Origin of the sequence: Lentzea sp. NPDC003310 (assembly GCF_040610935.1) — a bacterium.
Lineage (GTDB): Bacteria > Actinomycetota > Actinomycetes > Mycobacteriales > Pseudonocardiaceae > Lentzea.
In genome coordinates this window covers 1-54,880 of sequence record NZ_JBEXNC010000015.1, presented here as the reverse complement: position 1 = coordinate 54,880, position 54,880 = coordinate 1, and the positions used below count along the sequence as shown (strand labels likewise).

Below are 54,880 nucleotides of genomic sequence, written 5' to 3'. Positions count from 1 at the left end.
TCGGCCAGGTCCTCGGCGGCGGACGCGCCCAGGTCCGCGACGACGACCGTGCGCGGGCCGGTCCGGTCGATCAGGCCGTCCTGCTCCAGGCGGCGGATGGCCTCGCGCACCGGGGTCGGGCTCATCGACAGCCGCTCGGCCAGCCCGCGTTCGGTGACCTTCTCGCCGGGGGCCAGCTCACCCGCGGTGATCGCGTCCTGGACCGAGCGGTAGGCGCGGTCGGCCAGCGTCTCGCGGGGATCTTCGTCAGCCGTCACGGGCACGGATACTACGTCAACCGCCTAAGCTATTGCTTGACTCTTTTGCTATAGCATCCTAGTTTGAGGCCGCCGACGCAGTCCAAGCCAACGGAGGCTTCCGTGACATCTCTCGCCGCACCGGCGGAACGGCGGCTCGCCCGGCGCATCACGTTCTTCGTGGCGCTGGCGGTGTTCGCCCAGGAGGCGACGTGGGACTTCTACGACGCCCAGGTGCCGCCGCTGCTGCGCGAGCACATCACCAGCACCGCGATCGTCGGCCTGCTCATGGGCACGGACAACCTGCTCGGCATCTTCGTGCAGCCCTGGATCGCCAACCGCTCGGACAACACCCGCACGCGCTGGGGCCGGCGCATCCCCTACCTCGCCGTGGGCATGCCGCTCGCGGCCGTGCTCTTCACGCTGATCCCGCTCGCCACGACGTTGCCGGCGCTGATCGCGACGATCTTCGTGTACTCGTTGGTGGGCAACAGCTTCAAGCCGATCGCGCAGGCGCTGCTGCCCGACTTCATCGAGCCCGAACGGCGCGGCAGGGCCAACGCGGTGGTCAAGATCGCGTCCGGCCTCACCGTGATCGTGTCCGCGGTCATCAGCGCACTGCTCGTCGACGACCACCCGAAGCTCGCCTTCACCGTCCCGGCCGCGCTCATGCTGGTGTGCACGGCGGTGCTCGTCTCGCGGGTGCGGGACAACACCTCGCGCGGCTACCGGCTCGCCGTCGGCGAGGACGGTGCCGACGAACCGGACGTGCGGCTGCGCGACGTCGCCAAGGACATCCTGCGCGACCCGAACCGCAGCAGGCTCCTCGTCGTGGTGGCGGTGCTGCTGTTCGCCTCCGCCTGGTTCTCCTCCCGCGCGCTGTTCACGCCGTACGGCATGGAGGCGCTCGGCCTGTCGCGCGGCACGGCCGGGTCGCTGACCTTCCCCAGCGGCGTCGCTTTCCTGCTCGCCGCCTACCCCGCGGCCCTGCTCGCCGAACGGATCGGGCGCATCCGCACGATGACCATCGGCATGGCGGTGTTCGGCGCCGCGCTGGCCCTCGGCACCCTCGTGCCGACCCCCGCCGCCACCGTGGTCGCCTTCTGCGTCGCCGCCGCCGGCGCGTCCGGGTTCCTGATCAACGCCGCGGTCGTGCTGTGGAACCTGGCGCCGTCGGCCCGCGTGATCGGCGTGTACACCGGCCTCTACACGGTGAGCTGGGCGGCGGGCGGTTTCGTCGGGCCCGGGATCGTCGGCGCGATGGTCGACGTCACCGGGTGGCGCTTCATGCTCCTCGACATCGCGCTGCTCGCGGCGATCGCCACCGCCGTCGTCGTCCGCGTCTCCGTGCTCGGCCGCCGTCACGCGGCTTCGCTGTGAAGAACCCCGAAAGGACATCCATGGAAGCCGTTCGCGTCCTGTCGCCGACGGGCATGCTCGGCGCCGGTTTCGCGCAGTCCACAGTGGACCGCGGGCTCGCACTCGGCGCCGACGTCATCTCCGTCGACGCCGGCTCGACCGACTCCGGCCCGCACTACCTGGGCTCGGGCACCGCCAAGACGACCGCCGCCGCTGTCGCCCGCGACCTGCGGATCCTGCTGCGCGCCTCGGCGCAGGCGAAGATCCCGCTGATCGTCGGGTCGTGCGGCACCAGCGGCACGGACTCGGGCGTCGACTGGATCGCGGGCATCGTCGAGGAGGTCCTGCGCGAGGAAGAACTCGACCTCGCCGTGGCGACGATCTACAGCGAGCAGGACGCGGGCTTCCTGAACCAACGCCTGCGCGACGGCGCGGTCCACCCGCTCGCCCCGGCCGGCGGGCTGGACGAGGCCACTGTGGACAGTTGCACGCACGTCGTCGGGATGATGGGCCACGAACCGATCGAGGAGGCCCTGCGCGGCGGCGCGGACGTCGTGCTCGCGGGCCGGGCCACCGACACGGCCGTCGCGGCCGCGTTCCCGTTGATGATGGGCCTGCCCGCCGGCCCGTCGTGGCACGCGGCGAAGATCGTCGAGTGCGGCGGCCAGTGCACGACCAACCCGCGCACCGGCGGCGTGCTCGCCACGATCGACCACACCGGCTTCACCATCGAACCGCTCGACCCCGAGGCCGCCTGCACCCCGATCTCCGTGGCGGCGCACATGCTCTACGAGACGGTGAACCCGTTCCGGATGCGCGAACCCGCGGGCGAGCTGGACGTGGAGCACGCCACCTACACGGCGCTCGACGACCGCCGCGTCCGCGTCGAGGGCTCCCGGTTCCACCCGGCGGAGCAGCACACGGTCAAGCTCGAAGGCGCCCGGATCGCGGGCTACGAGACGATGTCGTTCACCGCGATCCGCGACGAGCACATCCTCGCGAACATCGAGGCGTGGACCAGCCTGTTCGTCGAGGTCTTCACCTCGCGCGTGACGCAGACCCTCGGCCTGGACGGCACCGAGTACGCGTTCGACCTGCGGCGCTACGGCTACGACGCCGTGCTCGGCACCCTCGACCCCGCCACCCGCCCGCCGCGCGAGATCGGGGTGATGCTGCTCGTCCGGGCCGCCACCCAGGAGCTCGCGACCGCCGTGGCCAAGGTCGCCAACCCGCTGATGCTGCACCTGCCGACCCCCGACATGGACTACCTGCCGAGCCTCGCGTTCGCGACCTCCCCCGCCGAGACCGAGCGCGGCGCGGTCTACGAGTTCGTGCTCCACCACGTCGTCGACACCCGCACGCCCCTCGAGATGTTCCGCATCGAGCACCGGAAGGCCCCGACCCATGACTGAGCCGCAGCCGACGTTCGGCGACCTCTCGCTGGAGGTCCGGTCCAAGAACGCCGGGCCGTTCTGGGTGACGATGGAGCTGTTCCTGCGCGACGAGGCGAGCTACGTGAAGGCCGTGGTCCTCGACGAGGGCACCATCGCGGGACTCTACGGCGTGCGGGCCGAGGACGTGCAGATCTTCCGGATCCCCTCGCTGAACGTCGTGAAGATCTCGTTCCCCCGGCCCGTCACCCAGGCCGGGCTGTTCGACCGGGACGTCCACGCGGGCCAGCACCACGTCCCGCTCGCCGCGCTGGTGGTGCCTGGCTGACCTCCAGGTCGTCCAGCCACCGCAGGTCGCGTCACAGTTCCAGCGTGACGTCGGTCAGCGGGGAGCTGGTGCAGGTGAGGACCTGACCGTCGGTGGTGCGCGGCGAGACCTCGCCCGCGAGCAGCTTCACGACGCACTCGCGGCAGCTGCCGACCGTGCAGGAGTACGGCAGCGGCAGTCCGGCGTTCAGCCCGGCGTCGAGCAGCGTCTGGCCCGGCTCGACCACCGCCGTGCCGACGCCCTCGACGACCATCCGTTGCGGCGTCGTGGACCCCGCCGCCACCGACGCGCTCGCGTAGCTCTCGACGTGCACGTGCGCGGCCGGGACCCGCAGCTCGTCCAGCGCCTGCCGGGCGACGTCCATGAGCGGCTGCGGACCGCAGACGAGGAACCGCGCGGTGGAGGCGAGGCCGAGCCCGGTGACCCACTTCGCGATCCCGGCGGCGTCGAGCCGTCCGTCGCGGGAGGTCAGCACGTGCGTGACGGTGAACCGGCCGGGGTGCTGCCGGGCCAGGTCCGCGAGCGCGGCGGCGAAGATCACGTCCTGTTCGGTGCGGTTGCTGCAGAGCAACGCGACGCGCTCCCCCGGCCGCGCGAGCAGCGTGCGGACGATGCTCATCATCGGCGTCACACCGCTGCCCGCCGCGATCAGCGCCACCTCGTGTCCGGGCTCCGGGTGGAACGTGCCGGACGGGCCGCGCACGAACAGCCGGTCGCCGGCGGCGAGCGTCCGGACGTGCCGGGAGAACAGGCCGACCTGCTTGACCGTGACCTCGAGCCGGCGTCCCGGCGCCGACGACGCCGAGTAGGGCCGGCGCACCCGGACGCCGTCCACGTCGGCGACCAGCGTGAAGAACTGGCCGGGCCGGAAGTCGAACGGCCGGTCGTCCTCCAGCACGAGCGTCACGGCGTCCGGCGTCTCCGGCCGCACCTCGACGACGCGGACCTCCCGCAGCGGGTCCTCCGCGACGGCGAGCGGTGCGCGCCCGGCGACGTCGTAGCCCTCCTTGCGCAGTCCCGACCGGTACGCGAGGTCCATCACCGCGCGCAGCCACCGCGAGGGGATCCGGCTCGCGAGCCGGAGCAGGAACCCGCTCCGGCCGGAGTTGGCCGCCAGGTGACGGCTCGCGAGCGCCATCAGGTCGGGCACGTCGGTGGGGACCGAAGTCCACAGCCGGGCTCGTGCCACCGCGTCGCTCACGGCCAGCTCGGCGGCCTCGACGTCGACCAGCAGCGCGGCGTGCGGCGGCTGCCCGCGCAGTGCGAGCGGTGCCAGCAGCGCGGGGTCCACGGTGATCGCTCCCCTGCCGCGCACCCGCAGCACCCCCGTGCGGCCCGGCACGAGCGCGGCGAACGACAGCCGGTCGTCCTCCAGCAGGTTGTGCAGCGTGTCGGCCCGCCGGTTGCCGCGCCGGTCGGCGATCAGGAGCGTGCGGCCGTCCAGGACGCGCGCGACCGGACCCTGCTCCCCGCGGGGACTGGTGTCCGCACCCCCTCGCGAGTCCCAGGTGGACAGAGCCAGGAACGGCGCCGCCGCCAGGAAGTCCGCGATGCCGGGAGCGCCGAGCGGTCCGCCGCCGACGTCGGTGACCGGCGGCGGGACGGTGACCTGCTGCCACAGGCCGGACCGCAGCACTGCCTGCGCGCAGTGGACGTAGACCTGCTCCACCTCGAACCCGCCGCGCCGCACGGCCCCGTTGACCCGCAACGTCTCCCCGACGCCCGGCAGCAGGAAGAGCAGCGACGCCGGTCCGTCGGCCGCGTCCCCCAGGTCGAAGGAGATCCGCTTCGGCGAACGCACCCGCGCGAAACCCCTGGCACCACCGACGAACGTCGTGCGGCCCGTCCCGTCCGCACCCCGGTACCCGAACGCGGCGATCGGGCTCCGCGCGAGCAGGTCCACGCACCCCTCGTCCAGCGCAGCGAGCTCCTTGAGCATGATCATCGCCGCCGGACGTCCGACGACGGCCTCGACGTCCGCGACCGTGCTCAGCCGTGCTGAAGGATTGTTTTCCCAGCTCATGGCACTATTATGAGCTTTTGCTCAGCTTCTGGATACTCGCTTTTGGACGGCCTCAATGCCTTCAGCCAGCCGTGACGTCGACCCACGTCGCAAGCCCCGCCAGGTGCGCGCGGAGCTCACCCGCGACCGCATCCTCACCGCCGCTGCTCACGTTTTCTCCGAGCACGGCTACGCCGCGGGCACCACGAACCGCATCGCCGAGCAGGCCCGCGTGTCGATCGGCTCGCTGTACCAGTACTTCCCGAACAAGGACGCGATCCTGGCCGAGCTGATGGTCCGCCACATCGACCGCGGCGCCCGGACCGACCTCGACCGGCTCGACCTCGCGCCGGGCACGCTCGAGTCCGTGGTGCGCGTGCTCGTGCGCGACGCGATCGACAACCACCGCGACGACCCGCGACTGCTCCGGATCATGATCGAGGAGGGCCAGCTCTCCGCCGAGCTGCGCGACACGATCACGCGGCACGGCGCGCAGCGCGTCGCCCAGGTCCGCGCCGTGTTCGCCCGGCACCCCGACGTGCACGTGCGGGACCTGGACACCGCGGTCGACCTGGTCGTGTTCACCGTCGAGCTGAACACCCACCGGCTGGCCGCGTTCAAGCAGGAGATCGCGACCTCGACGTTCGAGCACGAGCTCGTGGACATGGTGACCCGCTACCTGGGTGGTCCGCGCGGCTAGCGGGTCCTGCGCGCCCGACCGTCCACAGTGCACTGCCTCACCAGGCGGTTTGCCGCGCGACCTCCCGGGTACCTGGCTGTTCTCCGGCACGTTCGACGGAAGGCGGATGGTGGATCCTGGACCGCTGCTGTACGCCGGCGCGGGCCTCGCCACCCTCGCCGCCGCCCTGCTCCCCCGGCTGCTCGACCGCGCGCCCGTCTCCATGCCCATGCTGTTCCTCGGCGCGGGCGCCCTCACGTTCACGGTCGTCGAGCCGCTGCCCGACCCCGACCCCGTCGGGCACAGCGGGGTGCTGCTGCACCTCACCGAGCTCTGCGTGATCATCTCGCTGATGGGCGCGGGCCTCGCGCTCAACCGCCGGGTCAGCCGGCGCGGCTGGGCGAGCACCTGGCGGTTGCTCGCCATCACGATGCCGCTGTCGATGCTCGCGGTGGGCCTGCTCGGCTGGGGTGCGCTGGGACTGGGCGTCGGCGCGTCCGTGCTGCTCGCGGCCGTGCTCGCGCCGACCGACCCGGTGCTCGCGAGCGAGGTGCAGGTCGCCGAGCCCACCGAGAACCCCGAGTCCGACGAGGACGAGGCGCGGTTCGCGCTCACCTCCGAGGCGGGTCTGAACGACGGGCTCGCGTTCCCGTTCACCTACGCGGCCATCGGGATCAGCGTGGCCGGGGTGGCGCCGTCCGGGTGGCTCGGGCACTGGCTCGCGGTGGACGTGCTCTGGCGGCTCGCGGCCGCCATCGCCGTCGGGCTGCTCATCGGCTGGGCGCTCGGGAAGCTGTTCTTCTCGGCGCCGTCGGAGAAGTTCCGGCTGGCCGAGCACGCGGAGGGGTTCGTGGCGCTCGCCGCGACGTTCCTCGCCTACGGCATCACCGAACTGGTGCACGGCTACGGCTTCGTCGCGGTGTTCGTGTGCGCGTGCGCGATCCGGGCGCGCGAGCGCCACCACGGCTACCACCAGGTGCTGCACCGCTACGTCGAGCAGATCGAGCGGATGCTCACCGTGCTGATCGTGTTCCTGCTCGGCGGTGCGGCGGCGACCGGGCTGCTGGCGGGCGTGGGCTGGCGGCAGGTCCTGGTCGCGGCGGCGGTGTTGCTGCTCGTGCGGCCGCTGGCGGGCTGGATCGGGTTGCTGGGCGGTCACACCGGTCCGCGCGAACGGACCGTCATCGCGTTCTTCGGCGTGCGCGGCGTCGGCTCGCTGTTCTACCTCGTCTACGCCTTGCAGGAAGGCGACTTCGCGGAGGGGGCGGCGCTGTGGCAGATCGTCGCGCTCGTCGTGATCGGGTCGATCCTGCTGCACGGGCTGTCCGCGTCACCGGTCATGTGGTTGCTCGACCGCAAGCGGTGGCAGAAGGCGCGGGCGCACGACGAGAAGGCCTCGCGCACCCACGTCTGAGGTCAGCGGTGCACGTACGCGGCCAGGCCACCGAGCTCCGAGCTCGCGATGAACACGGACCGCACGTGGATCAGCACCTCCTCGGTGTGCGGGCCGCAGCCCCACGCCGAGTCGCCCCACGAGTCGGCGACCTTGATCTCGGCCGGCGCCGTGCACCCGGCCCGTCCGCCCAGCTGGCAGTGCTCGGGATGGGGAGCCTGGGCCTGCACGGCCGCGGCGGCCTCCATCTGCGCGGCCAGTTCCGCCGCCGCGTCGGCACGGCGTTCGGCCTCGGCACGCAGCTCCCGTTCCGCGCGCACGGCCTCGGCCAGCGCCTCGCGGGCGGCCTCGGTCTCGGCCTCGGCGGCCTGACGGGCCAGCTCGTTGTGGTGGCGCTCGATCGCGAGGGCCGCGGTGCCCGCGAAGACCCGGATGAGCGCGAAGTCGGTGTCCTGCGGGACCCGCGCGGTCCGGTGGTACATCGCGAACGTGCCGAGCAGCGCGCCGTCGCGGGCCAGGATCGGCGTGGACCAGCAGGACCCCAGCCCCGCCCGGTCCGCGAGCGCGCGGAAGTCGTCCCAGAACGGGTCGGTCGCGATGTCGGTGACGATGACGGGTTCGCGCCGGTGGGCGGCCGTGCCGCAGGAGCCGACGCCCTCGCCGGTGGCGATGCCGTCGATCGCCTCGTTGTAGAAGGCGGGCAGGCTGGGCGCGGCACCGTGCCGCAGGTGCAGGCCGTCGGGATCGGCGAGCAGCACGGAGACGAACAGCTCCTCCGGCACGAGTTCCTCGATGCACCGGGCCATCCCGTCGAGCACCTCGGCGAGCGGCGCCTGCCGCGCGATCTGCTCCAGCAGCGCGCGGTGCTCGGCCGTCAACCGCTGGGCGTGCTTGACCTGCGTGGTCTCCACGCCGATCACGCGGACGCCGAGCACCTCCCCCGCCGGGGCGCGGCGCGGCTCGCAGGTGAGGTCGAAGAACGCCTCCCGCGCGTGCGGACCGTCACCCAGCACGACGCGCACGTCGCGCCGGGTGCTCGGTTCGTTCGTGCGGTGCACCTGGTCGAGCAGCTCGCCGAGCGCCGCGCCGTCCTCGCCGAACGCGGCCAGGAAAGCGGCGTTCGCCGTCTCCACCTCGTGCCGCGGCCCCGAGAACTTCGCGAAGACCGCGCTCGACTGCCCGAACAACGCGCGCAGGTCGTCGGTGTGCTCCTGCGTGCCGAACGCGCTCATGGCCGCCCTCTCGCCATGCGTCACCGGCTCGCTGCTCAACCTCGGACGCTGTTTTCCGCCTCGCTCCACCGCGAGTGGTGGAGATCGTACTTACTCAGGAGGCCGCGGTCTCCTGGGACTCCGCGTGGTCGGCGTTGTCGACGTCGAGCACGCTCAGCAGCGCGCCCACCCGCCCGTCGCGGAACGCGTCCCGCTGGCGGTCCGCACCGTTGCCCTCGCTGTCCAGCAGTCGCAGACCTCGTTGCACCGCAGGCAGATCGCCGTTGGCCTCGAGCACCGGGCTCATCCGCTCGACCAGGTCGTCGAGCTGCCGGCGCACCGGCCTCGGCTCACCGGACCACACGTCGAGCGTGGTGCCGCGCAGTCCCTCGTTGGACGCGCCCCAGCACGCCTGCCGCAGTGTCTCTTGTGGAACCGGCTTCGCTTCGAGGCCGCGTCCGACGTCCTCCACGGCCTGGGTGACGAGCGCGCGCACGAGTGCCGCCAGCAGCACGGCCTCGTCCACGGTCGCCGCGACGTCCGCGACCCGGACCTCCACGGTCGGCAGCTCGGTGGCCGGGCGGACGTCCCAGTAGATCATCGCCCGGTCCAGCGCGGTGCCGGCCTTGATCATGGTGTCGCAGACTTCCTCGTAGTGCCGCCACGAGGTGAAGACCGGCGGTGGCCCGGACACCGGCCAGCGCGACCACACCGTCGAGCGCCAGCTCGCGAAGCCGGTGTCCTCACCGCCGGAGAACGGCGAGTTCGCGGTCACCGCGGCCAGCACCGGCAGCCACGGGCGGATGTGGTTGCACACCCCGATCGCGGTCTCCCGGTCGGGCACCGCGACGTGGACGTGACACCCGCAGATGAGCTGTTGTTCCGCCAGGGCACCGAATTCGCGCGCGATCCGCCGGTACCGCAGGCTGTCCGTGACCTCTCCGGTCGCGTCACCCAGCGGCGGTGCCCCGACGGCGATCGCCCGGCACCCCGCCTCCCTGGCGGCCTGCGCGACCACGCGCCGGGTCTCCAGCAGCTCCTGCCGGGCCTGCTCCGCGTCGCGGCACACCGTCGTGTTGATCTCGACCTGCGCGCCGGTGAGCTCGCGTTCCAGTGCGAGCCCGAACTTCTCGCGCGCAACGGCGACGACCTCGTCCGCCCGGTTCACCGGGACGCCGGTCTCCGGGTCCACGAGGAGGAACTCTTCTTCGACACCGAGCGTCGGTCTCTCCACTGTTCACCTTCCTGCACGGGGAATCGGCGAATACCCGTTCGGGTGAAACAGAAACGTAGGAGGCCGACCGAAAAGGACGAGCCTTCCGGCGGCGGATCCACCAGGATGACCGCGGCCCGCCGACCTCCGGCGGGCTCGTGACGACAGGTGGTCCATGGTCGACGTGATCATCGCCGGGTGCGGTCCGACCGGCGCCGTGCTGGCGGCCGAGCTGCGGCTGCACGACGTGCGGGTGCTCGTGGTGGAGAAGGAGCCCGTGCCCGCGTCGTCGTACGCGCGGATCGTCAGCCTGCACGCGCGCAGCCTCGAGATCCTCGCGATGCGCGGCCTGGTCGACCGCTTCCTGGAGCGCGGCCGGCTGCGTCCGGTCGGCGGTTCCTTCGCGGGCATTCCCAAGCCGACCCCCGCCGGGATGGACACCGCGTGGCCGTCCCTGCTGGGCATCCCGCAGCCCGTCGTCGAGGGCCTGCTGCACGACCACGCGGTCGCGCTGGGCGCGGAGGTCCTGCGGGGCAACGCCGTCAGCGGTGCCGAGCAGGACGACGAGGGCGTGACGGTCGTGCTGGCGGACGGCCGACGGCTGTGGGCGCGGTACCTCGTCGGCTGCGACGGCGCGCGCAGCACCGTCCGCAAGCTCCTCGGGATCGGGTTCCCGGGCGAACCCTCGCGCCACGACACGTTGATGGGCGAGCTGGCCGCGACCGCCCCGCCCGAGGAGATCGCCGCCAGGGTCGCGGAGGTCCGCGAGACCAGCGGGGCGTTCACCTTCCAGCCGTTCGGCGAGGGCGTCTACCGCGTCGTGGTCCCGGCGCGGGAGGCCGGCGGGGACCGCTCCCCCACGATCGACGACTTCCGGCGGGAGCTGCGCGCGATCGCGGGCACCGACTTCGGCGCGCACTCCCCGCGCTGGCTGTCGCGCTTCGGCGACGCCACCCGCCTCGCCGAGCAGTACCGCGCCGGCCGGGTGCTGCTCGCGGGCGACGCGGCGCACGTCCACCCGCCCGCCGGCGGCCAGGGCCTCAACCTCGGTCTGCAGGACGCGGTCAACCTCGGTTGGAAGCTCGCGGCCCAGGTCCGCGGCTGGGCACCGGAGGGGTTGCTCGACACCTACCACGCCGAACGCCGGCCGGTCGCCGCCGACGTGCTCGACAACACGCGTGCCCAGGTCGCGCTGTCGGCCGCCGAACCGGGCGCGCGGGCCGTGCGGGCGCTGCTCGCCGAACTGATGGACGTCGACGAGGTGAACCGGCGTCTGATCGAGAAGCTCACCGCGATCGGTGTGCGGTACGACCTCGGTCCCGGACCGGACCTGCTCGGCCGGCGGCTGCGCGACGTCGAGCTCGTGCGGGGCCGCGGGCTGGTGCTCGACCGCACCGGGGCGCTGAGCACGCGGGGCTGGCACGACCGCGTAGACCTGACCGCCGCCCCCGGCCTGGACGCGCCCGCCGTGCTGGTGCGTCCGGACGGGCACGTCGCGTGGGTCGGCGAGGACCAGCGGGACCTGGAGGCCCACCTGGTCCGCTGGTTCGGCGAACCGGTTTCCCCCGGTGCCGGGGAATGATCGGCTCGACCGGTGTGAAGCCGAGAACGGCGGGGTACTGAGAAGTCGCCGAACACGCGCGTGTTCGCACGGAGGACCACCTTCGGGAGGGTCCGGCCGGTGCCGGCGCGGGAAGTTGAGACCTTGCAGCGACCCGTGGCCGGCTCCGGTTCCGGTGCGGGCGCGCGCTTCGTGTTGCCCGTGGCCGTACGATGCGCTGGACGTGCGTCAAGCAGCCGGCGCGGAGTACTCCACAGCCGGGGAAGGGGCCGCGGGCATGGCGGACTATGTGCAGACGGGTTCGACGAGACCTTTCGACGACGAACGCCCCGACCCGGTGTCCCGCCTCGACGAGGCCACCGAGGCGTTGGCGGAACTGCACAACGCGTTCACCGGCGAGGAGTCCCTGGAGGACGCGCTGCAGCGGGTCGCGGAGACCGCGGCCCGGGCCGTTCCCGACGCGGACGCGGTGACCGTGTCCGTCGTCACGCCCGATCGCCCGCACATGGCAGCCGCCACGGACCACAGCCTGGTCCACCTGGAGACTGAGCAGTACGACTCCGGGCGCGGGCCGTCGGTGGACTCGGCGCTCAAGCTCACGCCGGTGCGCGCCGTGATCGGCGAGCACCGGGACGCGTGGCCGGAGTTCGAGGCCGCCGCCGACCGCGCCGGGGTGAAGGCGTCCCTGTCGGTGCCGGTCGTGCTGACCGTCTCGGACGACACCGATGCGCGGCACATCGGCACGCTCACCATCTACAGCTACACCGCCGCGGCGTTCGACCCGTTCGACGAGGGGCTCCTGCGGCTGTTCACGACGGCCGCGTCGGCCACGATCACCAGCGGCCAGCGGTGGCGGCACGCGCAGTCGAAGGTCAGGCACCTGGAGCAGGCGCTGGCGTCGCGAGCCGCGATCGAACAGGCCAAGGGCGTCCTGATGGCCGTGCACACGTGCGACGCGGACACGGCCTTCCGGATGCTCGTGGAGCAGTCGCAGCGGGCGAACGTCAAGCTCCGCGACGTGGCGGCGAAGCTTCTCGAGTCGGCGACGAGGTCGGACTGACCTTCCCGGCGCCCGCCAGCCGGACGCCCAGCCAGATCAGCAGGGCGAGCACGCCCACCAGCAGGTACTCGATCAACGGGATCCGCACGACCTCGTCGATCTTGCCCAGACCGCGCCAGGAGTAGACGGCGAGGGCGGACACCACGAACGCCCCGCCGATCCACCAGCGGGTCCGCGCGCTGAGGCCGACGCCGTGCATCTGGGTGAGCACGAAGATCGCCACGAAGCCGAAGAAGAACATCGGCCACATGCCGTCCGGGCCCGAGTTCATGACGGCGACGAGCGTGCCGTGCACGGCCACCAGCAGTTCGAGGGTCAGCGTCCACCAGCGGTTCGTGTGGGATGTCGTGAACATCAGACTGCTCTGGACCAGCAGCAGGAACATGTAGAAGAAGCCGATGAGGTGGCCGCTGCTCGACTCCATCGGGTGGTACCAGAAGGTGTAGATCGCGGCCCAGCTGAACAGGTAGCCGTGGTAGCGGCGCGCGAAGGCGACGACCTGCGCGGAGATGGGCGCGGACCAGGTCAGCACGAGGCCGCGACGGCGGTTCTCCATCAGCAGCACGGCCACCAGCAGCAGCACGACGGAGCCCTGCGAGCTGAAGATCGACACGTCCTGGGCGAGACCGTCGTAGAACACCTGGGTCTGCAGCGCGTGCAGGCCGATGAACCCGGCGTTCGCGGCGAGGGCGATGACGTTCATCCGGTGCAGGCCCGTGGTGTAGCGCCGGATCCGGGTCTGCGCGTAGTAGATCAGGCCCCACGAGACGAGCTGGTGCGCCGCGTAGCCCACCCAGGCGGACGCCCTGCTCCAGAAGGTCGGGTCGGGCAGCTTCCAGTAGTACCAGGACGCCCCCTGATCGGGCAGCAGCGCTACTCCGTGCAGCCGCTGACCGAGCAGCCACACCAGGCCGGTGAGCAGCGCGCTCGCCACCACCGACCACACCAGGACACCGCGACCGGACCGCCGCATTTCGTTCAGCATGCTGAGCATTATGCAGTGCCCGGCGTGCTACGTTCAGCAGGCTGAGCAAATCAGGAGGGATCGCGGTGGCCCGATATTCGTTGCGCGTCAACGGTGAACGGCGTGAGGTCGAGGTGGACGGCGACACTCCCCTGCTGTGGGTGTTGCGGGACGAGCTGGGGCTGACCGGCGTGAAGTACGGCTGCGGGGTCGGCCTGTGCGGCGCCTGCACGTCCCATGTGGACGGTGCGGCGGCGCGCCCCTGCGTGCGCACGGCGGCCGACAGCGCGCGGGCTCGGATCACGACGATCGAGGGGTTGTCGCGCGACGGCGACCACCCGGTCCAGCGGGCGTGGCGCGAGCTCGACGTGGCGCAGTGCGGCTACTGCCAGCCGGGTCAGGTGATGGCCGCGGCGGCGCTGCTCGCGCGCGACCCCGATCCCGACGACGCCGCGATCGAGGAGGCCCTGCGCGACAACGTGTGCCGCTGCGGCAGCTACCCGCGCATCCGCGCGGCCGTGCGCCGGGCGAGCCGGATCATGAGGGAGGAGCGGTGATCAGCAGGCGGACGTTGTTGCGCGGCGCGGGAGTCGGCGCGCTGGTCGTGGCGGTCCCGGTGCCCGCGCTGGCCGCGGAGGGGCTCGTCCCGAACGTCTTCGTGCGGCTGGACGCCGCGGGGAAGATCACCGCGACCGTGCCGAAGCCGGACGCCGGCCAGGGCGTGCGGACCGTGGTCGCGCTGCTGGTCGCCGAGGAACTGGCGGTCGACGCGGACGACGTCAGGTTGGAGCAGGCGCACGGGGACGCCGAGCGGTTCGGGCCTCAAGGCGTCGCGAACTCGACGTCGGTGCGGCAGCTCACCACGCCGATCCGCACGGCCGCCGCGACCGCGCGCTGCCTGCTCGTCACCGCCGCGGCGGGGCGCTGGGGCGTGCCGGTCGCGGAGTGCGTGGCGAAGGACGGCTTCGTGTCCCATCCGCGCCGGGGACGCCTCCCCTACCGCGCGCTCGTGCGGGCCGCGGCCGCGCTCGACCCCGCCACCGTGCCCGTCGAGCTCACGCCGCCGGAGCGGTGGCGGCTGCTGGGCAAGACGCGCGGCGGCCGGGTGGACGCCCGCGACGTCGTCACCGGCCGCACCCGCTACGGCATCGACGCGCGGCCGGCCGGCGGCCTGGTCGCCGTGGTCGCCCGCCCGCCGTGGATCGGCGCGGTGCCCGACGTGGTCGACGACACCGCGACCCGCGCCCTGCCCGGCGTGATCGACGTCCTGCCGCTCACCGCGCCCGCCGAGGGCCAGGGAGGTGTCGCGGTCATCGCCCACTCGACCCACCAGGCGTTGCGGGGCAGGGACGCGCTGAAGGTCACCTGGCGCGGTGGCACACCCACGGCCGACAGCCGGGCGTGGCTCGCCGACCTGCGCGCGGCGTTGCCCGCGCAGAGCCCGATCAGCGGTGTCCAGCAGGTCTTCTCCCTGCCGTTGCTCGCGCACGCGCCGATGGAACCGATGAACGCCACCGCGGACGTCCGTTCAGATGGCGTGACCATCTGGGCGCCGATCCAGGATCCGGGCAGCCTGCGCACGACGCTGGCCCGCCAGCTCGGCCTGCCCGCTACGTCGGTGCGGGTGGAACCGACCGCGTCGGGCGGCGCGTTCGGCCGCCGCATCGAGCCGGACCCGGTGCTGGAGGCGATCGCGTGCTCCCGTCGCGCCGGAGCCCCGGTGCAGGTGCTGTGGACCCGCGCCGACGACATGCGCCACGACTCGTACCGCCCGATGTCGGTGCACCGCCTGACCGCCGAGCTCGGCCCGGATGGCGTGCCCATCCGACGCGCGCACGAGGTGGCCACCTGGCCGTTGACCGTGTTGCCGATCTTCTCGAACCCGGCGCTGATCAAGGCCAGCGGCGACCACTTCCCGTACGCCGTGCCCGGCGAGGTGACCGTGGCCGTGCGCCCGGCCCCGCTGCGCACCGGCTTCTGGCGCTCGGTCTACGCGGGCCAGTTCGTCTACGCCGAGGAGAACTTCCTGAGCCACCTCGGCAAGCAACGAGGCCTGGACCAGGTGGCCCTGCGCCGCACCCTCCTGCCCGCGGACTCCCGCCTGCGCAAGGTTCTCGACACGGTCGCCGACCGCGCCCGCTGGACCTCGCCACCCCCGCGCGGCACCACCCGAGGCGTCGCCTGCCTGGAGGAGTACGGCTCGGCGATCGCGGTGATCGCCGTGGCCGACCCGTCGACCCGCCGCGTGCTGCGCGTGCACGCGGCCGTCGACGTCGGCGTGGCCCTGCACCCGTCCGGCGTCCGCGCCCAGGTGGAGGGCTGCGTGCTGGACGCGCTGTCCACGGTGCTCGGCGCCCAGATCACCGTCCGCGACGGCCACGTGGCCGAGTCGTCGTTCGGCGACTACCGCTGGGCCCGCATCACGCACACCCCGGACATCGACGTCACGATCGTCCCGTCGACAGCCCCCCTGGGCGGTTTGGGCGAGTTGGCCTACCCACCCGCCGCCGCCGCGATCGCCTCGGCCATCGCGGGCGACACGCCCGTGACCAGCATGCCCTTCGGTGCCGACGTGGGGTGATCGGGCGGGTCTGGGATGATGGCCCCGTGGCCGAAGGAGACGAACTGGCGGTGGCCGACCGCCCGGACCAGGTGGGCGCGGACGTCGCCTCCTGGCCCACGGGCAGACTCCTGTCGGTCGCCGCCCGCGTGGTGGAGAAGCGCTTCGAGGACTTCCTGGCGACCAGGGGCCTCACCCACGCGGGCATGATCACCCTGCACCACCTGGCCGACGGCCCCCGCTCCCAGCGGGAACTGGCCCTGCTGTGCCGAGTGACCGACCAGACCATGAGCCGCACGATCGAACACCTCGACCGAGGCGGCCACGTGGTGCGCAGCCAGGACACGAAGGACCGCCGCCGCACCTCGGTGAAGATCACGGCGGCGGGCCGCCGAGCCCTGGCCGCCGCACGGCGCGAGGAACGCGAGTCCGACACGCTGCTCGGCGCCGTCGACGACTACGAACACTTCCGGCGCCAGCTGATCGCGCTGATCGCGGCGGCATCGTCGTCCACAGAGGACGACCGCGCGCAGTAGCGGCGGGTTGCCGCAGGGTGGCGGCTGCGCCGTGCGAGTCGCGCCGACACGGTCCGGATCTCGGAACGGTGCGGCTAGAGGTGGACAGCCCGTCCGACACAGCCCAACCGCATGCTGGTGACGCGGAACCGCGCGGCCCGCCACACGACCGCAATCACGCGCGGCCGGGCGGCCGCAACCGGCGCTCGCAGCCGGCCTTCCGCGCTCGCAGCGGGCCTTCCCACAGCCGGCCTTCCGCGCTCGCAGCCAGGCTTCCCTCACCCGCGGGGCAGCCCTCCCCGCACCCGCAGCCACCCTTCCCAGCCACCCACAGCCAGCCTCCCCGCACCCGAAGGCTCACCTCACCCCGCGCCACAGCCCGACCCACGCGCGGCCCGGCCCGGCGCTCGCAGCGGCCCTTCCCGCAGCCGCAGCCAGCCCTCGCAGCCACCCGCAACCGGCCTTCCGCAGCCACCCTTCCCGGCCGCCCGCCGCCAACCCTCCCAGCCACCCGCGACCAGCCTTCCCGACCGCGCCGCCAGCCACCCACAGCCAGTCTCCCGGCACCCGAAGGCTCACCTCACCCGCGCCACCAGCCCGACCCACGCGCGGCCCGACAGAGCCTGCGCGGCACCCACGCCCGCGGCCAGCCTCCCCGCACCCGAAGCCTCACCCCGCCCCGCAAGACCCCCGAACCACCAACCGCGCCGGCAGCACCACAGGCTCCTCCCGCTCCCCACCCGTGATCATCGCCATGATCGCCTTGGCGGCCGCCACCCCGAACCCCGGCTTGTCCTGCGCCACGGTCGTCAAGGCCGGCTCCACCACCGAGGCCACCTCGATGTCGTCGAACCCCACCAGCGCCAGGTCCCGCGGCACCGACAGCCCGGCCGCGCGAGCGGCCAGCACAGCCCCGACCGCCATCTCGTCGCTGGCCGCGAACACGGCGGTCGGCGGCTCGTCCAGGGCAAGAAGTCGTTGCGCGGCAGCGGTTCCGCTCCCCCGGTAGAAGTCTCCCGCGACCAGGTACGAGTCGCGCGGCACCAGGCCCGCGTCGAGCAGCGCCTGGCGGTAGCCGGCGACGCGCGCCTCGGACGGCTGGTTGCCCGCCGGGCCCGTGATCATGGCGATCCTCTTGTGCCCCAAGCCCACCAGATGTCGCACGGCCTCGCGGGCGCCGCCGAAGTTGTCGGTCGTGACGTAGGTGGCGCGCGGGCCGTCGAGCGGGACGTCCAGTGCCACGCAAGGGACTCCGGACTGCGCGAAGGTGGCGAAGGCGTCGGCGTCGGAGCCGCTGTCGATCAGCACCAGGCCGCCGAGGTGGTGGCGGCGGGTCATGTTCACGTAGCCGACCGGGTCGGCCAGGGACGCGCCCACCTCTCGGGCGTCGCCGCTCGTGGCGAGCATGAGCAGGTGGTAGCCGTGTGCACTGAGTGCGGACTTCAGGCCTATCAACACGTCCTGGAGGTACGGGTGGCGCCAGCCGGGCCTGCGGTGGTCGGTGTCCCAGACGAGGCCGATCATCGTCGACTGCTTGGTCGACAACGCCCGCGCGGACTCGTTGGGCCGGTAGTCCAGCTCCCTGGCCACCCGCAGCACCCGCGAGCGCGTCTCCTCGTTCACCGTTTCCGGCTGGTTGAAGACGCGCGACACCGTCGCCACGGACACGCCGCAGAGCTGGGCGATCTCTCGCCCGGTCGCCATCGGCACCTCCCGTTCCACCGTAAGCGGTTACATAGACCCTATGAGCAGCAGTTCCGCTAGTCAAACGGCCGCTGTTCCAGATGGCGTTACCATCTCGTTACTTGACGGACGGCGCGTAACCCGGCTGTCATAGGCGCCACACAAATCTTCCCGGAGAACCACTTCTCTGGTTCAGCGCGCCCAAAATCCAACGGAGGCCCGGAAAATGCGCTCCAAAGCACTCGCACTCGGCTGCGCCGCGCTGGCGACAGCCGTGGTGCTCAGCGGTTGCGGCAGCGACACCGCGTCCGGCGGCAAGACCAAGCTCACCATCGGGCTCTTCGGCAACTTCGGGTACGCCGAGCTGCTCAAGGAGTACGCGGCGGCGCACCCGGACGTCGAGATCTCCGACCGCACCGCGTCCTACTCCGACCACCACAAGAACCTCGCCGCGCACCTCGCCACCAGCAGCGGCGCCGCGGACATCGAGGCGGTCGACACCGGGTACATCAACCAGTTCAAGGCCACGCCGGACAAGTTCGTCGACCTCAACACCAAGGGCGGCGACCAGCTCAAGGACCGGTGGCTGCCCTGGAAGTGGGAGGGCTCGCTGTCCAAGGACGGCAAGCAGATCGGCTACGGCACGGACGTCGGCGGCCTCGCCATCTGCTACCGCCGCGACCTGCTGCAGAACGCCGGGCTGCCCGCCGACCGCGACCAGGTCGCGGCGTTGTGGCCGACCTGGCAGGACTTCATGGCCGCGGGCAAGAAGTTCCAGGAGAAGGCGCCCGAGGGCGTGAAGTGGTTCGACGGCGGTCCGACCGTTCTCAACGCGATCGTCGGCCAGGCGCAGGTCGGCTACTACGACAAGTCCGACAAGATCGTCGTCGGTGAGAACAAGGAGGTCAAGGACGCCTGGAACCTCGTCGTCGACGGGGTGAACGCGGGCCTGTCCTCGAAGCTGCTCTACTCCACGCCCGTCTGGAACACCGGCTTCAAGCAGGGCCAGTTCGCGACCGTCACCTGCCCCGCGTGGCAGATGGCCAAGATCAAGGACCAGGCCGGTCCCGAGGCCGCCGGCAAGTGGGACGTCACGTCGGTGCCCGGCGGTGGCGGCAACTGGGGCGGCTCGTACCTCACCGTGCCGAAGTCCGGCAAGAACGTCGACAAGGCCGTGGAGCTGGCGGCGTGGCTGACCGCGCCCGAGCAGCAGGCCAAGGTCTTCAAGAGCGCCGGGCTGCTGCCGTCTATCCCGAAGCTGTACGAGGACCCGTCCATCGTGGACTACAAGAACCCGTATTTCAACGACGCCCCGATCGGCAAGCTGTTCACCGACGCGGCGAAGAAGCTCAACCCGCAGTACCAGGGACCGAAGGCGGGCGACATCCAGACCGCGATCGGCAACGCGATGCAGCGCGTCGAGCAGGGCAAGCAGAACGGCGAGGACTCGTGGCGCCAGTTCGTCGGCGACGTCCAGAAGTGACGCGCTGACATGGTCTTGATGGACAAGGCGGCCAGAAGGCACCGCTGGGACACGAGGTTCGCGCCGTACGGGTACGTGGCGCCGTACTTCCTGATCTTCGGTGTCTTCGGGCTGTTCCCCCTGCTCTACACCATCTGGGTCTCGCTGCAGCACCGCAACCTGCTCGACGAGGGCGGCGCGTACCTGGTCTGGTTCGACAACTACGCGGCGCTCTTCGCGGACCCGTACTTCTGGAACTCGATGGGCAACACGCTGAGCCTGTGGTTGCTGACCACGGTTCCGCAGATCCTGTTCGCCCTGGGCGTCGCGGCACTGCTCAACCGCAAGGTGCGCACCCGCACGCTGTTCCGGATGGGCGTGATCCTGCCGAACATCACCTCGGTCGCCGCGGTGACGATCATCTTCGCGCAGCTGTTCGGGCGGGACTTCGGTCTGGTCAACTGGGTGCTGGACCTGTTCGGCGCCGGGCAGATCGACTGGCAGGCGGGCACCGCCACGTCGCACATCGCCATCGCGGTGATGGTGGTGTGGCGGTGGACCGGCTACCACGCGCTCATCTTCCTGGCGTCCATGCAGGCGATCTCGCCGAGCCTGTACGAGGCGGCCACGCTGGACGGCGCGAACGGGTGGCAGCAGTTCTGGCGGATCACCGTGCCGCTGCTGCGGCCGCAGATCATCTTCACGACGATCATCGCCACGACCGGCAACATGCGGCTGCTCGCCGAGCCGCTGCTGTTCAACCCCGGCGCCGCGGCCGCGACCGGCGGTTCCGACCGCCAGTTCCAGACCGCGGCGCTGTACCTCTACGAGCAGGGCTTCACCAAGTACGACTTCGGCTACAGCTCGGCCATCGCGGTCGTGCTGGCGATCGCGACGGTCCTCGTCGCGGGCTTCGGTTACCTGGTGACCAAACGGATCCAGACGGATTGAGGAACCCATGACAGCAGTGCTGGATCCTCCCGCTCCGGTGCGTCCCACCCCTCCGGCGGCGCGGGCGCGCAGGATCGCCAGGAAGGTGGCCGGGCCGTGGACGTACGCGGCGCTGATCGCCGTGCTCGCCGGGTCGGCCTTCCCCGTGTACTGGTCGTTCGTGGTGTCCTCGCAGACACCGGACGCGATCGACAGCGTGCCGCCCGTCCTCGTGCCGGGCGGGCACCTCTTCGCCAACATCGCGCGGGTCTTCGACACCACCGACTTCGGGCTGGCGCTGCTCAACTCGATCGTGGTGTCGGGCACGGTGACGGTCTCGGTCGTGCTGTTCTCGACGCTCGCCGGGTTCGCGTTCGCCAAGCTGAAGTTCCGCGGCCGCAACGTGTTGCTGCTGCTCGTCATCGGCACGCAGGCCATCCCGACCGAGCTCGGCATCATCCCGCTCTACATGATGATGGCCGAGTTCGGCTGGGCCGGCGAGATCCACGCGGTGATCGTGCCGGGACTCGTGACCGCGTTCGGCGTGTTCTTCATGCGCCAGTACTTCGAGCGGGCCGTGCCGGACGAACTGCTGGAGGCGGGCCGGATGGACGGCTGCCACTCGCTGCGGCTGTTCTGGCACGTCGCGCTGCCCGCCGCGCGACCGGCGGCCGCGGTGCTCGGGCTGTTCACGTTCATGCAGGCCTGGAACGACTTCTTCTGGCCGCTGGTCGTGCTCACGCCGGAGAACCCGACCGTGCAGACCGCTCTGTCCACTTTGGCCAGCGGGTACACCACCGACTACACGCTGGTGTTGACCGCCGCGACGATCGGCACGGTGCCCGTGCTGGCCGTGTTCCTGTTGTTCGGCCGCCAGATCGTCGGCGGCATCATGTCGGGCGCCGTCAAGGGCTGACTTTTCCATTGGAGACTGCTGTGGGCTTTCCGGACGGCTTTCGCTGGGGCGTGGCGACCTCGGCCTTCCAGATCGAGGGCGCGGCGCGGCTCGACGGCCGCGGTCCGTCCATCTGGGACACGTTCGCGGCGGTGCCCGGCGCCGTCGCGAACGGCGACACCGGCGACGTGGCGGCGGACCACTACCACCGCTGGGCGGACGACGTGCGGCTGCTCACCGACCTGGGAGTGGACGCGTACCGGTTCTCGATCTCGTGGTCGCGGATCCTGCCCGACGGCGCGGGGAAGGTCGAGCAGCGCGGCCTCGACTTCTACCGGCGGCTCGTGGAGGCGTTGCTGAGCAAGGGCATCGAGCCCTTCGTGACGCTCTACCACTGGGACCTGCCGCAGGCGCTGGAGGACCGGGGCGGGTGGCGCGACCGCGACACCGCCCACCGGTTCGCCGACTACTCGGCCCTCGTGCACGAGTCGCTCGGCGACGTCGTCCGGAAGTGGACGACGCTGAACGAGCCGTACTGCTCGTCGATCGTCGGCTACGGCGAGGGCCGGCACGCACCGGGCGCCCGCGAGGGTCACGGCGCGCTGGCCGCGGTGCACCACCTGCTGCTGGGCCACGGCCTCGCCGTGCGGGCGATGCGCGCGAACGGGCTGGCCGAGCAGGAGTTCGGCATCGTGCTCAACCAGTCCCCGTCGGTGCCGGTGACGGACTCCCCCGCCGACGTCGCCGCCGCGACCCGGCAGGACGTCCTGCTGCGCCGCCAGTTCACCGACCCGCTGTTCGGCGGCGCCTACCCGGCCGAGCTCACCGCGATGTTCGGCGACCTCACCGACTTCTCGTTCCAGCACGACGGCGACCTGGAGATCATCGGGGAACCGCTGGACTACGTGGGGCTGAACTACTACTACCGGCTGCACGTCGCCGACGCGCCGCACCGCGAGCCGGACCCGGCCAAGCGCACGGCCCACGACATCGGCGTCGACACGACCCGGCTGCCGGACGTGCCGCGCACCGGCATGGGCTGGCCCGTCGAACCGGAGGGCATGACGACCGCGCTCGCGGACCTCAAGGCGCGGCACCCGGACCTGCCGCCGGTCTACGTCACCGAGAACGGCTGCGTCTACCCCGACGTGGACGGGTTCGAGGACACCGAACGCATCGCGTACCTGCGCGACCACATCGCGGCCGCGCAGGCGGCGGGAGTGGACCTGCGGGGCTACTTCTGCTGGTCGCTGCTCGACAACTTCGAGTGGGCGCACGGGTACAAGCACCGGTTCGGCCTGGTGCACGTGGACTACGGGACGCTGGAACGCACGCCGCGCGCCAGCTACCGCTGGTACCGCGACTTCATCACGGCAGCACGGCAGGGCAGCTGACCACCGGGGTCCTCAGGTCGAGCAGGTAGTCGTCCACCCCGCCGCGCGTGCAGGCGCTGCGGGGGTAGGCGATGTGGCCCCAGCCCTCGTAGGTCAGCAACGCGGTGTTGCGCGGGGCCTGCCGCCGGATGTTGGCCGCCCAGGCGTACGGCGTCGTCGGGTCGTACTTCGCGCTGAGCACGAGGATCTTCGGCGCGTCGCCGATGTCCAGGCGGTGCGGCGGGTTCGCGGGCGCGCCGGCAACGCCGATGCACGCGGTCGCCTCGTCGTGGCCGAGGAAGCTGCCGCGCAGGATCGGCGACCGGCGCAGCTCCTCGGCCCGCAGCCGTTCGTACTCGCGGAAGTTCCTGATGCGCAACGAGAAGTCCTGGCACACCGAGGCCAGCCGCACCGAGGTGTAGTTGGGCTCGAAGGCCTGTGCCCGCAGCAGGCTCCCGCCCGTGATCAGCTCCGCTGCGTACGCCCAGTCCGGGCCGCGCAGGGCGAAGTACATGCTGTCGAGCAGGCTCTGCCGTCCACCGGGAAGGCCTTCGGCCCGCACGAGCGCCGCCTCCCAGGCCGCGCGGACGTCCTGACCGTGCAGCGCGCAGCCGGCGGAACTCCCGCACCACTTCGCGAACTCCCGGAACGCGTCGTCCGAGGCGGCCGCCCGGTCGCCGACGAACCGGTGCAGGTCCGCGCTGTGGTCGACCACGCTGTCGAGCACCATCGCGCGGAGGTTGCGGCCGAACCTCTCCGCGTACGCCTGGCCGAACACCGTGCCGTAGGACAGCCCGAAGTAGCTGATCTTCCGCTCCCCGAGCGCGCGGCGGGCGGCGTCCAGGTCCCGGGCGACGGTGGCGCCGTCGGCGTGGTCGAAGATCGGCCCGCTGCGCGCACGGCACTGGGCCAGCACGTTCTTGTTGTGCCGTAGCAGGGCGGTGAACGCGGCCTCGTCCGCCGGGTGGATCGACGGACCGCCGGCCATCAGGTCGGCGCAGCGGATGGCCGAGCTCCCACCGGTGCCGCGCTGGTCGACGCCGACGATGTCGAACCGGGCGCGGACCTCCAGGCTGAACAGGCCGGACAACGCGAACTCCGCGGCGGAACCACCGGGTCCGCCGGGGTCGACCACGAGCACGCCGATCCGCCGTGCCGGATCCGTCGCGCGGTGGCGGGCGATCGCGAGGCCGACCCGCTCACCGCCGGGCCTGCGCCAGTCGGGCGGCACGGTCAGCGTGCCGCAGTCACCCTCGGGGTTGTCGGGGCAGGGGGACCACGAGATCGAAGACAGCGACAGGTCTTCCGACGCCGGTGCGCCGGCCGGGAGGTTCTGCGCCCCCGGCGCGGCGTGCGCCACCCCCGCCGAGAGCGCCAGGACCGCGGTGAATGCCGTCAGTACCCGCCTCAACGACCGCACGATGCCCCCTCGAGCTCTGCCGTGGAGCGACCCACCCTAGGGGAGAAAGCGCTTTCACGGGAGGCGGATGCGGATCGGCCCGTGCCACTCCCCGGCCGGCGACAGCACTTCTCCCCCGGCGGTGACCACCACGAGTCCCCGCGCGGCGAGGTCCCGGGCGACCGCGCGGGCCGGTTCCATCAGGTCGCGCCACCCGTCGTCCCCGACGGCCCGGGCCGCCTCCGACGGGCAGATCGACTTCTCCGGCCCGCGCGCCCGCACCAGCTCCAGGATCGTCCGCTCCAGCCGGTGCTCGACCGAGGTCACCGCCGCAGCCGCTCCGCGGCGAGCCTGCCCGAGATCAGCACGGGCGGGATGCCGACGCCGGGGGTGGTGCCGCTGCCCGCCAGCACGACGTTGCCGTCGCGGAACGGCAGGTTGCCCGGCCGGAACGGACCGGTCTGGGCGAACGTGTGCGCGGCGGAGAACGGCGTGCCGGCGGCCTGGCCGTCGCGCGCCCAGTCGTCCGGCGTCACCACCGCGAGCGGCTCGGCGTCGACCAGCAGCTTGCGCGCCGACATCTCGTCGATGATCTGCTCGGCGTACCGCTGAGCCAGCTTCTCCCAGCGCAGCGGCGCGGTGTCGAGGTTCGGGCAGGGCGCCAGCAGGTACTGCAGGTGCCGTCCTTCCGGCGCGAGCGCGGGGTCGGTCAGCGTCGGCGTGGTGAGCAGCAGCGACGGGTCGCTCATCAGCTTCCCCCGCCGGACGATCTCGTCGAACGTGCCGTCCCACGACTCGCCGAACGAGATCGTGTGGTGGGCCAGGTCGTCGGCGACCCGGCTCGCGCTGAGGTGCACGACCACGGCGGACGGCGACCACCGCAACGGCAGCACCCGGCGGGGCTTCCCGCGCAACAGCCGGGTGCTCTGCGCGGGCCCGGTGGCGAGGACGACGGCGTCGCAGGCGAACCGGGTACCGCCCGCGTGCACCGCGTTCACCCGGTGACCGACGCGCTCCAGGTCGTCGACCTCGACCCCGTAGTGGAACTCCACCCCGGCGGCCGACGCGGCATCCGCCAGCGCCTGCGGTACAGCGCGCATGCCACCGCGCGGGAACCACACGCCCGCGATGGTGTCCATGTACGCGATGACCGCGTACGCGGCGAGAGCGTCCTTCGGTGCGACACCGGCGTAGAGCGCCTGGAAGGTGAACACGCGCTGAAGGCGTTCATCCTTCAGGAACCGCCCCACGGCCTTCGCCAGCGAACCGAAGCCACCGAGCCGGGTGAGCTTCACCAGATCGGGTCCGACGAGGTCCAGCGGCGAGTCGAAGCTCGCGCCGATGAACCTGTCCCGCTCGACCTCGTAGAGCTTCGTGAGCCACGCCCGCAGGTCGAGGTACCCCTGCGCCTCCCGGTCCCCGGCGAACTCGCGGACCGCCGCCTCCATCCGGTCCGCGTCGGTGTGCACGTCCAGCGCCGTGCCGTCGGCGAACGCCGCGCGGTAGGCGGGGTGCAGCGGCAGGAGCTCGAGGTGGTCCTCCCGCCTGCTCCCCACCGCGGCGAACGCGTCGTCCAGCAGTTCCGGCATCGTGAGCACCGTCGGGCCGGTGTCGATCCGGTGGCCGTCCACGTCGAGCCGGCCGGCGAGCCCACCGGGGTGCGGGTGCCGTTCGAGCACCGTCACCTCGTGCCCCGCGCCGCGCAGGTGCAGTGCCGCCGACAGACCCGAAAGACCTGCGCCGACCACCACCACACGGTCCGTGCGGCCCTTCACCACGTGCACCACTTGCGTTCCCCTCAGGTCGTTCGCGTCACGGCACGGCGCGCGAGGCGCACGAGCTCATGACGTGCTTCGTCATTGATGACCGCGCGCTCCAGTGCCGCGAGTCCAGAGCCTGCCAGCCGTTCGATGTGCTTCTCGACGGCGGCCACGGCGCCCAACTCCACGAGCAGCGCGCGCACGTCGTCGATCGTGCGCTCGGTGAGCGCCCCGGTCTCCAGGCACCGCCGCAGCAACCTCAGCGCGGCCGGGTCGTCCTGCGCGCGGGAGAGGGCGATGGACATCAACGGCGTCCGCTTGCCCTCCCTCAGGTCCTCCCCCACCGGCTTCCCGGTCACCGAGGAGTCGCCGAACACGCCCATCAGGTCGTCGCGGAACTGGAAGGCGACGCCGATGTCGTGGCCGTACGCGCGCAGGCAGTCCACGGTGTCCTCGTCCGCTCCCGCGAGCGCGGCGCCGAGGTGCAGCGGCCGTTCCACGGTGTAGGCGGCGGTCTTGAGCGCGGCCACCCGGACCGCGTGCTCCAGCGACTCCTCCCGCCGGGCGACGGCGAGCAGGTCGAGGTGCTGACCCATGATCATCTCGGTCCGCATCGCCTGCCACGGTCCCCAGGCGCGGGCCAGCATCTCGGCGGGCAGCCCGGCGGTGACGATCGCGTCGTCGGCCCACGCCAGCGCCAGGTCGCCGACCAGGATCGCCGCCGAGTCGCCGTACTGGCGCGCGCTGCCGGCCCAGCGTTCCCGCCGGTGCCGGGCCGCGAAGGACTCGTGCACGGACGGCTTGCCGCGCCGGGTCAGCGAGCGGTCCATCACGTCGTCGTGCACCAGCGCGCAGCACTGGAGCAGTTCCAGGGCCACGAAGGCGCGCACCACGGCGTCCGCCGGCGGCTCACCTCCGGCGGCCCGCCAGCCCCACCACGCGAAGGTGGGCCTGATCCGCTTGCCCCCGGCGAGGATCAGCTCGCGCAGCTCGGCGGCGAGCTCCGGGGCGAGGTCCTGCCGGGCGCGCAGGAAGTCGTGCAGGGCTTCGTCGAGCAGGACGCGGAAGTCGTCCACCTGCGACGTGTGAGCGTCCACGCTGGTCAGCAGCGACATCGGCGTTCCCCCGGGAGTGGGTGGGTGTTCGGTGGACTGAGCTAAGCAGCGCCCCGGGAGCTCTGCATGATGAGCGCCGCCGTTGTGCGGAGGGCAACTCGCGGACTTAGCGTGGAGAAACCTCCTCCGTGAAAGGACCGCCTGATGTCGGCTGAACGCGAACTGGACGCCGCGGGCATCACCGCACCGGCGTTGCGCGACGCGTACCGGCGCTGCCGTGAGCTCAACGCGCAGCACGGCCGGACCTATTACCTGGCAACGAGGTTGCTCAGCGCGGAGCAACGACCCGCGGTGCACGCGCTGTACGGGTTCGCCCGCTGGGTGGACGACGTGGTCGACGACGTCCACAGTGGAATCGACGCCAAGACCGCCGAGCTGGAGGCCGTCGAGGGCCGCCTGCGGGCGGCGCTCGACGCCGGGACGACGGACGACCCGGTGCTCGCCGCGCTGATGGACACCGTGCAACGCTACGACATCCCTCTGCAGCACTTCCGCGACTTCATGGCGTCGATGCGGATGGACCTCACCGTCACCGACTACCCCACTTTCGCCGATCTAGGCCGGTACGTGCACGGTTCCGCCGCCGTGATCGGCCTGCAGGTGCTGCCGGTGCTCGGCACGAGCGTCCCGAGGGAGGAGGCCGAGCCGGCCGCCGCGGCCCTCGGCGTCGCCTTCCAGCTCACCAACTTCATCCGCGACGTCGGCGAGGACCTCGACCGCGGCCGGGTGTACCTGCCCGCCGACGAGCTCGCGGAGTTCGGCGTCGACCGGGAGCGCCTGCTGTACGCCCGCGCGTCCGGCAGGGCCGACCAGCAGGTCCGGGCCGCCCTGCGCGACCAGGTGCGCCGGGCGCGCGAGCACTACGACCGGGCCTGGCCGGGCATCGGCATGCTCGCGCCGAGGTCGCGGCCGTGCGTGCTCACCGCCTACCGCCTGTACGGCCGGATCCTCGACCTCGTCGAGGACGCGGACTGCGACGTGCTGTCGCGCCGCGTCGTCGTCTCGAACGGCAGGCGGCTCGCGGTCGCCCTGCCCGCGCTGGCGAAGGCGATGTTCGCCCGTGCCGCCTGAAGAGAGGAAGACCATGCGTGACCGCATCCCGCTGCGGGTCTACTCCAGCCCGCCGTGGCGCGAGCAGAAGCCGACGTGGCAGGACGCCAAGCCCGCGCTGATCGAGGCGGCGCTCAAGCGCGCCACCGCGCGCCCGTCGGGCAACTGGTTCGTCGCCGGCGCGAGCCGGGACGTCGTCAAGGGCAAGCCGTGCGGCCGCACCATCGCGGGCCAGGAGGTCGTGCTGTGGCGCGGTCCCCACGGCGTGCTCATGGCGGGCTCCGGCTCGTGCCCGCACCTCGGCGCGCCCCTGTGCGACGGTGCCGTGGCCGAGGGGAAGCTGATCTGCCGCTGGCACGGGCTCGCGCTCGACGGCCGGCGGTTCGGCGCCTGGACGCCCTTCCCCGCGCACGACGACGGCGTGCTGGTCTGGGTCCGGCTGGACGACGTCGGCGGCGAGGAACCGCTGGACGCGCCGGTGCTGCCGGAGCGCCCGCCGGCCGGGTCGATCGACGCGGTCGCCACGCTGGTCGGCCGCTGCGATCCCGAGGACGTGGTCGCGAACCGCCTCGACCCGTGGCACGGCGCGTGGTTCCACCCTTACTCGTTCGCGAACCTCACCGTGCTGGAGACGCCGACCGAGGCGGAGGACCGGTTCCTGGTGGAGGTGACGTTCCGGCTCGCCGGTCGGGTCGGGGTCCCGGTCATCGCCGCGTTCACGTGCCCGGAACCGCGCACCGTCGTGATGCACATCGTCGAGGGTGAGGGCGCGGGCAGCGTCGTCGAGACGCACGCGACGCCGATCCAGGACGGCCGCACGGCCGTGGTGGAGGCGACGATCGCGCACTCGGACCGTCCCGGGTTCGGGCTCGCGAGGCCTGCGGCGGGGGCGTTGCGGCCGGTCATGCGGTGGGCCGCGGCCCGGTTGTGGCGCGACGACCTCGCCTACGCCGAACGCCGGTACGCGCTGCGCCGGAAGGGCCGTTTCCCGGATTAGAGACCCCGAGTTGCGTCGTTTCTGAGTCGATTTTAGGATGGTGTCCACCACCGGGGTCGACCCAGCAGAGGACGTGTGCCATGCCCGAATTGTCTCGTCTGCCCCAGCCGGTCGCGGAGTCGTGGGACTGGCAGCTCGCCGGTCTCTGCCGGGGCATGGACAGCGCGTACTTCTTCCACACGCCGAACGAACGCGGCTCTGCGCGAGATCAGCGCGAGGCCGCGGCGAAGGCCATCTGTCAGCGTTGCCCGGTCATGGAAAAATGTCGCTCGCACGCGCTGGAGGTCCACGAGACCTTCGGCATCTGGGGCGGACTGGGAGAAAGTGAGTTGAGGGCGATTCTCGCGAAACGTGCGCGTAGGACGTGACCTACACGCCTCGGGCGGTGGCCGGCATGCTCGGCATCGCCCCCACCACCCTGCGAACCTGGGACCAGCGTTACGGCCTGGGTCCCTCGGTGCGCACCGACGGCGGTCACCGCCGGTACGAGGACGCCGACGTCGAGGTGCTGCGCCGCATGGTCGTGCTCACCTCGCAAGGGGTCTCGGCGGCCGCCGCGGCCGTGCTGGCGCGGCAGGAACCGGTAGCCCCGCCCCGCGGTCCGCGTACCCCGATCAGCCCGGCGGACGCGCTGGTGGCACAGCGGAGCCTGCTCACCGCGGCCAAGCGGCTCGACGAGCCCCTGATGTCCGACCTGGCCGCGAAGCTGTTGTACGACCACGGCGTCATCTCCGCGTGGGAGCACGTGTTCGTCCCCGCCCTCGTGGAGCTCGGCGAGATGGTCGTCGGCTCCGGTCAGGGCGTGGAGATCGAACACCTGGCGAGCGGCAGCGTCCTGCACGCCCTGCGCGGCATCCCGCGCACGAGCAGCCCGGGAGTGCTCGCCGCCCTCCTGTCGTGCGCCCCCGACGAACAGCACTGGCTCGCGCTGGAGGCGCTGGGCGCGGCGTTGTCCGAGGAGGGCTGCATGTGGGCCAACCTCGGCGCACGGGTCCCGGCCGAGGCGTTGTGCGACGCGGTCGACCGCCTGCGCCCCACCGTCGTGCTCGTCTGGGCGCACCGGCCGGACCTGGCGCTGCGCGTGCCGCTGGACGAGCTCGGCACGCGGTCCGGCGCGGTGATCGCGGTCGCCGGGTCCGGGTGGGAGGGAGTCCCGCTGCCCTCGCTCGTGCGCTGGCCGCGGTCGCTGTCCGAGGCGATCGAGCTCGTGCTGGAACGCGTGCGCTAGAACGTCTCCCGGTCGCGTTCCCGCACGCGCACCTCGTCCAGTTCGGCGATCCGGCGCAGGCCCTGCACCGCCCGCGCCATGCGGTGGTTGCCGCGCACCTGCTCCTCGTGCCGGTCGAGCCAGGCCCAGTAGCCCGCGGTGAACGGGCAGGCGCGCTCGCCGGTGCGCTTCTTGGGGTCGAACCAGCACGTGCCGCAGTGGTCGGTCATGCGGTTGAGGTACGCGCCCCCGCTGAGGTACGGCTTGGTCGCGATCACTCCGCCGTCGGCGTGCTGGCTCATGCCGATCACGTTCACCGGCATCACCCACGGGAACCCGTCCACGAAGGACGTGATGAACCAGTCGTTGAGCTCGGCCGGGTCGTACCCCCGTTGCAGCGCGTGGTTCCCGAGCACCATCAGCCGCTGGATGTGGTGCACCCAGCCGTGGTCGCGCACGCCCTCCAGCGCGGTGCGCAGGCACGCCGCGCGCACCATGGCCGGGCGCAGGTCGGCCCACCACGACGGCAGCGCGGTCCTGGCCCGGAACCCGTTGCGGTGCCGGTACTCCGAGCCCAGGTGCCAGTAGAGCTGCCAGACGTACTCGCGCCAGCCGAGCACCTGCCGGACGAAGCCTTCCACGCTCGCCAGGGGCGCCTCGCCTGCCCGGTAGGCGTCCTCCGCCGCGTAGACGACCTCCAGCGGGTGCAGCAGTCCGTGGTTGAGCGGCACGGACAACAGCGAGTGCGCCATCGTCCAGTCCTTGGTGAGCACGGCGTCCTCGTGCGGGCCGAAGTGCGGGAGCCGGTCGCGCACGAAGACCTCCAGCGCCTGCAACGCCTCCTCGCGCGTGATGGCGAAGCGGCGCGGGCCGTCCCGCCCGACCGCCGGCAGGTCCAGCGCGTCGAGGTCGGCCCGCACCCCCGCGTCGATGTCGTCCTCTTCCGGCCACCACGGTGCGGGCACGCCGAGCCTGCCGCGCTTCGGTGGTGGCTCGCGGTTCTCGGCGTCGAAGTTCCACCGGCCGCCGACCGGGTTCTCGCCCTCCATCAGCACGTCGAAGCGAGTGCGCTGGTAGCGGTAGAAGTCCTCCATCAGGAACCGCTCGCGGTCGCCCGCCCAGGCGGTGAACTCGCTGCGGGACAGGGCGAACGCCGGGGTGGGCAGCACCTCGACGCCGAGCTCGACCAGCATCCGGTGCGCGGCGGCGGAACCGGGGTGGTAGGCGACGAGCGGTCGCCCGAGGCCGCGGATCGCCTCGCGGTAGGTGTTCGCCTTGACCAGGGTGACGCGGTCGGGGAACTCCGCCGCGAGGTGGCGCATGCCGGACAGCACCAGGTGCAGCTTCTGGCGGTGGTAGGGCTTGCGGCGCAACGCCGTCGTCGACTCGATCATGACGACCTCGTCGTGGCCCGAGTGGAACTGCGGGCCGAGCTGGTCGCCGAACAGCAGCAGCGTGGTCACCGGTCACCGCGCAGGTCGGCGAGCACGGCGTGGGCGGCTCTGCGGCCGGAGTGCAGCGCACCCTGGATCGAACTGGTGTCGCGGTGATCGCCGCACACGTACCGGCGCTCGCCCGCACGCACGGACTGCTTCAGCCGGTGTGGTGCGGGCATCGCCGGGATCGCGTGCGGGATGTCGTAGCGCCGCAGCACCTCCCAGCGGCTGGTGTCCGTGCCGTACAAGCGGTTCAGGTGCGCGCGGACGTCCTGCTCGCTCGCCGCCTGGAGCACGGAGGCCTGCACCAGCGGGGCGTGCGGCGAGTACGGGCGTGACACCTCCGACATCACCGCCGTGTTCACGACCGGGCCGCCACCGGCGTCGACGACCAGGCAGCCGTCGCGCAGCGGGGAGCGCGGCGGGCGGAAGTACCACGTGGTCACGCCGTTCCAGCGGGGTTCGGCGAGGCCGGGCAGCAGCCGGGCGGCGGTCGTGCCGTCCGTCGCGACCACCACGGCGTCCGCGGCGACCCGGCCGCCCTCGGCGAGGTCCACCCCGTCGTCGTGCACGGCCCGGACCTCGGTGTGCAACCGGACGGTGTCGCGCGGCAGGCGCTCCGCCACCGCCTTCGGCAGCTCCCCCATCCCCAGTGCCGGCACCGCCGCGCCACCGCGGGCGAAACTGCGCCACACCAGGTGGAAGAACCGCGACGACGTGCTGAGCTCGTGCTCCAGGAACACCCCGGACAGGAACGGCCGGAACACCTTGTCGACGGCGCGGTCCGAGACGCCGAGGGTGCGCAGCGCCTCGCGGGTCGTGCGTTCGGGGCGGGTGAGCAGCGGCCGCACCGGCCCGAACGCGTCGGGGGCCGAGAACCGCGCGACCGCCGCGACGTCCCGCGCGCCCAGGACGTGCTGGCGCAGGAACCCGTCCCACGCGGACGGTCCGCTGCGCGGGTCGGCGAGCAGGTCGTGCCTGCCCCCGTCGTGCACGAACGCGCCCGGCCGGAAGTGCCGCAGCGGCAACGGGTCCAGGGCGAGCCGTTGCAGCTCGGGGTAGGCGGGCAACAGGATCTGGAAGCCGCGGTCGAACCGGACGCCGTCCTCGACGTCCGTGCGCACACGGCCGCCGACCTCGTCGCCCGCCTCCAGCACGGTGACCTCGAGGCCCGCGGCGACCAGCTCCAGCGCGGCGCTCAGGCCGGCCAGACCGGCTCCCACCACGACGATCACAGCGTCCTCCAGCGTCGGGCGGCCGCGCGCAGCAGCGGTACGCGGCCCTCGGTCGGCACGGCCCACAGGTCGGTGCCCGCGACACCCCAGCGGCTCAGCAGGTGGTTGGCGGCGGCGAACCCCGTGGTGGCCGCGCGTTCCATCAGCGCCACCGGCAGGTCGACGCGCACCAGGTCGCCCGCCACCACCAGGAACTCGTCCGGCGTGGTGACCCGCGGCCTGCGCCCGTAGCCGCCCGCCGGGAAGAGCGGGCAGTCCTCGCGCAGCTCGTGCCGTTCGTCGACGACACCGGCGCGCTTGGTCTCCGGGCAGACCTCGGTCAGCTGGTGCCAGAGGCGGGCGCGCGCCTCCCGTTCGTCCACATCGGACGGGAGCGCGTAGCCGTGCAGCTCCACCACGGAACCGCCGGTGCGCGCGGCCCACGCCCGTGCCTCGTGCTCGTAGTGGTCGAGCACGCTGATGTTGTCGAGCAGGTCGTGGCCGCCGGTGCCGAGGAAGCCCGGCCGGTCGGCGTCCACCGGGGTGTCGAGCCAGTACCGCGACACCAGGAACCTCGGCGCCGTCTGGAGTTCGCCGATGTTCTCGCGCCACGCGGCGTCCCCGAGCGAGGGCGAGTTGCCGACGACGGACCGCAGGCCGGGGACGTCCGCGGCGAGCACCACGGCGTCGGCCTCGATCGCGCCGTCGCCGATGCCGACCGCGAAGCGCTTGTCCTCACCCGGTTGGACGGACCCGACCTCGACGCCCGTGCACACCGTCGTGCCGAGCTCGGTGAGGTGGCGGCGCAGCGGTTCCCACAGGCCGTGCGGGAAGGGGTCCGCGGCGACGTCGAAGAGCAGGCCCTCGTTCGACCCGAGGAAGTAGATGTGGAACATGACCGCGAGCTCCGCCGCCGACATCCGCGTCGGGTGGGCGAAGAAGCTGCGCGAGAACACCTCGAACGCGAGGGCGTGCGCCGCCTCGGGGAAGCGAATGCGTTCCAGGTAGGACGCGGCGTCGATGCCGTCGAGCTCCTCGTAGACCCGCGGCACGGACACGTCGAGCAGCGACAGCGCGGCCCGCGCGTCGACGCCGGGCAGGTCGCGCCAGCGGAAGGTGGGGCTGCTGCGCAGGAACGCGAGGGCGTTCCACGGCACGGTGGTCGGGAGGTCCGCGAAGCCGTCGCGGTGCCCGGAGGCGTGCTGCAGCGGGTAGTCCGGCAGCCCGACGAGCGCGCGCCCGGCCGGGTCGACCCGCCGCAGCAACGCCCGCAGGTTGTAGTACTGCCGGAAGAACGCGTGGAAGCCGCGGGTCATGGTGACCTCGCTGCCGTCGGCGAGCCGGGTGCTCCACCCGCCGACGCGCCCGCCCAGGTAGTTCTCCCGTTCGCACAGCACGACGCGGGCGCCCCGTTCGGCGAGCAGCGTCGCGGCGGACAGCCCCGCGATGCCGCCGCCCACCACCACGACCACCGGCGCGTCGGCGCCGAACTGCGCGCGCCCGGCCGGAGCCGGGATCCGCACGGCCCTGCGGTCCCTCACGGCTGCTCCTGTTCCGGCGCGTGGCCGCGGAAGGTGTGCACGACGCCGAGTTGCAGGCCCGGCACCGGCGCGCTGCGCACCCCGGTGAACCCGGTGCGGCGCAACCGGTCCCGCAGCGCGGTGGCGCCGTCGAAGTCCACGACGCTGCGCCACAGGTAGGTGTAGAGCGAGCGGTCACCGGTGACCATCCAGCCCACCGGCACGATGAACGAGCACAGCAGCGTCCACACCGCCGTGCTGACCAGCGAGTCGCGGACCGAGTACTCGTGCAGCACCAGTGTTCCGCCGGGCTTGAGCATGCCCCGGACGTGCCGGAGCGTGTCCTCCGGCTGGGGCAGGTTGCGCACCAGGTACGCGGCGAACACGGCGTCGAACTGCCCTTCGTCGACGTCCTCCGCCCTGCTGTGCACGAACTTCACGCTGCTCGGCCACCGCTTCCGGCGGGCCTGCTCGATCATGCCCGCCGAGGCGTCGACGGCGACGATCTCCACGCCGGGCGCCGCGGCGACCAGTGCGGCGGTCGACGCGCCCGTGCCGCAGCCCAGGTCGAGCACGCGCATGCCGGGGCGCAGGCCGAGAGCCCGCGCGGACAGGCGCAGTGCCTGGTGGTAGCCGGGGTTGATCCCGACGAGGAAGTCGTAGCCACGCGCCGCGCGGTCGAACTTCCCCGGTACCTCAAGCTTGTTCACGAGCAGGCCTTCCCCGTTCCCACAACAACAACACGGCGGTGACCATGGCGAACCCGTAGAGGAAGTCCTCCACGGGGATGTCCCACGGCACCCGCACCCCGCTGATCGCCCAGTCCGCGTACAGCACCACCGGTGCGTCGAGCTTCGTCAGCCAGCCGTCGACCGGGACCTGGAACCCCAGCACGATCACCATCGTGATCCAGTAGGCGGGCTTCTTGAACAGTCCGGTGCGCAGCAGGCAGAACTCCAGCAGCAGCACCACGACCACCGCCGCCGTCGCGGCGAGCGAGTACTCCTCAACCATCGCGCGACCACCGTTCCGCGTGCCCGCGCACAGCCTCGTAGGTCAGCAGCGCGCACAGCGGAATGGCCACGAAGAACAGGATCTCCTCGATCGGCAGCACCCCGCCGATCAGCACACCCGTGGTGGCCTCGGGGTGGAAGCTCCAGTGCCCGCGCAGGATGGCGACGACATCCCACGCCGCGAGGACGAGCAACACCGGTGCGATGGCCCTGGCCACGTCCGGACCGCGCCGGTAGACGCCGCGTCCCATCCACTCCAGCGGCATCGTGATGAGCACGCACACACCCAGCACCAGCAGGTATTCGTACTGGCTTCGCATCGCCGACCTCCCACCACGACCGTATGGGCGGCACGACGAGTCTGCACAACGGCGACAGGACTTTCACCGGTGTCCCGGAGACTCACGTCATCTCGGCCTTGGAGATCGCGTAGTAGGCGTCCACAGTGTCCCCGTCGATCCCCACGTACGTGTCGATCCACGCGGCCGCGGCCCGCGCCAGCACCATCACCGCGTCGAACTGCTGATCCTCCGACAACACGCCCAGCGCCGCAGCCACCCGCTGGTCGTCGGCGCACGCAAGGCCGCTCAACACCTCGGACGCCACCTCGGCCGCCCACTCGTCCCCGCGCGCCGCCGGCACAGCGACCGGAATGCGCACGGAGGGGTCGAGCGACCCGCGTGGAACGCCTCTCAACAAGATCGCGGCACACGTGTCGATGGCGACCATCCGCGTCCGCTCGTCCGCCACCAGACACCGCACGGCGTCCACCGACCACAGGTGGTCACGCCTGTTGATCGCACCCACCGAGGCCAGGGTCAACTCCCTGGCCTGCATGTCATCGAGCCGGTGCATCGACTCCCAATCTCCTTCGCGTCAGGCCCCGACTGCGCCCCCGCGCCTGGAATTACCGCGTTGCGCCAACCACAACTCAGTCATGGTCAAACGACCGGTTGCGACCTGCATGACGAGTGGAGCGGAGTTCACCCGTCCGCAGCAGCGCATTCGAGACCACTATGCTCAATTCAGATGTTCACAACATCCGGATGTCGACACCCTCGGGAGTGACCTTGGCGACGCGGCACCTCTACCTGGCCCGACACGGCGCAGCCGACGCGTTCGGTCACCTGCTGGACACCGGCCGGCGCCAGTCGGAACTGCTGGGAGCACGGCTGGCCCGTCTGCCGATCGACGCCGTCTGGCACTCACCCCTGCCCAGAGCGGCGGACACCGCCGCGACCCTGGGCCTGGCGCTGCCGGGCATCCCGGTGGCCGAGGCCCCGGAACTCGTGGACCACGTCCCCCACGTGCCATCCACTCCCCCACCGGCCTGGGCAGGGTTCTTCGACGGCTACGCCGACGCGGAGGCGGCCGAGGGCGCGAGGCTGGCCGACGCCCTGACCGCCCGCTTCGCCCACCCGGCCGAGACCGAGCGCCACGAAGTGTTGGTCACGCACGCCTACCAGGTGGCTTGGCTGGTCCGGCACGCCCTGGACGCGCCCGCGGACCGGTGGCTGGCGATGAGCTGCGGCAACACGGCGCTCACGGTGCTGCAGTTCCGCGACGGCACCCCACCGGCGCTGGCGCTGTACAACGACATGAGCCACCTGCCGGAGGAGTTGAGGTGGACGGGCTTCGGCCCGGGGACCCGGCCGTGATCACGTGCGGCCGAGCCGGCCACGCCGCCTCGCCTCCACGTCGGCGGCCAAGCGCCGTGCCATCCCGCCGCAGCGTCGATCCGGATTCAGCCGCACCCCTGCAGCGTCGGGCCGGACCCGCCCGCCGCAACTCCTGCGGCTTCCGTTCGCACACCCGGCCTGCCCGCAGCGTCCGTTCGCACACCCAGCCACGCCCCACAAATCCGGCTGGACTCACACCCCGCCCCCGCGACGCGACCGCCCCAAGAGCGCAACCGTCCTAGGAGAACGCCGGAGGCTCGCGGAACAGGTCACCGTGCGACCACCCGACCTCCCGCGACGACGCACCGAACCGAGTTCCGCCGTTGTCCACGTCCGGATGGCTGAAGAGCCCCTGCGCCGCCGAGGTGGCGTCGGACGCCGAGCCGACACCGTTCGCGCCGTCACGCACAACTTGCTGGAATCGCACCGTTTTCGCTTTCTGCACGAGTGAGCCGCGACGAGCAGGCAGTCCTGGTGATCACGGCTTGGAACGCCGGGATGCCCACCGGGCGCGCGGATCAACCATCAAGATCCGGTCTCAGCCCTCGCTCGGCCACAGCGGGACCTGGTGCGCGTCCGCGAACGGAACCGCCTGAGCCGCGGTGACGGCGCCCGCGACGGACGCCACGTCCTCGCGCGGAGACGGGCCGGCCACGTACTTCGCGTACAGCTCGTCGTAGATCGGTGTCGTGGTCATGCGCCATATGGTCACGATGCAGGCCCGCCGATCCGCGCCGAAAACGGCTAAACCGCCGGAAGAGGTGACGCGCGCCGATTCAGGTGTGGAAATCGCCGAACCGGGTAGCCGGTGTCGCCACGACCGATCCGGCCCCGAAGAGGCAGCATGTCCACGCACACGACCGCTCTCGACCGCGTCGTCTCGTCCGGCCCCGCGCCGCTGCCGTTGAACAGCCGCCGGGTGCGCCTGGCCATCGACCTGATCGGCGTGTCCGTGCTCCTCCTCGGGCTCGTCACCGGGGTGTTCGTGCTGGTTTTCGGCGGTGGGGTCATCGCGGCGGCTGGCGCGTGCCTGCACGCGGCGCACCGCCGGCCCGCTTGAGGACCGCCGGGCGGAGTTAGGCCGTTCGGGTTACCTTCTGATTCCTGGTGAGCAGGCAACACACCGGGGTCGGAGGTCGCCGTGGCACACGACTCCGTGCCCGCGTGGATCGACCCGATGCTGGCCAAGCCCGACGGCGGCCGCCTCCGCGAGGGTCCGCGGTGGGCGTACGAGTACAAGCTCGACGGGTACCGCGCCGCGCTGCGGATGGCGGCCGACGGCACCACCGCGCTGACCAGCCGCAACGGCCTGGATCTCACGCTCGAGTTCGCCGAGCTCGCCGGAGTGCTCACCGAAGCGCTGCGAGGGCGTGCCGTGGTGCTCGACGGCGAGGTCGTCGTCTACAACGAGGCCGGGCAGATCGACTTCGGCCTGCTGCAGCAACGCCGGGGCCGCTTCCAGAAGCACCGCACCGCCCAGCGCGCCGACCCGTTCGACGACGTGCCGGTCCGCTTCCTGGCCTTCGACCTCCTGCGCGACGACCGGCTCCTGCTCGACCAGCCCTACGAGGTCCGGCGGCGACGGCTGACCGAGCTGCCGATGCCCGACCCGTTCCGGATCTCGGTAGTGCCGTCCTTTACCGCCGACGACCTCGCCGCCGAACGCCTGACGCCCCAGCGGCTCCTCGACCACGTCGCCGCGGAAGGCCACGAGGGTCTCGTGGCGAAGCGGCTCGACTCCCCGTACCTGCCCGGCAAGCGGTCCGACCTGTGGTGCAAGCACCCGCTCGTGCAGACCCGCGAGGTCGTCGTGTGCGGCTGGCGGCCCGGCCAGAGCGGGTTCACCGGCACGGTCGGCGGCCTGCTGCTCGGCGCGCACGACCCGGACACCGGCGACCTGGTCTACCTCGGCGACGTCGGCACCGGCTTCACCCGGCAGGAGCGCGACGACCTGCGGGACCGGTTGCGGCCGCTCGAACGCGCCGGTCACCCGTTCGCGAGCGCACCGCCACGCGAGGACGTCGCCCGCGCCCGCTGGGTCGAGCCGGTGCTCGTCGGCGAGGTCCGGTTCCGCCAGTTCACCCGCGGCGACGACGGTCGGCTGCGCCACACGGCGTGGCGGGGCCTGCGCGCGGACCGCGACGTCGGCGAGGTGACGGCGCCCCTGCCCGGCCGCCCGCCGCCGAAGACGGAGATCGGCACCCGCGTGACGGTCGACGCGGGCGGCCGCACGCTCACACTGTCCAACCTGGACAAACCGCTGTACCCCGACGACACGACCAAGGGCGAGGTCATCGCCTACTACAGCCGGATCGCACCGGTCCTGCTGCCGCACCTGGCGAACCGGCCCGTCACGTTCGTGCGCTTCCCCGACGGCGTGCACGGGCAGAGCTTCTTCCAGAAGAACGCCGCCCCACCGGACTGGCTGCCCACCGTGCCGCTGCGCAGCGGAGGGTCACGACGCGGCGCGGACGCCGACGAGATCATCCGCTACCCGCTGCTCCACGAGCTCGCCGCCCTCGTGTGGTCGGCCAACCTCGCGGCCCTCGAGCTGCACGTTCCACAGTGGACGGTCGAGGACGGGAACCGCGGCCTGCCGAACCGCCTCGTGTTCGACCTCGATCCCGGTCCGGGCACGACGATCGTCGACTGCTGCCGCGTGGCGGACCGCCTGCACGACGTCCTGGTCGCCGACGGGCTCGTGCCGGTGGCGACCACCTCGGGTTCGAAGGGCATGCAGGTCTACGCGGGCATCGAGGTCTCCGCCGCGGGGGCGCCCTCCGCCTACGCCAAGGCCGTCGCGACGGCGTTCGAACGGGCGACGCCCCAGCAGGTCACCGCGACCATGGCGAAGGCCCGCCGCCACGGCAGGGTCTTCATCGACTGGAGCCAGAACAACCCCGCCAAGACCACCATCTCGCCGTACTCCCTGCGCGGCCGCGAGCACCCGACCGCGGCCACGCCGGTCACGTGGGACGAGGTGCGCGGCTGCGCCGATCCCGGGCAGCTGGTGTTCACCGCGGACGAGGTGCTGGTCCGGGTCGAGGAGCTCGGCGACCTCTTCACCACGGTCGAGGACGGCCGTGCCCCGCTGCCTCAGGTCCGTCCGGTGTAGTGCCACAGCGCGGCGTTGAGCTGGTCCACCGCCGCGGCGAACTCCGCCTCGGTCAGCACGACCTCGAGCTTCCAGGAGTAAGCGGCCCGGTCCCAGCCGGCGCCGACCGACCGCGTGAGAGGTGTCTCGAGCAGGTCGCCCATCGGCTGGACGAGGTACACGACCGCCCCCTTGACCGGGACCTGCGCGAGCCGCACCTCCCGCGGCTCGAACCGCACCACGTCGTCCCACGGCACGAGCTCGGCACGCCTGGTCGCGTGGTAGATCAGCACACCGCGCGGTCCGAAGTGGACACCGGCGCGCGCGGCCCTCCACATCAGTGCCGACAGCCCACCGCAGAACGCCATGGCCGACAGGACCCCCGACCACGACTCGACCGGACCGGGGGCGAGCACGACCGCCGCCACCACCAGCACCAGGAACCCGCCGGACGCGGCCGCCATGAACACGTGACCCGACAGTTCGCCGCTCGGAACAACCCGCTTCCACTCCCCCATGTCCGCATTGTCCGGTGCGCACGAACCTGCGACAAGACAGCGCGACCGGAATATGGATCGTTTCTGAGTCGATTTTGCGGGTATTGCTGAGTCGACAGCGACGTTCACGCGGAGGAGCCGACATGTCCGAGAAGCACGCCGGCGTGACGATGACGAGGGTGCTGGGCGCGGTGACGGCCGCCTACAGCGCGGCGCTCGTCGTCTCACCCCGGATCCTGGCCAAGCCGACGGGCCTCACCACCCCCGGAGGCGGGGTGCCCGCGTCGACGCGGACGCTGATCGCCGCCATCGGCGCCCGGGACACGGCCATCGGCACGGCGATGATGTTCGCCCGGCCCGGCACGCCCCTGCGGACGGCGGTGCTGACGCGCGTCGCCGCCGACCTCGCCGACGCCGCCGTGTTCGGCACGACGCTGCCGGACCGCGCGGCGCGCTGGAAGGTCGCGGGGTTCGCCGTGTGCTGGGCCGCCCTGTGCGGCGTGGCCGGACTCCGCCGCTGACCACCTCTCCACCATCCACCGCAGGGAGTTCACGTTCATGAGCACCATCACGAAGTCCGTCGACGTCGAGGCGGACGTGACCAGCGTCTACAACCAGTGGACCCAGTTCACGGAGTTCCCCCGGTTCATGGAGGGCGTCGACCGGATCGAGCAGATCGACGACACCCACACGCGCTGGACGGTCACCATCGCCGGCGTCACCCGCGGGTTCGACGCCACGATCACCGAACAGCACCCGGACCAGCGGGTCGCGTGGCGCTCCGACTCCGGCCCCGACCACGCCGGGGTCGTGACGGTGCACCGCCTCGACGACCGACACACGCGCGTCACGGTCCAGATGGACATCGACCCCGAGGGCTTCGTCGAGAACGTCGCCGACAAGCTCGGCGTCCTCGACCGCCGCGTCCAGGGCGACCTCGACCGGTTCAAGGACTTCGTCGAGGCCCACGGCGGCACCGAGACGGGCGGCTGGCGGGGCGACGTCGAACGGCCCGGCCAGTCCTGACACCGGTTTCCAGACCGTCGCGGTGTTCCGGCCGATGCCAGGTGGGGCCTCGCACCCGGTTCGGGACACCGCGACACCCCCTCAGACCACCGACCGGACCGTGCCGCCGTCGACCCTGATCGTCGCGCCGCTCACGTAGTCCGCGTACGGGCTCGCCAGGTAGGCCACCGCCGCGGCGATCTCCTCGGGCCTGCCGAACCTGCCGACGTCGTTGGGCACGAGCGACGCGACGGCGTTGCGCTCGATGTCCTCCCACCTCTCGCCCCACCCGTTGGCCGGCGCCTGCGCCGTCAGCCACTTCTCCACCGAGTCGACCATGATCGCGCCCGGCGACACGACGTTCGACGTCACGCCGGTGTCCTTCAGCTCGCGCGCCAGGGAGACGGCGAGGGTGTGCCGGGCGGCCAGCGTCGCGCTGTAGTGGGGCTGGATCGCGATCGGCTGCGAGCCGAGCCCGCCGCCGATCTGGATCACCCGGCCCCAGCCGCGGGCGCGCATGCCGGGGGTGAGTCGCTGGATCATGCGGACCGCCGAGACCACGTTCGCCTCGTAGATGTCGCGCCACTCCTGCGGTGTCGCGTCCTGCCAGCCGGTGTGGGCGTACCCGCCGGCGTTGTTGACCAGCACGTCGACCTCCCCGGCGACCGCGGCCACGGCGTCCGCGCCCGCGTCGGTGGCGAGGTCGCCGATCGCCACCGCGACGGCACCGACGTCCGCCGCCACGGCCTGCGCGCGGGCCTCGTCGCGGCCGTGCACGACGACGTCCGCGCCTTCCGCCGCCAGCAGCCTCGCGATCGCCTCGCCGAGACCCGAGCTCGACCCCGTGACCAGGGCTCGCTTGCCCTTCAGGTTCAGTTCCACCACGTTCTCCACAAGTCTACAGTCGTATACTTCGCTTGAAGTCTACACTCGTATACATGAGTTCCGCACACCGCCGAGATGCCGCCGCCACCCGAGCGGCGATCCTCCGCGCCGGCGTCGAGGCGTTCACCAGGTACGGCTTCGACGGGGTCGGGGTCCGTGAGATCGCCCAGTCGGCCGGGGTCAGCGCGATGCTGGTCAACCGCTACTTCGGGTCGAAGGAAGGGCTCTTCGCCGAGGTCGCGGAGGTGTCGATGACCGATCGCACGGTGCTCGGCGGCGATCCGGCGACCCTGGCGCGCGACATCGCCGCGGCGTTGGTGCGCCGCACCTCTCCCACTGCGGACGACCTGTCGCCGTTCCTGCTGTTGCTGCGGTCGGCGGCCAACCCGCGCGCGGCCGAGATCCTGCGGGAGAACATCGAGCGCCACGTCGAGGCGCACGTGCACGAGGTCGCACCGGACACGCGCGGCACCGACCGCGCGGCCGTGGTGCTGGCCGTCATCGCCGGGTTCTGGTTGCTGCGCAAGGTGATCGGCAGCAGCGCGCTGAACGGGACCGACGAGAAGACGCTCGAGGCCACCCTGCGGCGGCTCTTCGAGACCCTGATCCCTCCCGCAGACGGGTGACCGCGGAAGGGATCAGTCCAGACCGAGGACGGGAAACTTCACCGGGGTGTCCGGGGCGCCGTACGGCTGCGACCAGGCGCGGTACGTCAGCTCGGCGGGGTACGTGATCCCGTACGCCTCGTGCAGCGCGGCGACGCAGGCGCGCGCCAGCCGCGCGAACTCGGTCGTGAGCGCGGGGCGCCGCAGCGACGACGTCCAGTTGGGCTGCGCGACGACGGGCTCCTCCCAGTCGAACCTGCGCAGCTGGAACTCGTCGGCGCCCGCCGCCACGTCCTTGCCCGGCGCTTCCGCGTAGAGCCGGTCGGGTGCTCCGGCGAACTGCACGTAGCGCTTCGGGTCCGCCGCCGCGTGGACGATGAGGAACACGCCGTCGGTCACGTCGCGGAACGCGTCCGTCAGGCTCTCGGTGAACCGGCCCCACTCGTGCGCGACCTTCCACGGCATCGGGACCGGTGTGCGCGTGGTCGTGAACCGCAGCTCCGGGTCGTCGACCGCGACCTGCTTCTCCCACGGGCTGCGGTGGTCGGTCCGCTCGAAGCCTTCGGTGTGCGCCCGCGCGTCCTTGGTGGTCACCCAGTAGCCGCCCGGTGCGGTGGAGACGACCACGACGGCCATGCCCCGGTACGTGCCGGGGCGGGCGAGGTCGTAGCACTCCAGCACGTCATCATGCGCCAGATACCGCGCGAAGGAGCGGCGGTCCCTCTGCGTGAAGGACTCGTCGACGGCGTGGCCGGCGGAGATCCACCACTTGCCGGCGTGGTGCTGCAGCCGGTAGTCGACGTCGCGGTAGCGCACGAACCGTCCGGGCGCGGGGAGGCGGTCGTCCGTGCTCATCGCTCTCCGGCCCTCCGGTCGAGCTCGACACCCTGAGGTGTCTCGAACATCGCGCGGAGACCCCTCTTCCCGAGGGTGAACGAGATCCGCGCGCCGGACGCGGTGTCCCAGGTCGCGGACGAGCTCTCCGCGAAGTCGCGCAGCGCCGGCGTGCCCCAGCGCGTCTCCGCTTCCCGGACCAGCAAAGCGAAGGCGTCGCCGAGGAACCGCCTCGACGCCGGGGTGATCTCGCGGATCAGGTCGGCGACGTCGAACCGGAGGTACGACAGGTCGCCCCTGCTTCCGATGGTCGAGACATCCGGGACGGTGAAGCCGGACACCGTGTTCATCAGGTGGGGAACGCCGTCCTCGACCTCGATCGTCCACCCGAGTCCGTCGAACGCCCGTTGCTGCGCCTGGTCGCGCGTCAGCGGCCAGGGCGCGTCCTCCCAGAACTCCAGGAGGTCGCACGCCTCCACCGGCGTCATCGCTTTCCAGGTCACATCCCGATCATGTCAGGCGCGCGCGATGCTCTGCAGGAAGGGCAGCGTCGGCAGCCGGTCCGGGCCGTACAGGAAGCTCGACAGCAGGACGACGAGCCAGGGCACCTGGGGACCGGCCAGCTGCAGCGGCTCGGCCTCGTCGAAGATCAGGTAGCAGACACCGCCGAGCATGTCCGCGTTGAAGTCCACGACGTGCGGGTACGCGAACCGCAGCCACCTGCCGTGCACGAAGGACATGACGCAGTAGTTCGTCACCACCACGCGGGCGGCGCAGTGCTCCCGCCACTGGGGCGCGGCCTGGTTCACCGCGCGCTGCCGGGCGATGTTGTTGCCGACCGCGTTCGCCGCCAGGCCCGCCGCCACGAACAACGGCGAGCCGAGGAAGAAGCTGCTGGAGTGCTGGTAGGTGACATCCGTTCCGTAGAAACGGGAATAGCCGAGAGGAAGGTCGGCGTACGTCGCCTCGCCGGGCGCGAGCAGCAACGAGGTGGCCACCTCGCCGGGTACACCGCCCGCCACGAGGTGCCGGTACAGGTGGACGGCGGCGTTCCAGGACGCCGTCCACTCGGGGTTCGCCGGCACCGGCTCGATGGTCATTGATCTCTACCTCGCTGGTCACCGATGACTTCGCCGAGCGCGGTGCAGCGGTCGTGCCGCCCGAGCTCCTCTGCACAGTCGCGCGGCCCGCATCCGTTGTTACGGCAGGGTTTGTCCGACCTGATCACGGGCTTGCCAGTCCACGTCAGAGGCGAATCGCGGTGAGGCCCCAGGTCGAGTACCCCAGCGTGACGGCGCTCGCGTCGCCGACCGCGGCGCCCACCGCGGCCAGCACCTCCGCGAGCCGGTCGGCCGGGAGCGTGGTGAGACCTCCCGAGGTCGGCAGCAGGTCCAGCAGCTCGGCACGGCTGTAGGCACGCTCCCAGTCGTGCCGCCACACCTCCGGTTCGCCGAACCCGCCCGCCGCGCGGATCCCGTCCGCCGCCCTGTCGTACAGCCCGCGATAAGCGTCCACAATGGACCCGTCAGGGCGCGCGACGAGCGGCGAGTCCGGCGCCAGCCGCCGATACGCCTCGGTCAGGGCTTCCTGCACGGCCGGAGGAAGTTCGTAGACGTGCCCGAACGGCACCAGCGCCCCGCCGGGCCGCAAAACCCTCGCCGCCTTGGCCGCGCCGGTGACCGGATCCACCCAGTGCCACGCCGTTCCGGACACGACGGCGTCGAACGCGCGACACTCCGGTTGCCACGCCTCGAACGTCGCGACCTCCACCTCGACACCGGTCCCCCGCGCGAAGGCGGCCATCCGCTCGTCGGGCTCGACGCCGAGCACGGCGTGCCCGGCGGCCCGGAGCTGCCGCGCCACGATGCCGGTGCCGCACCCGACGTCGAGGACCCGCGAACCCGGGATCCGCCCGATCACCGCGCCGGGGTACTCCGCGCGCGTCCGGTCGTACCGCCCGGGGTCGACGCCGAACGACTCGGCGACCCGTCGATGCTGGTGAGGAGGTTGAATGACCATGCGCCCACTCTAATGGGCAAGCGCCCACTCACGGTATGGTGTCCGCTCGGAGCAGAAGGAGGCCGGGTGCCGACTGGAGTGGCGCTGCGCGACCCGCGTCAGCAACTGTTCGACGCCGCGGCGCGGGTCCTGGTCCGCGACGGCGCGAGCGAGCTGACCAGCCGGGCGGTCACCGCCGAGGCGGGCGTGGCGAAAGGCGTGCTGCACCGGCACTTCGCCGACTTCGACGCGTTCCTCACCGAGCTGGTCCTGGAGCGCATCGCGCAGGTCGAGGCACTGGCCGAGGACCTGCGGACGGCACCCGGCGGCGTCGTCGACAACCTGACCGCCGCGCTGACCACCGGCTTCGACCCCGTCGCCGTGGCGGTCGTCGTGCTGGTGATCGCGCGCGACGAGCTCCGCCGCCGGCTGCGGGAGGCCGGTGCCTCCCGGCTCCCGCTGGTCGGCGAGTTCACGGCGGTGATCGCCGGCTACTTGAGGACCGAGCGCGACCGCGGCCGGATCGCTGCCGATGCCGACGTCGACGTGCTCGCGCCGACGTTGATCGGGGCGGCTCACCTGCAGTTCACCGAGCAGGCCGCGCCCGAGTCGGTGCGCCGGGTCGTGATCACGGTGCTGGCGGGCGTCACGCCCAGCCATTCGGACCTCCAATGACCCGGCCACTGTTCCGCGTCACCCGCTTGATCTCCGCACGGCCAGTTGTTAACGTCCACATCCGCTTGTGGCCCAGGTCACACGACGACTGAGCCTTCGGCCTGCCCCGGAACCCGTGGCGACCGTCAACAACGATGTTGAGCCGCACGAGGAGTCGGGGATGCGTTCGCCGAAGTTCGTGGTGCCCGTGATAGCCCTGCTGGTGGCGGCTTGCGGCGCACCCGCAGCCGGACAGCAGGTCAAGCAGCCTGAGAGCGCTCTCGTGGGCGTGACGATGCCGACGACGACGTCGCAGCGCTGGCTCAGCGACGGCGAGAACATCAAGCGCGACCTCGAGTCGCGGGGGCACAAGGTCGACCTGCAGTACGCGGAGAACGACGTGGCCACGCAGATCAAGCAGGTCCAGGGCCAGATCTCCGCGGGCGCGAAACTCCTGATCATCGCCTCGGTGGACGGCTCGGCGCTCACCCAGCCGCTGCTGATGGCCGCGGAGGCCGGCATCCCGGTGATCGCCTACGACCGGCTCCTGCGCGGCAGCCCGAACGTCGACTTCTACGCGACGTTCGAGAACTTCCGCGTCGGCATCTACCAGGCCGAGTCGCTGCTGACGGGGCTGGGACTGCGCAACCCCGACGGCAGCCCCGGCCCCGCGCCCGGCCCGTTCAACATCGAGCTGTTCGCCGGCTCGGCGGACGACAACAACTCGGCGTTCTTCTTCAACGGCGCCATGTCCGCCCTCAAGCCCTACATCGACGAGAAGAAGCTCGTGGTGCGCAGCGGTCAGACGGAGTTCCAGGCCGTGACGACCCTGCGGTGGGACGGCGAGACCGCCCGCAAGCGCATGGACGAGATCCTCACGACGGCGTACCGCCGCATCAAGGTGAACGGCGTGCTCTCGCCCTACGACGGCATCTCGCTCGGCATCCTCGCCTCGCTGAAGGCGAACGGCTACGGCCCCGCCTACCCCGTCGTGACCGGCCAGGACGCCGAGGTCGACTCGGTGAAGTCGATCATCGCGGGCGAGCAGTACTCGACGATCTACAAGGACACCCGCGAGCTGGCGACGGCCACGGCGTCGATGGCAGAGGCAGTCCTCAAGGGCCGGACACCGCCGCAGCTCAACAACCTCAACGACTACGAGAACGGCGTGAAGATCGTCCCGGCCTTCCTGCTGAACCCGGTGAGCGTCGACAAGTCCAACTACCACAAGGTCCTGGTGGAGTCCGGGTACTACACCGACGAGCAGCTCCGGTAGCCGCGTCCGCTACCACCGCAGGGCGAAGAGGCTGCGGATCAGCACCGGCGAGAACGTGCCGTCGGCGGTGGTCATCGCGTGTCCCGCGCCGGGCAGCACCACGCGGTGGCCCGTCACCGACGCCAGCTCGTCCGTCATGGCGCACGGCACCTGCGGATCCAGCTCACCGCAGGTCAGCAGCACGGGCATCGGCGGCAGCCGGCGCGCGACGTCGGGCGGGGAGACCGCGTCGACGGAGGTGACGAACCTGCGGCTCGGCCCCGCCAGCGCCTGGAAGAGCGCCGCGAGCGCGGGCGGCAGGCCCGCGGTGCCGACCGGACGTCCCGCGCGCAGGTCGGCCACGGCGGCGTCGACCGCCCGGTCCGCCACACGACCGTCCTCTTCGGACATACCGCCCGACTCGACGAGCTGCGCGGTCTGGTCGTGCAGCTGCGTCGCGAGCACGTCCAGCATCCGCAACGCCAACGGCTGCAACAGGACCAGTGCGGCGGCACGCCGGCCGCGAGGCGCGTCCGCGGCGAGCACCAGCGCCGTCAGCGCGCCCTCGCTGTGGCCCGCGAGCGCCACCCTTCGTGGCGTCACCTCCACCCGGCCGCGCAGGTAGTCGCGGGCGGCCGCGGCCTGCCGGATGAACGCCGGATAGTCGAGCTCCTGGGGACGCTGCGCCCACTCCCCCAGTCCCGTGCGGCCGGTGCCGTACTTGTCGAACCGCAGGGTCACCACGCGGTCGCGCTCCCACACACCCGCCAGGTCGCGGAGGGTGTTCGGCGTGAGCGCCGGAGGCTGGTTGCCGTCGCGGTCGGTGGGTCCGCTGCCGGGCAGCAGGAGGGCCGCGGGCAACCGTTCTCCGCGACGCCGTGCGGGCACGTGCAACGTCCCGTAGGTCGTCGTGCCGTCGACGACGAAGGACACCTCCTCGTCGTGCGCCGGCAGCCAAGCGCCGAACCCGGCCGAAGCGGGTTGTGCCGCGACGACGGTGGAAGCCACCGCCGCCAGCACCGCGGCGATCTTGACGATCACCGGCCCGTCGCCTTCTCGACCATGGCCACCACGGCGCGCGGGTCGTCGACCTCGACCGCCAGCCGGGTGTAGGTCTCGTCCGCCAGCTCCACCACCACGGCCTTCTGCGCGTCGCGCACCGCCCAGAAGACCTTCTCGCCCTCGTGGTGGAACGTGCCGGCGGTGATCACTTTGGGCACGTGCGTGCCCGGCGCCCGGATCCCCTTCGGCTCACCCAGGATGCCCGGGTCGACCGTCGCTCCCCGCACGTTCGCCAGCGGGATGGTCAACCTGCTCTTCAGCGCCCACAGCTTGTCGAGCCCCTCCATCTCCACCACCAGGTCCTGGCCTTGCACGCTGACCACCGCCATGTCAGATCTCCTTCGCAGGCACCGATTCCGGTGCGTCGTGTTCGACTGGGACGTCGCGCCCGAGAGCGGGTCGCTCGCGCAACCACCTGCCCAGCAACGCTTCCGTGGCGGCCGGCTCCCCCGTCGCCGCGTCGAGCTCGGCGAAGACCGACGACACCAGCTCGGCCACCTCCGAGTCGTCCGGCGCCCGATCGACCGCCGCGAGCAGCAGCAGGTCCCACGTCGGCGCCGCACCCGACCGCGCGGCGCGAGCCAGGTCCGGCCGCACCTCCTGGTCGACGTGCCGGCGCAGCGCGGCCAGGTACAGGCCGCGCTTGCTGCCGAACACGCCGTAGAGGCTGTTGCGGTGCACCCCGACCCACTTCACCAGGTCGTCGATCGAGACGCCGTCGTAGGTGCGGCGGGCGAACAGCTCCGCGGCCGCCTGCACGACCTCGTCCACGTCGAAAGACCGCCGTCGTCCCATGCCACCACCCTAGAGTTTTCAGGAACGATCAGTCAAGAACGAACGTTCCTGAATTCGGCGTGCATGATCACGGCATGACTGTGGACGTCTTCGGCGCGAGCCGGGAGCGGCACCTCGGCCCGTTCGACGGTGACGGGATCTTCTGCGTGGGCAACGCCGACGAGTGCGACCACCTCACCGAGGACGGCGCCGTCCGGATCCCGTGGCGCGGGCGGCCGCGACCCGACGACGTGGCGCGGATCCGCAGCCTGGCCCTGTGCCCGACCACGGCCCAGCTGAGCAGGGCGGTGCTGCCCGCCTACTTGCCGGATCTGGTGAACCTCCGGTCACTGACGCTGCCCGCACCGCTCGTGGCCGACCTGACGTCTCCGACGCTGAAGTCCCTGGTCGTCCACAACGCCGACGGCCGGGCGCCCACGGCCCCGCTCGCCGCCGACACCGCCCTGCCGGGCCTGCGGGCGCTGATGTGGGTCACCTCCTGCACGGCGCCGCGCCTGCCCCAGGTGGTCGGCCCGCTGCCGCCGCTCGAGTTCCTGCGCACCAACGTGAGCGGGGCCGCAGCGGTGCTGCGGCAGCTCGAGAACCTGCCGTCGCTGTGGCACCTGGAGTTGGCGGACCTGAAGAACGTCGACGTCGTCGACCACCTGGCGGCGCCGCTGCGCGTGCTGGAGATCGGGGGCACCGGGCGCGACTTCCCGGTCGACCGGATCGCCGCGATTCCGACGCTGGAAGCGTTGCGCCTCAACGGGGTCCGCGCCGAGATCGACTGCGCGGTGTTCACGGCGCTACCCGACCTGGTCCAGCTGACCGTCCTCAACTCGAAGCGGATCGTGAACGTCGAGGCGCTGCTGGAGTGCCCGAAACTGGCGAACGTCGTGGTCGTCGACTGCGGCAACCCGTTCGGGAAGGAGGGCAAGGCGTTGTTCGAGTCGCACGGCTTCGCCCACCTGTCCATCGACTACGCGTAGGTCAAAGCTGACGAAATCGCGTTGCGCGGAACTGGTTCGTCGTCGAGGCTGCGCCGCATGGGGATGTTGGACGCCGTCGCGGCTCGGGTCGCGCGCGGCGAGAAGGTGCGGTTCCGCCCGACCGGTTCGTCGATGGTGCCGTTGATCCGCAGTCGTCAGCTGGTGACCGTCGTTCCGCTGGACACCGCGACACTGGATGTCGACGACATCGTGCTGGTGCGGGTGGCCGGGACGGTGTACCTGCACCGGGTGACCGCGGTCGCCGGACAGCGGGTGCAGATCGGGAACAACCGCGGCCGGATCAACGGCTGGACCACCCGCGACCGGGTCTTCGGGATCTGCGTCGAGGTGGACGGCGTCCCGCGGCGGAACGTCGAGGGCAAGAGTGCGTGGAACGATCCGGCGGAAGGCAGCTGACACGTGGGGTACGAACCCGACGGGTTGCTCGGCCGGCTGGTCGGGTTCCGCCTGTACTCGGTGCAGTTCGTGATGGACCACGTCCAGCTGCACTTCGACGGCCCCACACAGGACACGCCCGTCCTGCACTGCGACACCATGCCCGCTGTGGCGATCTTGAACCAGACGTTCGCGGACGGATGCCCAGGGTATGCGGATGCTCTGCGTTCACTGATCTCCGCGACCGTGGTGCGCACGGAGGAGGCCACCGGAACGGGCCTGCGGATCGAGTTCGACCGCGGCACGCTCGTGCTGCACCCGACGACGGGCGAGGACTCGTTCGAGGACCTCGCCTGACGCGTTCGGATGTCGTGCGCATCCGAACGCGGGACGCGCTCAGACGCCCCTCCGCCGGAGCACGGCCTGCGCGGCTTCGAGCCGTTCTTCCCCTCCCCTCCGCGACACCTCGCCCGAGACCTCGTCCGCCCAGCCGAGCAATTGCTCCACGTGGTCGTCCGTTCCGGCCGTCACGAGTTCCGGCGTGCCCAGCACGACACCGCCGCCGGCCCCGTCGAGGGTGATCTCCTCGCCCACGCCCAGGACCTTCCCGCCCAGGACGATCGAGTCGGTGCCCACCACCAGGTCGGCCACCCCGGACCACGGCCGGTTTGCCCATCGAACGCGCCACCACCGCCGCGTGGCTGGCCGGGCCGCCGCGGGCCGTGACGATGCCGGTGGCCGCCGCCAGGCCGCGGATGTCCTCGGGCGAGGTCTCCGGCCGCGCCAGCACCACCGGACCGCCTGCCGCCATGCGAACCGCCTCGTCGGCCGTCACCGCCAGCCTGCCCGTCGCCACTCCGGGGCAGACGCCCAAGCCGCGTGCGATGACGTGAACATCCGGAGCGATCCGAGGGACCCGCGCCTGCCGCAGGTGGTGCGGAGCAACGCGGAGAAGTGCTTCGGCTCGGGTGATCGCGCCGGTCGCGACGAGGTCGGTGGCGAGCCGGATGGCGGCGACACCGGTGAACCTCGCCGGACGGACCTGGAGCAGCCACAGTTCGCCCGACTCGTAGGTGAACTCGACGTAGCAGGCATCCCGGTAGTGCTGCTCCACGCGAGCCAGGGCGTCCACCAGGTCGCGCCAGACCCCAGGCTCCCGAGTCGCCAGGGAGGCGAGGGGGTCGGTGAGCGCCCGGCCGGAGACGACAGCGTCTCCCTGGTGTCCGAAAAGGACTTCGCCTGACGGTATGTCGTTGCCGGTCAACGGGTTCCGGCTGTAGGCGACTCCCGATCCGCTGCGGTGGTCGCGGTCGCCGAACACCATGCGCTGGACGATCACGGCGGTGCCCGCGTCGTGCGGGATGTCGTGCAGGGTGCGGTAGGTGCGGGCCCTGGGCGTGTTCCAGGAAGCGAAGACCGACCTCAGCGCCCCGTCCACCGCCGCCGACACGGGGTCCAGGTTGAGGATCGTGTCCATCATGCCGGGCATCGACACCGCCGCCCCGGAGCGGACCGACACGGGTGCCGGCCCCAGGGTCGCCAGCGCGGACGCCACCTCGTCGGTCAGGCCGGGCGGGAGGTCGCCGGTGGCAAGGAACGCCCGGCAGGCCTCGGTGGTGACGACGAACCCGGCCGGCACCGGCAACCCGAGCCGGTGCAGCAGCACCAGACCGTGCGCCTTGCCGCCGATCAGCTCCGGCGGGTCCGTCAGCGAGGCGGAGAGGTGCTTCAGCCACTCCATCTGGAGATCCCCTGCGTGGCCAGGAGGTCCTCGTGGAGCTCCGCCCAGATCGCGTGGTACGAGTCGACGGTGTCGGCCAGCCGGCCCAGTTCCCCCTGGCGCACCTGGCGAAGGGCGTCGGCGAGGCGGAGGTCGTAGCGGGCGAACCTGGGCAGCGCCGTGGCCAGAGCCGCGATCACCGGCACCGCGCGGGCGTGGAAGTCGGCGAAGAGCACCAGCACCCTGGCGTCGTAGGCGGCGTCGCCGTGGTCGTTGACCACGCCGCCGGGTGCGCGGATCTGCCAGGCCGTGCAGAGGTCCAGCAGTTCGGGGTTGAGGACCAGGAAGTCCTCGAACGCGGCGGCCAACGCCGGCCGCGCGCCGGCGCCGTCCAGTTCGGACTCGATGCGGGACGCGGTGGCGGACCGGCCCGCGTTGGTCAGGGTCCAGCCGCCGAAGTCCCGGTGGTGCGTGACCAGACCGGCCACCGCCTGGTCGATCAGCTCGGACTCCACTTCGGACTCGGACAACCCGCTGAAGGACGCCACCCTGGACAGCCCGGCGGTGCCCACGCAACGCAGGGCGTGCAGCACCAGCAGGTCGCCGCTCACGGCGTGGCCGCCTTGCGCGCACCGACCGCGTGGCCCGCACCACGACCGTGGGCACGGGCGACGATCACACCGTCACGCACACCCACCGCGGACTCGGTCTCGTCGCCGACGTCCTGCAACCCGATCGACGCCGCCAGCGCGCCGTCGTCCAGGACCAGTCGCAGGTGCCGCCAGGTCTCCGCGGCGAACACCCGACGAAGGCACCCGACGGCGTCCGTCAAACGCAGGCGCACGAGGCGACCGGTCTCCTCGGGGTCGCCGGTGACGACCGCCAGCGTCACCTGCTCACCGGACCTGGCCACCCGGACGGCCTCCTCGGCGGCGCCCAACCGGTTCGCGCCCAGGACGACCAGCAGCCCGTTTCCGAGGTCGACCGGCTCACCGCTGATCAGGTCCACCACTTCCGCGGGCGGAGCCCAGGAGTCCCGGCAGGTGTGGGCCGGCGTGACGTACGGCAGGTGCGGCGGCGCCCAGGTGTCGTCCAGGTCGATGGTGGCCAGGTGCCGGCACGCGTGCGCCACGTCGAACGGATCACCGAACCCAGGCGAGGTCGCCGCGAGATGACCCGCGCCGGCCAACGTGGTGAGGACCAGCTCGGCCAGCCGCACCTGCCGGATCGGCGCCCCGCGCTCCAACGCGACGGCCAGCAGCAACGCCTCCAACCGCGCCAACTGCGCGAGGGTGGCCGGACCGCGATCGTCCTCGAAGACGCCGTCGAGCGACCGCGCCCGCAGCCGCCCGCCCGCCGCCGGGTCGCCGACCAGCGGTAGGCGTTCCAGCCAGGTGCGGGCGAACACGCCGAGGGCGTCGACCCTCGAGATCGGCGACACGGTGGCGCGCGGCTCGTCCTCGGCGGACCTCTCCACCTGCTCGATCAGCACCGCCAGGTACAACGCGCGCTTGCCGGGGAAGTTCGAGTACACCGCGCCGCGCGTCAGCTCCGCGCGTTCGGCGATGCGGTCGACCTTCGCCGGACCGAAGCCGTGTTCGGCGAACTCTTCCCGCGCCGCCGCCAGCACCGCGGCGCGGGTGCGCGCCTGCTGCTGCACCCTGGTCAGCCGAACCATCGCGCTCCGATCGCCGTTGAGATGATGACATCATCCAGATTACCTCATCTTCTGAGTGCTGGTGGCCACGGTGTCGGAGGCGGCAGCGGTGGAGGCGGCGCGGTGGAAGCGGCAGATGTGGAGGCGGCTGCGGCGGTGGGGCGGCGGCGGTGGGGCGGCGGCGGTGGGCCGGCACGGAACTGTTTGAGCCGGTTGAAGCATCGTTCGACCACGTTGCGCTGCTTGTACA

General features: G+C 72.0%; 60 protein-coding genes and 1 pseudogene (1 of these 61 cut by a window edge). 29 read left to right on the top strand and 32 right to left on the bottom strand.

Annotated features, from left to right (window positions below; genetic code table 11):
• On the bottom strand, positions 1-257 hold the 5' end (the start) of the coding sequence (locus tag ABZX02_RS29400; RefSeq protein WP_355302771.1) for a GntR family transcriptional regulator. The gene continues 463 nt to the left of window position 1, outside the view; the window shows 257 of its 720 coding nt (coding positions 1-257); its start codon is at positions 255-257; its stop codon lies off the left edge, out of view.
• A gap of 102 nt (positions 258-359) precedes the next feature.
• On the opposite strand from ABZX02_RS29400, the gene ABZX02_RS29395 reads away from it, so the two are divergent.
• The 3 genes from ABZX02_RS29395 to ABZX02_RS29385 are packed head-to-tail and all read left to right on the top strand — an operon-like array spanning position 360 to position 3,314.
• Positions 360-1,616 carry an MFS transporter gene (locus ABZX02_RS29395; protein ID WP_355302769.1) on the top strand — a complete coding sequence of 419 codons (1,257 nt, stop codon included), beginning with the start codon at positions 360-362 and terminating at the stop codon, positions 1,614-1,616.
• Between the two features lie 20 nt (positions 1,617-1,636).
• Positions 1,637-3,007, top strand: coding sequence for an acyclic terpene utilization AtuA family protein (locus ABZX02_RS29390; RefSeq protein WP_355302767.1), 1,371 nt, complete (start codon positions 1,637-1,639; stop codon positions 3,005-3,007).
• Complete coding sequence (locus ABZX02_RS29385) at positions 3,000-3,314, top strand: DUF4387 domain-containing protein (protein ID WP_355302765.1); 315 nt, start codon at positions 3,000-3,002, stop codon at positions 3,312-3,314. Before ABZX02_RS29390 ends, ABZX02_RS29385 begins: the two co-directional genes overlap by 8 nt.
• Before the next feature lie 31 nt (positions 3,315-3,345).
• Here ABZX02_RS29385 and ABZX02_RS29380 read toward each other — a convergent pair whose 3' ends face one another.
• Positions 3,346-5,337 carry a 2Fe-2S iron-sulfur cluster-binding protein gene (locus tag ABZX02_RS29380; RefSeq protein ID WP_355302763.1) on the bottom strand — a complete coding sequence of 664 codons (1,992 nt, stop codon included), beginning with the start codon at positions 5,335-5,337 and terminating at the stop codon, positions 3,346-3,348.
• A gap of 55 nt (positions 5,338-5,392) precedes the next feature.
• Between ABZX02_RS29380 and ABZX02_RS29375 the strand changes: the two genes are divergently transcribed.
• Together ABZX02_RS29375 and ABZX02_RS29370 are read left to right on the top strand one after the other, a co-directional pair.
• Positions 5,393-6,016, top strand: a complete 624-nt coding sequence (locus tag ABZX02_RS29375) for a TetR/AcrR family transcriptional regulator (RefSeq protein WP_355302761.1) — start codon at positions 5,393-5,395, stop codon at positions 6,014-6,016.
• A 106-nt stretch (positions 6,017-6,122) separates the two neighbouring features.
• The gene (locus tag ABZX02_RS29370) at positions 6,123-7,409 is read left to right on the top strand and encodes a cation:proton antiporter (RefSeq protein WP_355302759.1); all 1,287 of its coding nucleotides are present in this window, start codon (positions 6,123-6,125) and stop codon (positions 7,407-7,409) included.
• Between the two features lie 2 nt (positions 7,410-7,411).
• Here ABZX02_RS29370 and ABZX02_RS29365 read toward each other — a convergent pair whose 3' ends face one another.
• Positions 7,412-8,644 (bottom strand): GAF domain-containing protein, encoded by a 1,233-nt coding sequence (locus ABZX02_RS29365; RefSeq protein ID WP_355302757.1) that lies wholly within the window; start codon positions 8,642-8,644, stop codon positions 7,412-7,414.
• Between the two features lie 70 nt (positions 8,645-8,714).
• On the bottom strand, positions 8,715-9,833 hold the full coding sequence (locus tag ABZX02_RS29360) for a glutamate--cysteine ligase (RefSeq protein WP_355302755.1): 1,119 nt from the start codon (positions 9,831-9,833) through the stop codon (positions 8,715-8,717).
• A gap of 154 nt (positions 9,834-9,987) precedes the next feature.
• On the opposite strand from ABZX02_RS29360, the gene ABZX02_RS29355 reads away from it, so the two are divergent.
• Together ABZX02_RS29355 and ABZX02_RS29350 are read left to right on the top strand one after the other, a co-directional pair.
• Positions 9,988-11,394, top strand: coding sequence for an FAD-dependent monooxygenase (locus ABZX02_RS29355; protein ID WP_355302753.1), 1,407 nt, complete (start codon positions 9,988-9,990; stop codon positions 11,392-11,394).
• Between the two features lie 202 nt (positions 11,395-11,596).
• On the top strand, positions 11,597-12,433 hold the full coding sequence (locus ABZX02_RS29350; RefSeq protein WP_355302751.1) for a GAF and ANTAR domain-containing protein: 837 nt from the start codon (positions 11,597-11,599) through the stop codon (positions 12,431-12,433).
• On the opposite strand, the gene ABZX02_RS29345 is transcribed toward ABZX02_RS29350, so the two are convergent.
• Positions 12,378-13,418 carry a hypothetical protein gene (locus tag ABZX02_RS29345; RefSeq protein ID WP_355302749.1) on the bottom strand — a complete coding sequence of 347 codons (1,041 nt, stop codon included), beginning with the start codon at positions 13,416-13,418 and terminating at the stop codon, positions 12,378-12,380. The two genes, ABZX02_RS29350 and ABZX02_RS29345, sit on opposite strands and share 56 nt — an antisense overlap.
• Positions 13,419-13,483: 65 nt before the next feature.
• Here ABZX02_RS29345 and ABZX02_RS29340 point away from each other — a divergent pair, with 65 nt between their 5' ends.
• Genes ABZX02_RS29340 through ABZX02_RS29330 form a run of 3 tightly spaced genes read left to right on the top strand, consistent with a single transcriptional unit; the run spans position 13,484 to position 16,493 of the window.
• Complete coding sequence (locus ABZX02_RS29340; RefSeq protein WP_355302747.1) at positions 13,484-13,954, top strand: (2Fe-2S)-binding protein; 471 nt, start codon at positions 13,484-13,486, stop codon at positions 13,952-13,954.
• The gene (locus ABZX02_RS29335) at positions 13,951-15,978 is read left to right on the top strand and encodes a molybdopterin cofactor-binding domain-containing protein (protein WP_355302745.1); all 2,028 of its coding nucleotides are present in this window, start codon (positions 13,951-13,953) and stop codon (positions 15,976-15,978) included. Before ABZX02_RS29340 ends, ABZX02_RS29335 begins: the two co-directional genes overlap by 4 nt.
• 26 nt (positions 15,979-16,004) lie before the next feature.
• Positions 16,005-16,493, top strand: coding sequence for a MarR family winged helix-turn-helix transcriptional regulator (locus ABZX02_RS29330; protein WP_355302743.1), 489 nt, complete (start codon positions 16,005-16,007; stop codon positions 16,491-16,493).
• Positions 16,494-17,141: 648 nt separating this feature from the next.
• On the opposite strand, the gene ABZX02_RS29325 is transcribed toward ABZX02_RS29330, so the two are convergent.
• Positions 17,142-18,176 (bottom strand): LacI family DNA-binding transcriptional regulator, encoded by a 1,035-nt coding sequence (locus ABZX02_RS29325; RefSeq protein ID WP_355302741.1) that lies wholly within the window; start codon positions 18,174-18,176, stop codon positions 17,142-17,144.
• A gap of 205 nt (positions 18,177-18,381) precedes the next feature.
• Here ABZX02_RS29325 and ABZX02_RS29320 point away from each other — a divergent pair, with 205 nt between their 5' ends.
• From ABZX02_RS29320 to ABZX02_RS29305, 4 genes are read left to right on the top strand one after another with little or no spacing between them, the layout of a single operon-like run.
• Positions 18,382-19,638, top strand: a complete 1,257-nt coding sequence (locus ABZX02_RS29320; protein WP_355302739.1) for an extracellular solute-binding protein — start codon at positions 18,382-18,384, stop codon at positions 19,636-19,638.
• 9 nt (positions 19,639-19,647) lie between these two features.
• Positions 19,648-20,568 (top strand): sugar ABC transporter permease, encoded by a 921-nt coding sequence (locus ABZX02_RS29315; RefSeq protein WP_355302738.1) that lies wholly within the window; start codon positions 19,648-19,650, stop codon positions 20,566-20,568.
• 7 nt (positions 20,569-20,575) lie between these two features.
• A complete protein-coding gene (locus ABZX02_RS29310; protein ID WP_355302736.1) occupies positions 20,576-21,463 on the top strand; it encodes a carbohydrate ABC transporter permease in 888 nt (295 codons plus the stop codon).
• A gap of 20 nt (positions 21,464-21,483) precedes the next feature.
• The gene (locus ABZX02_RS29305; RefSeq protein ID WP_355302734.1) at positions 21,484-22,836 is read left to right on the top strand and encodes a GH1 family beta-glucosidase; all 1,353 of its coding nucleotides are present in this window, start codon (positions 21,484-21,486) and stop codon (positions 22,834-22,836) included.
• Here the strand turns inward: ABZX02_RS29305 and ABZX02_RS29300 are convergent.
• From ABZX02_RS29300 to ABZX02_RS29285, 4 genes are all read right to left on the bottom strand, one after another.
• Entirely contained in the window at positions 22,811-24,226 is a 1,416-nt protein-coding gene (locus ABZX02_RS29300) for an alpha/beta hydrolase (protein ID WP_355302732.1), read from the bottom strand. The two genes, ABZX02_RS29305 and ABZX02_RS29300, sit on opposite strands and share 26 nt — an antisense overlap.
• 63 nt (positions 24,227-24,289) lie before the next feature.
• Positions 24,290-24,541 (bottom strand): DUF3253 domain-containing protein, encoded by a 252-nt coding sequence (locus ABZX02_RS29295; RefSeq protein ID WP_355302731.1) that lies wholly within the window; start codon positions 24,539-24,541, stop codon positions 24,290-24,292.
• Complete coding sequence (crtI, locus tag ABZX02_RS29290; RefSeq protein WP_355303117.1) at positions 24,538-25,998, bottom strand: phytoene desaturase family protein; 1,461 nt, start codon at positions 25,996-25,998, stop codon at positions 24,538-24,540. Before crtI ends, ABZX02_RS29295 begins: the two co-directional genes overlap by 4 nt.
• Before the next feature lie 14 nt (positions 25,999-26,012).
• Entirely contained in the window at positions 26,013-27,089 is a 1,077-nt protein-coding gene (locus ABZX02_RS29285; RefSeq protein ID WP_355302729.1) for a polyprenyl synthetase family protein, read from the bottom strand.
• Between the two features lie 144 nt (positions 27,090-27,233).
• Here ABZX02_RS29285 and ABZX02_RS29280 point away from each other — a divergent pair, with 144 nt between their 5' ends.
• From ABZX02_RS29280 to ABZX02_RS29265, 4 genes are all read left to right on the top strand, one after another.
• Positions 27,234-28,160 carry a phytoene/squalene synthase family protein gene (locus tag ABZX02_RS29280; protein WP_355302728.1) on the top strand — a complete coding sequence of 309 codons (927 nt, stop codon included), beginning with the start codon at positions 27,234-27,236 and terminating at the stop codon, positions 28,158-28,160.
• A gap of 13 nt (positions 28,161-28,173) precedes the next feature.
• A complete protein-coding gene (locus ABZX02_RS29275; protein WP_355302727.1) occupies positions 28,174-29,136 on the top strand; it encodes a DUF5914 domain-containing protein in 963 nt (320 codons plus the stop codon).
• A gap of 80 nt (positions 29,137-29,216) precedes the next feature.
• Positions 29,217-29,504, top strand: a complete 288-nt coding sequence (locus ABZX02_RS29270; RefSeq protein ID WP_355302725.1) for a WhiB family transcriptional regulator — start codon at positions 29,217-29,219, stop codon at positions 29,502-29,504.
• Positions 29,501-30,364, top strand: a complete 864-nt coding sequence (locus tag ABZX02_RS29265; RefSeq protein ID WP_355302723.1) for a MerR family transcriptional regulator — start codon at positions 29,501-29,503, stop codon at positions 30,362-30,364. The genes ABZX02_RS29270 and ABZX02_RS29265 overlap by 4 nt, the downstream gene beginning before the upstream one ends.
• Here ABZX02_RS29265 and ABZX02_RS29260 read toward each other — a convergent pair.
• The 7 genes from ABZX02_RS29260 to ABZX02_RS29230 all read right to left on the bottom strand — a co-directional run bounded on the left by ABZX02_RS29260 (position 30,361) and on the right by ABZX02_RS29230 (position 36,381).
• Positions 30,361-31,806 (bottom strand): cryptochrome/photolyase family protein, encoded by a 1,446-nt coding sequence (locus ABZX02_RS29260; RefSeq protein ID WP_355302721.1) that lies wholly within the window; start codon positions 31,804-31,806, stop codon positions 30,361-30,363. The genes ABZX02_RS29265 and ABZX02_RS29260 overlap by 4 nt on opposite strands.
• Positions 31,803-33,014, bottom strand: coding sequence for an NAD(P)/FAD-dependent oxidoreductase (locus ABZX02_RS29255; RefSeq protein ID WP_355302719.1), 1,212 nt, complete (start codon positions 33,012-33,014; stop codon positions 31,803-31,805). Before ABZX02_RS29255 ends, ABZX02_RS29260 begins: the two co-directional genes overlap by 4 nt.
• On the bottom strand, positions 33,011-34,534 hold the full coding sequence (locus ABZX02_RS29250; protein WP_355302717.1) for an FAD-dependent oxidoreductase: 1,524 nt from the start codon (positions 34,532-34,534) through the stop codon (positions 33,011-33,013). Before ABZX02_RS29250 ends, ABZX02_RS29255 begins: the two co-directional genes overlap by 4 nt.
• A complete protein-coding gene (locus ABZX02_RS29245) occupies positions 34,531-35,223 on the bottom strand; it encodes a class I SAM-dependent methyltransferase (protein WP_355302715.1) in 693 nt (230 codons plus the stop codon). Before ABZX02_RS29245 ends, ABZX02_RS29250 begins: the two co-directional genes overlap by 4 nt.
• Positions 35,210-35,527, bottom strand: a complete 318-nt coding sequence (locus ABZX02_RS29240; protein WP_355302714.1) for a lycopene cyclase domain-containing protein — start codon at positions 35,525-35,527, stop codon at positions 35,210-35,212. Before ABZX02_RS29240 ends, ABZX02_RS29245 begins: the two co-directional genes overlap by 14 nt.
• A complete protein-coding gene (locus ABZX02_RS29235) occupies positions 35,520-35,846 on the bottom strand; it encodes a lycopene cyclase domain-containing protein (RefSeq protein ID WP_355302712.1) in 327 nt (108 codons plus the stop codon). Before ABZX02_RS29235 ends, ABZX02_RS29240 begins: the two co-directional genes overlap by 8 nt.
• Positions 35,847-35,928: 82 nt before the next feature.
• Positions 35,929-36,381 (bottom strand): hypothetical protein, encoded by a 453-nt coding sequence (locus ABZX02_RS29230; RefSeq protein WP_355302710.1) that lies wholly within the window; start codon positions 36,379-36,381, stop codon positions 35,929-35,931.
• A gap of 209 nt (positions 36,382-36,590) precedes the next feature.
• On the opposite strand from ABZX02_RS29230, the gene ABZX02_RS29225 reads away from it, so the two are divergent.
• Positions 36,591-37,184, top strand: coding sequence for a histidine phosphatase family protein (locus tag ABZX02_RS29225; protein ID WP_355302708.1), 594 nt, complete (start codon positions 36,591-36,593; stop codon positions 37,182-37,184).
• Positions 37,185-37,443: 259 nt separating this feature from the next.
• Here ABZX02_RS29225 and ABZX02_RS29220 read toward each other — a convergent pair whose 3' ends face one another.
• Together ABZX02_RS29220 and ABZX02_RS29215 are read right to left on the bottom strand one after the other, a co-directional pair.
• The gene (locus ABZX02_RS29220) at positions 37,444-37,632 is read right to left on the bottom strand and encodes a hypothetical protein (RefSeq protein ID WP_355302706.1); all 189 of its coding nucleotides are present in this window, start codon (positions 37,630-37,632) and stop codon (positions 37,444-37,446) included.
• Positions 37,633-37,743: 111 nt separating this feature from the next.
• Positions 37,744-37,902, bottom strand: coding sequence for a hypothetical protein (locus ABZX02_RS29215; RefSeq protein ID WP_355302704.1), 159 nt, complete (start codon positions 37,900-37,902; stop codon positions 37,744-37,746).
• Between the two features lie 147 nt (positions 37,903-38,049).
• Here ABZX02_RS29215 and ABZX02_RS29210 point away from each other — a divergent pair, with 147 nt between their 5' ends.
• Both ABZX02_RS29210 and ligD read left to right on the top strand, forming a co-directional pair.
• On the top strand, positions 38,050-38,265 hold the full coding sequence (locus tag ABZX02_RS29210) for a hypothetical protein (protein WP_355302702.1): 216 nt from the start codon (positions 38,050-38,052) through the stop codon (positions 38,263-38,265).
• Positions 38,266-38,382: 117 nt separating this feature from the next.
• Positions 38,383-40,320 carry a DNA ligase D gene (gene ligD / locus ABZX02_RS29205; protein WP_355303115.1) on the top strand — a complete coding sequence of 646 codons (1,938 nt, stop codon included), beginning with the start codon at positions 38,383-38,385 and terminating at the stop codon, positions 40,318-40,320.
• Here ligD and ABZX02_RS29200 read toward each other — a convergent pair.
• Positions 40,302-40,817 carry a hypothetical protein gene (locus ABZX02_RS29200; RefSeq protein WP_355302700.1) on the bottom strand — a complete coding sequence of 172 codons (516 nt, stop codon included), beginning with the start codon at positions 40,815-40,817 and terminating at the stop codon, positions 40,302-40,304. The two genes, ligD and ABZX02_RS29200, sit on opposite strands and share 19 nt — an antisense overlap.
• A 122-nt stretch (positions 40,818-40,939) precedes the next feature.
• Between ABZX02_RS29200 and ABZX02_RS29195 the strand changes: the two genes are divergently transcribed.
• Positions 40,940-41,317 carry a hypothetical protein gene (locus tag ABZX02_RS29195; protein ID WP_355302698.1) on the top strand — a complete coding sequence of 126 codons (378 nt, stop codon included), beginning with the start codon at positions 40,940-40,942 and terminating at the stop codon, positions 41,315-41,317.
• A gap of 37 nt (positions 41,318-41,354) precedes the next feature.
• Positions 41,355-41,822: an SRPBCC family protein gene (locus ABZX02_RS29190; RefSeq protein ID WP_355302696.1), complete on the top strand. Its 468-nt coding sequence runs from the start codon at positions 41,355-41,357 to the stop codon at positions 41,820-41,822.
• 81 nt (positions 41,823-41,903) lie between these two features.
• Here ABZX02_RS29190 and ABZX02_RS29185 read toward each other — a convergent pair whose 3' ends face one another.
• Positions 41,904-42,683 carry an SDR family NAD(P)-dependent oxidoreductase gene (locus tag ABZX02_RS29185; protein WP_355302694.1) on the bottom strand — a complete coding sequence of 260 codons (780 nt, stop codon included), beginning with the start codon at positions 42,681-42,683 and terminating at the stop codon, positions 41,904-41,906.
• Positions 42,684-42,739: 56 nt separating this feature from the next.
• Here ABZX02_RS29185 and ABZX02_RS29180 point away from each other — a divergent pair, with 56 nt between their 5' ends.
• Entirely contained in the window at positions 42,740-43,312 is a 573-nt protein-coding gene (locus ABZX02_RS29180) for a TetR family transcriptional regulator (protein WP_355302692.1), read from the top strand.
• Between the two features lie 12 nt (positions 43,313-43,324).
• Here the strand turns inward: ABZX02_RS29180 and ABZX02_RS29175 are convergent, their stop codons facing one another.
• The 4 genes from ABZX02_RS29175 to ABZX02_RS29160 all read right to left on the bottom strand — a co-directional run bounded on the left by ABZX02_RS29175 (position 43,325) and on the right by ABZX02_RS29160 (position 46,144).
• The gene (locus tag ABZX02_RS29175) at positions 43,325-44,146 is read right to left on the bottom strand and encodes a hypothetical protein (RefSeq protein ID WP_355302690.1); all 822 of its coding nucleotides are present in this window, start codon (positions 44,144-44,146) and stop codon (positions 43,325-43,327) included.
• Positions 44,143-44,628, bottom strand: coding sequence for a DUF6301 family protein (locus tag ABZX02_RS29170; protein ID WP_355302688.1), 486 nt, complete (start codon positions 44,626-44,628; stop codon positions 44,143-44,145). Before ABZX02_RS29170 ends, ABZX02_RS29175 begins: the two co-directional genes overlap by 4 nt.
• 12 nt (positions 44,629-44,640) lie before the next feature.
• Positions 44,641-45,225: a hypothetical protein gene (locus ABZX02_RS29165; RefSeq protein ID WP_355302687.1), complete on the bottom strand. Its 585-nt coding sequence runs from the start codon at positions 45,223-45,225 to the stop codon at positions 44,641-44,643.
• Positions 45,226-45,370: 145 nt separating this feature from the next.
• The gene (locus tag ABZX02_RS29160) at positions 45,371-46,144 is read right to left on the bottom strand and encodes a class I SAM-dependent methyltransferase (protein WP_355302686.1); all 774 of its coding nucleotides are present in this window, start codon (positions 46,142-46,144) and stop codon (positions 45,371-45,373) included.
• A 66-nt stretch (positions 46,145-46,210) separates the two neighbouring features.
• Here ABZX02_RS29160 and ABZX02_RS29155 point away from each other — a divergent pair, with 66 nt between their 5' ends.
• Positions 46,211-46,798, top strand: coding sequence for a TetR/AcrR family transcriptional regulator (locus ABZX02_RS29155; RefSeq protein ID WP_355302685.1), 588 nt, complete (start codon positions 46,211-46,213; stop codon positions 46,796-46,798).
• Positions 46,799-46,958: 160 nt separating this feature from the next.
• On the top strand, positions 46,959-48,053 hold the full coding sequence (gene chvE / locus ABZX02_RS29150) for a multiple monosaccharide ABC transporter substrate-binding protein (protein ID WP_355302683.1): 1,095 nt from the start codon (positions 46,959-46,961) through the stop codon (positions 48,051-48,053).
• A gap of 9 nt (positions 48,054-48,062) precedes the next feature.
• On the opposite strand, the gene ABZX02_RS29145 is transcribed toward chvE, so the two are convergent.
• The 3 genes from ABZX02_RS29145 to ABZX02_RS29135 are packed head-to-tail and all read right to left on the bottom strand — an operon-like array spanning position 48,063 to position 49,889.
• A complete protein-coding gene (locus ABZX02_RS29145; RefSeq protein WP_355302682.1) occupies positions 48,063-49,073 on the bottom strand; it encodes an alpha/beta hydrolase in 1,011 nt (336 codons plus the stop codon).
• Positions 49,070-49,423 (bottom strand): hypothetical protein, encoded by a 354-nt coding sequence (locus ABZX02_RS29140; RefSeq protein ID WP_355302680.1) that lies wholly within the window; start codon positions 49,421-49,423, stop codon positions 49,070-49,072. The genes ABZX02_RS29145 and ABZX02_RS29140 overlap by 4 nt, the downstream gene beginning before the upstream one ends.
• A 1-nt stretch (position 49,424) precedes the next feature.
• Positions 49,425-49,889, bottom strand: a complete 465-nt coding sequence (locus ABZX02_RS29135) for a TetR family transcriptional regulator (protein WP_355302679.1) — start codon at positions 49,887-49,889, stop codon at positions 49,425-49,427.
• 74 nt (positions 49,890-49,963) lie between these two features.
• On the opposite strand from ABZX02_RS29135, the gene ABZX02_RS29130 reads away from it, so the two are divergent.
• Genes ABZX02_RS29130 through ABZX02_RS29120 form a run of 3 tightly spaced genes read left to right on the top strand, consistent with a single transcriptional unit; the run spans position 49,964 to position 51,610 of the window.
• Complete coding sequence (locus ABZX02_RS29130) at positions 49,964-50,857, top strand: hypothetical protein (protein WP_355302677.1); 894 nt, start codon at positions 49,964-49,966, stop codon at positions 50,855-50,857.
• A gap of 57 nt (positions 50,858-50,914) precedes the next feature.
• A complete protein-coding gene (locus ABZX02_RS29125) occupies positions 50,915-51,274 on the top strand; it encodes a hypothetical protein (RefSeq protein WP_355302675.1) in 360 nt (119 codons plus the stop codon).
• A gap of 3 nt (positions 51,275-51,277) precedes the next feature.
• A complete protein-coding gene (locus ABZX02_RS29120) occupies positions 51,278-51,610 on the top strand; it encodes a hypothetical protein (protein ID WP_355302673.1) in 333 nt (110 codons plus the stop codon).
• 39 nt (positions 51,611-51,649) lie between these two features.
• On the opposite strand, the gene ABZX02_RS29115 is transcribed toward ABZX02_RS29120, so the two are convergent.
• From ABZX02_RS29115 to ABZX02_RS29100, 4 genes and pseudogenes are all read right to left on the bottom strand, one after another.
• Positions 51,650-51,904, bottom strand: coding sequence for a hypothetical protein (locus tag ABZX02_RS29115; protein WP_355302671.1), 255 nt, complete (start codon positions 51,902-51,904; stop codon positions 51,650-51,652).
• Positions 51,905-51,965: 61 nt separating this feature from the next.
• Positions 51,966-52,994 (bottom strand): annotated as a pseudogene (locus ABZX02_RS29110) (PEP/pyruvate-binding domain-containing protein); the annotation flags it as partial.
• Positions 52,982-53,584, bottom strand: a complete 603-nt coding sequence (locus ABZX02_RS29105) for a transcriptional regulator (protein ID WP_355302669.1) — start codon at positions 53,582-53,584, stop codon at positions 52,982-52,984. The pseudogene ABZX02_RS29110 and the gene ABZX02_RS29105, both read right to left, overlap by 13 nt.
• Positions 53,581-54,651 (bottom strand): helix-turn-helix domain-containing protein, encoded by a 1,071-nt coding sequence (locus ABZX02_RS29100; protein ID WP_355302667.1) that lies wholly within the window; start codon positions 54,649-54,651, stop codon positions 53,581-53,583. The genes ABZX02_RS29105 and ABZX02_RS29100 overlap by 4 nt, the downstream gene beginning before the upstream one ends.
• Positions 54,652-54,880 lie beyond the last annotated feature (229 nt).

Coding starts and splice junctions, on each gene's coding strand:
- ABZX02_RS29390 (WP_355302767.1), top strand. CDS start 1,637: ATGGAAGCCGTTCGCGTCCTGTCGCCGACGGGCATGCTCGGCGCCGGT.
- ABZX02_RS29385 (WP_355302765.1), top strand. CDS start 3,000: ATGACTGAGCCGCAGCCGACGTTCGGCGACCTCTCGCTGGAGGTCCGG.
- ABZX02_RS29380 (WP_355302763.1), bottom strand. CDS start 5,337: ATGAGCTGGGAAAACAATCCTTCAGCACGGCTGAGCACGGTCGCGGAC.
- ABZX02_RS29375 (WP_355302761.1), top strand. CDS start 5,393: ATGCCTTCAGCCAGCCGTGACGTCGACCCACGTCGCAAGCCCCGCCAG.
- ABZX02_RS29370 (WP_355302759.1), top strand. CDS start 6,123: ATGGTGGATCCTGGACCGCTGCTGTACGCCGGCGCGGGCCTCGCCACC.
- ABZX02_RS29355 (WP_355302753.1), top strand. CDS start 9,988: ATGGTCGACGTGATCATCGCCGGGTGCGGTCCGACCGGCGCCGTGCTG.
- ABZX02_RS29345 (WP_355302749.1), bottom strand. CDS start 13,418: ATGCTGAACGAAATGCGGCGGTCCGGTCGCGGTGTCCTGGTGTGGTCG.
- ABZX02_RS29325 (WP_355302741.1), bottom strand. CDS start 18,176: ATGGCGACCGGGCGAGAGATCGCCCAGCTCTGCGGCGTGTCCGTGGCG.
- ABZX02_RS29320 (WP_355302739.1), top strand. CDS start 18,382: ATGCGCTCCAAAGCACTCGCACTCGGCTGCGCCGCGCTGGCGACAGCC.
- ABZX02_RS29315 (WP_355302738.1), top strand. CDS start 19,648: ATGGTCTTGATGGACAAGGCGGCCAGAAGGCACCGCTGGGACACGAGG.
- ABZX02_RS29310 (WP_355302736.1), top strand. CDS start 20,576: ATGACAGCAGTGCTGGATCCTCCCGCTCCGGTGCGTCCCACCCCTCCG.
- ABZX02_RS29285 (WP_355302729.1), bottom strand. CDS start 27,089: ATGTCGCTGCTGACCAGCGTGGACGCTCACACGTCGCAGGTGGACGAC.
- ABZX02_RS29280 (WP_355302728.1), top strand. CDS start 27,234: ATGTCGGCTGAACGCGAACTGGACGCCGCGGGCATCACCGCACCGGCG.
- ABZX02_RS29275 (WP_355302727.1), top strand. CDS start 28,174: ATGCGTGACCGCATCCCGCTGCGGGTCTACTCCAGCCCGCCGTGGCGC.
- ABZX02_RS29270 (WP_355302725.1), top strand. CDS start 29,217: ATGCCCGAATTGTCTCGTCTGCCCCAGCCGGTCGCGGAGTCGTGGGAC.
- ABZX02_RS29240 (WP_355302714.1), bottom strand. CDS start 35,527: ATGGTTGAGGAGTACTCGCTCGCCGCGACGGCGGCGGTGGTCGTGGTG.
- ABZX02_RS29235 (WP_355302712.1), bottom strand. CDS start 35,846: ATGCGAAGCCAGTACGAATACCTGCTGGTGCTGGGTGTGTGCGTGCTC.
- ABZX02_RS29230 (WP_355302710.1), bottom strand. CDS start 36,381: ATGCACCGGCTCGATGACATGCAGGCCAGGGAGTTGACCCTGGCCTCG.
- ABZX02_RS29215 (WP_355302704.1), bottom strand. CDS start 37,902: ATGACCACGACACCGATCTACGACGAGCTGTACGCGAAGTACGTGGCC.
- ABZX02_RS29210 (WP_355302702.1), top strand. CDS start 38,050: ATGTCCACGCACACGACCGCTCTCGACCGCGTCGTCTCGTCCGGCCCC.
- ligD (WP_355303115.1), top strand. CDS start 38,383: ATGCTGGCCAAGCCCGACGGCGGCCGCCTCCGCGAGGGTCCGCGGTGG.
- ABZX02_RS29200 (WP_355302700.1), bottom strand. CDS start 40,817: ATGGGGGAGTGGAAGCGGGTTGTTCCGAGCGGCGAACTGTCGGGTCAC.
- ABZX02_RS29195 (WP_355302698.1), top strand. CDS start 40,940: ATGTCCGAGAAGCACGCCGGCGTGACGATGACGAGGGTGCTGGGCGCG.
- ABZX02_RS29190 (WP_355302696.1), top strand. CDS start 41,355: ATGAGCACCATCACGAAGTCCGTCGACGTCGAGGCGGACGTGACCAGC.
- ABZX02_RS29180 (WP_355302692.1), top strand. CDS start 42,740: ATGAGTTCCGCACACCGCCGAGATGCCGCCGCCACCCGAGCGGCGATC.
- ABZX02_RS29175 (WP_355302690.1), bottom strand. CDS start 44,146: ATGAGCACGGACGACCGCCTCCCCGCGCCCGGACGGTTCGTGCGCTAC.
- ABZX02_RS29165 (WP_355302687.1), bottom strand. CDS start 45,225: ATGACCATCGAGCCGGTGCCGGCGAACCCCGAGTGGACGGCGTCCTGG.
- ABZX02_RS29160 (WP_355302686.1), bottom strand. CDS start 46,144: ATGGTCATTCAACCTCCTCACCAGCATCGACGGGTCGCCGAGTCGTTC.
- chvE (WP_355302683.1), top strand. CDS start 46,959: ATGCGTTCGCCGAAGTTCGTGGTGCCCGTGATAGCCCTGCTGGTGGCG.
- ABZX02_RS29140 (WP_355302680.1), bottom strand. CDS start 49,423: ATGGCGGTGGTCAGCGTGCAAGGCCAGGACCTGGTGGTGGAGATGGAG.
- ABZX02_RS29135 (WP_355302679.1), bottom strand. CDS start 49,889: ATGGGACGACGGCGGTCTTTCGACGTGGACGAGGTCGTGCAGGCGGCC.
- ABZX02_RS29130 (WP_355302677.1), top strand. CDS start 49,964: ATGACTGTGGACGTCTTCGGCGCGAGCCGGGAGCGGCACCTCGGCCCG.
- ABZX02_RS29125 (WP_355302675.1), top strand. CDS start 50,915: ATGGGGATGTTGGACGCCGTCGCGGCTCGGGTCGCGCGCGGCGAGAAG.
- ABZX02_RS29100 (WP_355302667.1), bottom strand. CDS start 54,651: ATGGTTCGGCTGACCAGGGTGCAGCAGCAGGCGCGCACCCGCGCCGCG.